Genomic DNA, 48,936 nt, shown 5'->3' with positions numbered 1-48,936 from the left:
CCCGTGGATCTCAGCTCGCAACACTGTCGCATGACAGTTCAATCTTAATGGTTGCTGAGCGCAGCGAAGGATCCTTAACTCATAAGCTCAGTAGATCGACGGCTCCGCGACCGGCTTGCCGAACTCGGTCTCGAGGAAGTCGAAGTCGCAGCCTTCGTTCGCCTGCTTGATGTGCCTGGTGAACATCCAGCCGTAGCCCCGCTCGTAGCGCGGTTCGGGCTGCTTCCAGGCCGCCTTGCGCCTGGCCAGCTCCTCGTCGGAAACGTTCATGTCGATCGTGCGCTTGTCGACGTCGAGGGAGATCATGTCGCCGGTCTTCACCAGGGCAAGCGGGCCGCCGATATAGGATTCCGGCGAGACGTGCAGGATGCAGGCGCCGTAGCTGGTGCCGCTCATGCGGCTGTCGGAGAGCCGCACCATGTCGCGTACGCCCTGCTTCACCAGCTTGGTCGGGATCGGCAGCATGCCCCATTCCGGCATGCCCGGCCCGCCCTGGGGTCCCGCATTGCGCAGGATCAGCACCGTGTCCTCGGTGACGTCGAGATCTTCGCGGTCGATCGCGGCCTTCATCGACGGATAGTCGTCGAACACCAGCGCCGGACCGGTGTGCTTCAGGAACTTCGGCGCACAGGCGCTCGGCTTGATGACGCAGCCATCGGGCGCGAGGTTGCCCTTGAGGACCGCAAGTGCTCCTTCCTTGTAGATCGGGTTGGCGACGGTGCGGATCACGTCGTCGTTGTAGATCTCCGCGCCCTTCACGTTCTCGCCCAGCGTCTTGCCGGTCACGGTGAGCGCATCGAGATGCAGGTGATCGCGGATCTGCTCGATCAGGCCCGGCAGGCCGCCGGCATAGAAGAAGTCCTCCATCAGATACTTGTCGCCGCTCGGCCGGATGTTGGCGATCACCGGCACCTTGCGGCTGGCGCGCTCGAAATCGTCGAGGCCGATCTTCTGGCCGGCACGCCGCGCCAGCGCGATCAGGTGGATGATGGCGTTGGTCGAGCAGCCGACCGCCATCGCCACGGTGATGGCATTGAGGAACGCCTCGTGCGTCAGGATCTTCCTGGGCGTCAGGTCTTCCCAGACCATGTCGACGATGCGCCGGCCGCATTCGGAGGCCATGCGGATGTGGTTGGCGTCGGCCGCCGGGATCGACGAGGCGCCGGGCAGCGACATGCCGAGCGTCTCGGCCATCGCCATCATTGTGGCCGCGGTGCCCATGGTCATGCAGGTGCCGTAGCTGCGCGCGATGCCGGCCTCGACATCGACCCAGTCTTTGTCCGAGATTTCGCCGGCGCGGCGCTCGTCCCAGTATTTCCAGGCATCGGAGCCCGAGCCTAAGGTCTTGCCCTTCCAGTTGCCGCGCAGCATCGGCCCGGCGGGGAGATAGATCGTCGGCAGGCCCATGCTGATCGCGCCCAGCAGCAGCGCCGGCGTGGTCTTGTCGCAACCGCCCATCAGCACGACGCCATCCACGGGATGCCCGCGCAGAAGCTCCTCGGCGTCCATCGCCAGCAGGTTGCGATAGAGCATGGTCGTGGGCTTCAGCAGGCTCTCCGACAGCGACAGCGCCGGCAGCTCGATGGGGAAACCGCCGGCCTGCAGCACACCGCGCTTCACGTCGTCGACGCGCGTCTTGAAATGCATGTGGCAGGGCTGGGCATCGGACCAGGTGTTGAGGATGGCGATGACCGGCTTGCCGGCCCACTCCTCGGGCGCGTAGCCCATCTGCATCGCGCGCGAGCGATGGCCGAAGGCGCGTAGATCGTCGGGCGCGAACCAGCGCGCGCTGCGCAGTTGGTCGGGAGTTTTGTTCTTTGGCTTGCTGTCCGGCATGGCTTGTTCCTCCGCGCCGGACGCGACCACATTCAAGCAACCGTGGTCAAGCGGCAGGAAGAGGCTTGCTCATGTAGACCGTGACGCCGAGCGAAGAGGTCTCCTCCCGGTCGAGGCGGTAGCCGAAGGCGAGGTAGAGCAGCACGTTCGCCTCGAACATCTTGTTCGTATAGAGCCGCACCTCCGCGTAGCCGAGCTCCCGAGCCACTTGTTCAGCATGGGTCAGCAGATACCGGCCGAGGCCGTGCCCCTGGAAGGCGGGCGCGACGGCCACATTCTCGATCACCAGGTGATCGCCCTTGTCGATCGTTTCGATGAGCGCCGCGAGGCCACCGTCGAGAAAGGCAAGATCGATGCGATGCTCGCGCACCGCCTCGTCATAATCGGCGCGCATCGGCAGCGGTTCGCGGCCGATCAGGGGCACCCACTTGGCATAGGCTTCGCGCGTGAGCGTGCGAACGGCGGCGGCATCGTCCGCCACCGCGCGCCGCAGCGCCGGTGTCTCGTCCATGGGAAGTGGCTTCAGCCGACCGTCAGGCCCGTCGTCTCGTCGACGCCGGTCTTGAGGTTGATGCACTGCACCGCCGCACCCGACGCGCCCTTGCCGAGATTGTCGAGCGAGGCCACGGCCAGCACGTTGCCGTCGGCATCGTTGCCGTAGACCGCGAGCTCCAGCGTGTTGGTATTGATCAGCCGGTCGGCCCGCAGGAACCGGTCACGCTCCAGCCACGAGCGGTCGGCGAGCGGCCGCACCGGCACGAAGGTCTCGCCGGCATAGTAGTCGCTCAGCACCTGGTGCACGTCCTTGGCCGTCACCTGCTTCGTCGTGATGTCGCGCGTGATCGGCACGGTGATCAGCATGCCCTGGGCATAGTGGCCGACCGACGGCACGAACAGCGGCGCGTGGCTGAGGCCGGAATACTTCTTCATCTCCGGCACATGCTTGTGCGTGAGCTCGAGCCCGTAGAGGCCGAACGGCTCGACGCCGGGCTGCTCATGGACCGCGATCAGTTCCTTGCCGCCGCCGGTGTAGCCCGACACGCCGAACACGGCGGGCGTCGAATCGGCCCGCACGATGCCGGCATCGACCAGCGGCCGCAGCAGCGCGATGGCGCCGGTCGGGTAACAGCCGGGATTGCTGATCCGGTTGGAGGCGAGCAGCTTCTGGCGCTGGTCCTTGGCGAGCTCCGGAAAGCCGTAGGTCCAGCCGTCGGCCACGCGATAGGCCGTCGAGGCGTCGATCACGACCGTGTCGGAATCATCGATCGCCGCGACCAGCTCCTTGGCCGCCGCATCGGGCAGGCAGAGCACGGTGATGTCGGAGGCCTTGGCGATCTCGGCGCGCTTGCCCAGATCCTTGCGGTCGGCCATCGGCAGTTCGAGCAGCTCGATGTCCGCCCGGTCCTTGAGCCGGTCGAGGATCTGCAGGCCGGTGGTGCCGTGCTGGCCGTCGATGAAAATCTTCGTCTTGTTGCTGGTCATGGTCTTCTCTCTCGATGCGGGGCCTTCAGGGAAACGGCCGACTGGAGAAGGAAGGATGGAAGCCGCTTCGTCTCTCCAGCGGCTTCACGATACGGCGCTTTTGTTACGCGCGCGTTCTCTTACCGCTTTTGTGAGCGGCGACGTCGCGACCGGAGGAGGGCGAGCGAAATCATGATCGGGCGGATATTTCATCGGGGGCCGCCTGTGTCAAGATGCCGGGAACACGCCAGGTTTGATTATTGCAGTTTGGAGACAAGCCATGAGCCAGTCCCCCGCCAGCTCCCCTCACCCCGAAGGTCTCTCCATGCTGGAGAAGCGCCGCATCGAGGCCGAGATCCTGAAGGAGGTCTACGAGACCCTGAAGGCCAGCCACGGCGTCGAGGTCGCGAAGAAGACGATCGAGGAGTCCGTCCGCCGGTCCGCCATCGAGCAGGCCCGCCAGTTCGCCGCCTCGGTGCCCGGCGGCACGTCGCTCAAGTCGTTCCAGGACATCCAGCATCTTTGGACCGCGGGCGGCTCGCTGCAGATCGACGTCAAGGAGCAGACCGCCGACACCTTCACCTTCAACGTCGTGCGCTGCCAGTACGCCGAGACCTACAAGGCGATGGGCCTGGGCGAGATCGGCGCCCTCCTCTCCTGCAACCGCGACGGCGCCTTCTGCGAAGGCTACGACCCCAAGCTCAAGCTCGAGCGCACCCAGACGATCATGCAGGGCGCCAGCCACTGCAATTTCAAATACACGTATGAGAGTTAAGGATCCCTCGCTGCGCTCGGGATGACACCTACCTTGAGGCAACGCACAGCGCCAATTCCAGCACCGGTGTCATCCTGAGCGCAGCGAAGGATCCTTCTCTTCGCTGCGCTCCACGACAAAGTTAGTTCAAGAACTCCGCCACGACGATGTGGCCGTCCTTGGCGGGCCAGGTGCGCGTGGGGATGGTCTCGTTGTTGAACACGGCCATCACGGTGCGCGTCGGCGCGGCGTCGAAGGTGAGGCGGCCCGTCGAGACGCCGGGCACGCCATCGTTGATGCCGGGCGGCACCTTGCCGTCGAGCGAGAACTTGTCGCGGCCGACGCCGAAATAGCCGCGCGGCCGGCTCATAATCGTGACCGCGCCGGCGCCCTCGTCGGCCTTGGCGAAGGGCTGTGGCCGCAGATGCACCACGTCGCTCGAGCGCAGGAACGGCGAGCGGTAGGTGTGCGTCGTCGGCAGGCCCTGCATGTGCAGCACGAACTCGTAACAGGCGTCGGCGCGGCCGACGAAGGGCCCCCACACGCCGTCCTCGCCGGTGGTCTTGCGGTGCAACGCCACCGCGCTCTTGCGCTCGCCGGTCTTCGGGTCGACCTCGAAGATCTCGACCTCGGCGCCGGCGGCGGTGATGTTGGTGTAGGAACCGTCGGCCATGCCGGTCACCTTGCCGTTCAGGATCGGCAGCGGCTCCTGGGCGATGAACATGCTGCCCGGCGGCTTGCCGGTGATGTGCTCGAACATCGCGGCGAAGGCCAGCTTGTGGAACGCGACCTCGCGGTGGTCGAGCCCGTCCAGCACCACGTTGCGCGCGCCGCGCAGCTCGGAGGCGTCGTAGCCGACGCCGGTCGGCTTGCCCGGCGCGCCGATGAAGCGGCCGTCGGGCTGGGAATACTTGTCGTTGTGGTCCGACCGGATGGCCATCATCTCGACGCCGGGGACCAGGTCGTTGGGACCGTCGTTGAGGCCCTTGAGGAACGGGAAGGCGCCGTTGAACTCGCTGCCGACCATCAGGGACTCGGAGTTCACGATCCCCTTGTTGGGTGTGCCGCACAGCACCGCATGGCTCACCATGTCGGCGCCCCCGTTCTTCAGCATCGAACGGATGGCGTTGCCGCCGCGCGAGGAGCCGACCAGCGCCACCTTGCGGCGGCGTGTGGCCTTCAGGACCTGCACCACGAAGGATGTCAGCTCCTTCATCTGGTCCTCGGCTGAGGACCGGCCCGGCTGCGGCTTGGAATCGTCGCTGCGGGCGTTCGGATAGACGAAGTCGATGGCGAAGAGCTGGTTGCGCTTATAGCCGTTGGCCTCGAAACGCCACAGGGTGTTGATCCAGAGCGCGCTCGAATCGCCGTTGCCGTGCACGAACACGACCGGCGGTGGCCCGGCCTCGGGCTGCGGGCGACGCGGCCCCGGCTGGGCGAAAGCAAGTGTCGGCCATAGCATGGCAGCGCCGCCGAGCAGTGCGCGGCGGGTCGGGCCTTTCTTCGAGGACCTCTGGCCCTTGCTCATCACTCCCCCAGACATACTTCCCCATGTTGGCAAATGCCGGACACCGGCGCTACGCTTGCCATATGTCCATTTGTTTCGTCGACAGCCCGGTCGGCCGATTGGCGCTCGAAGCGGATCACGACGCCGTGACCTCGCTTCGCTGGGCCAGCGCCGGCGAACGCACACGCGATCCTTCGTCGACTCCCGTCCTCGAGGAGGCGATGCACCAGCTCGATCGCTACTTCAAGGGCAAGCTCAAGCGCTTCGACCTGCCGCTCGCCGCGCGCGGCACCGATTTTCAGAAGAGCGTCTGGAAGATGATGTGCGAGATCCCCTTCGGCGGCACCGCGACCTATGGCGGCATGGCGATGGCCCTGGGCTCCGGCCCGCGCGCCGTCGGCATGGCCTGCGGGCGCAATCCCATCCCCATCATCGTGCCCTGCCATCGCGTCCTGGGCAGCGGCGGCAAGGAAGGCGGCTTCTCCGGTGGCAAGGGCCTGCCGACCAAGCGCCAGCTCCTGGCGCTCGAAGGCGTCGTGCTTCTTTAATTTCTCTGTCGTTGCGTCGGCCGGACGCCCCGGCTACGGAGGCGTGATGCGCGTGCTGATCACCCGGCCGGAACGCGAGGCGACCCCGCTGGCGACGGCGCTCGCCGAGCACGGTCACGTCCCCGTCATCGCTCCGTTGTTCCGTCTGGAAATCCTGCGCCCCGGCGCCGACTTCGTTGCGGACCTCGCAGCCTGCCAGGCCGTGCTGCTGAGCAGCGCCAATGGCGCGCGGGCCTTGGCCGAAGCCAGCGAACAGCGCGGCAAGCCCATCCTCGCCGTCGGCGACACGACCGCTACGACCGCCGAGGGGTTGGGCTTCGCCTCCGTGACCTCGGCGAGCGGCGACGGCGACGCCCTCGCGGACCTCGTGCGCCAGCGTCTCGATCCCAAGGCCGGGCCGCTGCTCCACGTGTCCGGCGTCGACATCGCCCAGGATTTCGCCGCCTCCCTCGCCGCCGACGGTTTCGAGGTGCGCCGCGCGGCGCTCTACGATGCACGCGAGGAAACCGAGTTGCCGGACTCGGCGCGAGCCGCCATCCAGGCACGTGCACTCGATGCCGCGATGTTCTTCTCGCCGCGCGCCTCGGCGCTTTTCGCCCGGCTGGTCCAGGAGGCCGGGCTTTCCGCTTCCCTGTCGGACGTCACCGCCATCGCCATCAGCCCTGCGGCGCTCCAGCCCTTGAGTGCCCTGCCGTTCAAGGCGACGGTGGCGGCGGCACGCCCGACCCGCCAGTCCGTGCTGGACGAGATCGACCGGCTGCCTGCCCCAGGGGCGGCCGTGGAAGGACCGAGCAACATGAGCGACACACCTTCTTCTTCCGACACGATTGCTCCACCTGTGGAGCAATCCGTGGCACCGCCGCCCGTCCCGGTCCGCCGCGGCCTCGGCGTGATCGGTGCCTTCATCGTCGGCGTGTTCGCTGCCTGCCTGGTCCTGACCGGCGCCCTGATCTCTCTGCCCTACTGGCCGGCCGACATTCGCGCGCTGTGGCAGGGCCAGGGGGCGGCTGCCGTCCCGCCGGCACCGGGCATCGATCTTCAGCAGGTGCGCCAGGATGCGGCCGCCGTCGCCAATGCCTCGGTAGAGGCGGCCAGGCGCGAGATCTCGGCGCGGCTCGACGACCTCGACAAGCGTGTGCGTGCCGCCTCGGCCGCCGCGGCGGAGCGGCCCAGCGGCTCCGGCAGCAGCGGACCCGATCCCGCGATCGCCGAATTGCGCAACAAGGTCGAAGCGCTGGAAGGCCGCGCCGCCGGTGCAGCCACGCCTGCGCCGGCACCGGCAGCACCGGCTCCCAATCCGGAACAGGAGAAGGAACTCGCGACCCTGCGGCTCGAGATCGCCACGATGCGCAACACCGTGCAGACGATCGACCAGACGATCGCCACGCAGCGCGACCAGACGAAGTTGCTGGCCGAGGCGGTCGACAAGGCGCGCGGCGAGGCGAGCGCGCGGAATGCCGGCGAGCAAAAGGCGATGAGCGCCGCGCGCGCCTCCGGCCTCATCGGCATCGCGGCACGCTTGAGCGCGGCCGTCGAATCCGGCCTGCCCTTCGCCACCGACCTCGCCCTGCTGACGCCGCTGGCCCAGGGCGACGCCAAGCTCACCGAGAGCGCCAACACCCTGCAGGCCTATGCGCAGAACGGCGTGGCCTCGCGGCCGGCCCTGGTGGCGGAGTTCCCCGCCGTCGCCAAGGCCGCCCTGGCCGACGATCTGGCCGACGATTCGTTCGGCGAGCGGCTGCTCGGCAAGTTGCGCGGCCTGGTCTCGCTGCGCCGCGTCGGCAACGATGTCGAAGGCGACGGCACCGAGGCCAAGCTGGCGCGGGCCGAAGCCGCCCTCGACGCCGGCGACCTTCCCAAGGCGGTCGCACTGGTGAAGACGCTGCCGCCGCAGACATCGAAGGCGACCGCCGGCTGGCTGTCGCGCGCCGAGGCCCATCTCGCGGCCAAGCAGGCGGCCGACCAGATCTCGGCGCAGGCCGTCACCCTGCTCGGCTCGGCCCGGTAGGTCCTGCGATGACGATGCTGCGCACCATCATCTGGTTCGTCTTCGCCATCGTGGCGATGCTGGGCGCGGTGTGGCTGGCCGAACGGCCGGGCTCCGTCACCGCCGAGTTCCGCGGCTGGCGGCTCGACACCAGCGTCGGCGTGCTGATGATCTCCGTGCTGGTGCTGATCCTGGTCAGCATCGGCGGATGGCTGCTCTATCGCTGGATCGTCGGCGCGCCGGGCGCGCTGCTCGAAGGCTGGGGCGAGAGCCGCCGCCGTCGCGGCTATCGCGAGCTGACGCAAGGGCTCGCCGCCGTCGCCGCGGGCGATGGCGTCGAAGCGCAGAAGCACGCGCGCAAGGCCGAGCAGCTCCTGTCCGATCCGTCGCTCACGCTTCTGCTGTCGGCGCAGGCCGCCCAGCTCAACGGCGACCGCGACGGCGCCCGGCGCGCCTTCAACGCCATGCTGGACGACGAGCAGATGGCCTTCCTCGGCCTGCGCGGCCTGATCGGCCAGTCGCTGCGCGACGGCGACCAGGCGCAGGCGCTCCTCCATGCCGAGCGCGCTTTCAAGCTCAGGCCCCAGACGCCTTGGGTCGTGCATTCGCTGTTCGACATGCAGGCGCAGGTCGGCCAGTGGAAAGCCGCCCAGGAGACGCTGGAATCGGGCATCCGCCGCAAGGTGGTCACGCAGGACAAGGGTCGCACCCTGAAGGCGCTGCTCGAGGTCGAGCGCAGCCGCGAGGCCGAGCGCGAGGGCCACGCGAGCGATGCGCTGGCATTGGCGCGCGAGGCCTTCGGTCTCGCCCCGGAGCGTGTCGCGGTGACCCAGCGCTTTGCCGAGCTGCAACTCAAGGCGGGCGATCCGAAGAAGGCGATGAAGACGATCGAGCGCGGCTGGTCGGCGGCGCCGCATCCCGATCTCGCCTCGCTCTACCTGGAAGCCTCGGGCGAGACCGAAGCGCTGAAGCGGATCGGCGTCGTGCGCCGGCTGGCGCAACAGAATCCCGGCGACATCGAGAGCCATCTGGCGCTGGCGCAGGCGTCGCTCGACGCCGGCCTGTGGGGCGAGGCGCGCCGCCATCTCGACACCGCCGCAGGCACCAACCCGTCGACGCGCGTCTGCCGCCTGATGGCCGAGGTCGAGGAACGCGCGCATTCCGGCCCTGAAAAAGTGCGCGAATGGCTCGGCCGCGCCGCCGATGCGCCGGCCGATCGCGCCTGGCGGTGCACTTCCTGCGGCGCCCATCACGAAGCCTGGCGGCCGGTCTGCGAGAGCTGCGGCGCCTTCGGCACGCTGCAGTGGCGCGCGCCCGGCACCTACGGACACATCCTGCCGCCCGAAGAGGCGCCGGGCGTCGCACTGCCAACGTCGACGCCAGTGTCCAACCTGCCGGTACCGGCCACCAGCAACACGACAAGCTAGAGAACGAGGAAACGCCATGTTCGAGACGACACTTGCGGGCAGCCTGCCCAAGCCGGCCTGGCTCGCCACGCCCAACGTCCTGTGGGCGCCGTGGACGCTGTCGGGAGAGCCGCTGTTCGAGGCCAAGGACGATGCGACCTTCCTCGCCATCCGCCGCCAGGAAGAGGCCGGCCTCGACATCGTGAGCGACGGCGAGCAGGCGCGTCAGCATTTCGTGCACGGCTTCCTGGCCGAGGTCGACGGCGTCGACTTCGACAAGAAGGTCCGCATGGGCATCCGCAACAACCGCTACGACGCCGACTGTCCGACCGTCACCTCGGCACTGACGCGCCGCAAGTTCGTGCACGAGCGCGAGGCGCGCATCGCCCGCGCCGCCACCTCGCGCAAGCTCAAGTTCACCCTGCCCGGTCCGATGACGCTGATCGACACCCTGGCCGACGGCTATTACGGTGATCGCGTGAAGATGGCCTTCGCCTTCGCCGAGCTGCTGAACCAGGAAGCCAAGGATCTCGAAGCGCTCGGCGTCGACGTCGTGCAGTTCGACGAGCCGGCCTTCAACGTCTACCTCAAGGAGACGGTCGACTGGGGCGTGCCGGCGCTGGAGAAGGCGGCCGAGGGCCTGAAGTGCACCACTGCCGTGCACATCTGCTACGGCTACGGCATCGAGGCCAACATCAAGTGGAAGGAGACGCTGGGCGAGAGCTGGCGCCAGTACGAGGAGACCTTTCCCGCCCTCGATCGCAGCTCGATCCAGCAGGTCTCGCTGGAATGCCGCGAGAGCCACGTGCCGCCCGAGCTGATGAAGCTGCTCAAGACCAAGACCGTCCTGGTCGGCGCCATCGACGTCGCCTCCAACGAGATCGAGACGCCGGAACAGGTGGCCGAGACCTTGAAGCTCGCGACGAAGTTCGTCGATCCCGAACGCATCCAGGCCTGCACCAACTGCGGCATGGCCCCGATGACGCTCGGCGTCGCCTACGGCAAGCTGCGCGCGCTCTCCGAAGGCGCGGCGCTGGCGCGAAGAGCACTGTAGCCCCCTGCGCGGTCTCCATCAGGCAATGCGCGCCCTCGCCGACTTCTTCCATGGCGGATGCCAAGGTCGGCCTCGAACGATCGCGGAGTCCCATGAGCGACGAGAAGTTCAACCGACGGAAGGAGATGATCACCCTGGTAATCGCGATCGCGGCGTTCGGCTTCTCGTTGGCTTCGTTCGTAAGAGAATTCCTCTGGCAATCGTCCAAGCTTCGCTTCACGGTATTGGAAGTCACCGAGGTGCCCGCCGACAAAGATGGCGTTCTCGCCATCAGCATATCGGTTTCAAATCTGGGCAATCGGCCCGCGACAGTTTCGAAGATGGCTTTCTTCGTGTCGATACCCGATGAGGTCGCGCGCGAGTTTCCGCAAGTCGTCCACGATCCAATCGAGTACGTGGATCTGCAAAGCGTCTACAAGGCCACACCCGAAGTCGATTTTTTCAAGGGTCCGTTCGTCATCAGGCCGGGCGAGGCGCTGGTGAAGACCATACCGGCGAACTACTCGGTTTGGTCGTTCAGGATTCCCAGGAATGCTTCGCTGTTCCTCAAGGCAGGATTCAACCTCGAAGTCATTGGTTATACGGGTGAGCGCGCCCACGCCCAGTTCGAGGATGGCAAGGTCACTGTGAAGACGACCTTGTCTGACGTCGAGCTTGGAGGATGGGGGGCTCCGGTGCGGCCGTTCGATGTAAGCCCGTAGGCAGCGGGCCTGGTCAACTCGACCTGGACTGAGCCTTCAGGCGGGCGCGCAGGGTATAGAGTACCTCGAGAGCGTCGCGGGGTGTGAGCTCGTCGGGATTGAGGGCGGCCACCGCCTTCTCGACCTCTGACTCGCGCGCCTTGACCTCCTTGCGCGCCGGCGCCGCGGCGAACAGCGGTAGGTCATCGGCGAGGCGAGCCACCGCGCCGGACTGCTCGCCTTTCTCCAGCACGGCCAGCACTTCCTCGGCGCGGGTCACGACGGCGGCGGGCAGGCCCGCAAGCTGGGCCACGTGGATGCCGTAGGAGCGGTCGGCGGCGCCGGGCGCGACCTCGTGCAGGAACACGACCTCGTTCTGCCATTCCTTGACGCGCATCGTGTAGGGCGCGAGTGCGGACAGCCGCTCCTTCAGCGCGCCCAGCTCGTGATAGTGTGTGGCGAATAGCGCGCGGCATTTGTTGACGTCGTGCAGATGCTCGAGCGTCGCCCAGGCGATCGACAGGCCGTCGAAGGTCGCGGTGCCGCGGCCGATCTCGTCGAGGATGACCAAACTACGCGCTGTCGCCTGGTTCAGGATCGCCGCCGTCTCGACCATCTCGACCATGAAGGTCGAGCGGCCGCGCGCCAGGTCGTCGGCGGCACCGACGCGGCTGAACAGGCGGTCGACGATGCCGATGGTGGCCGTCTTCGCCGGCACGAAGGCGCCGGCCTGCGCCATCACCGCGATCAGCGCGTTCTGGCGCAGGAAGGTCGATTTACCAGCCATGTTGGGGCCGGTCAGCAGCCACAGGCGACGGTCGGTGCCCAGCGCGCAGTCGTTGGGCACGAAGCCCGCGCCATTCTGGCGCGCCAGTGCCGCCTCGACGACCGGATGGCGGCCGCCCTCGATCGCGAAGGCCGGATCGTCGGCGAGCACGGGCCGCACGTAATTGCTGCTGGCCGCCAGCTCGGCAAGGGCCGAGGCGACGTCGAGCCACGCCAGCGCGCGCCCTGCCGCGGCGATCGAGGTCGACACGGCCATTACCTTGGCGACCAGCTCCTCGAACACGGCGAGTTCCAGCGCCAGCGCCTGGTCGGCGGCGCGGCCGATGCGGGTTTCGAGATCGGCCAGCTCCGCGGTGCTGAAGCGCGTGGCGTTCGACATGGATTGCCGGCGCGTAAAACCCAGCGCCGCCAGGTCGAGCTTGTCGGCGTGCGTCGCCGTCACCTCGATATGGTAGCCGATCATGTTGTTGTGCCGGATCTTGAGCGACGGCACGCCCGTGGAAGTCCGGTACTTGGCTTCGAGGCCGGCCACGGTCTTGCGGCTGTCGTCGCGCAGGGTGCGCTGCTCGTCGAGCTCGGGCCGGTAGCCCTGGCGCACGAAGCCGCCGTCGCGCACCAAGAGCGGCGGCTCGTCGGCCAGCGCCTCGGCCAAGGCGTCCACGGTGATGCCATGGTCCGAGCAGCACATGACGATTTCGGCGAGCGGCGCCGGCGGCGGCAACAGCGCCTCGGGCTCGGCGCGCAGCGATTGGGCCAGCGCTTCGCCGGAAGCGAGACCGTCGCGCAGGGCGGCGAGGTCGCGCGGGCCGCCGCGGCCGACCGACAGCCGCTGCAGGGCGCGCTCGATGTCGGGCGTGCGCCGCAGCGCCTCGCGCACCCGCTCGCGCACGGCGGGCCGCTCGACGAAGAGCTGCACCAGGTCGAGCCGGCGCTCGATCTCGGCACGATCGGTCAAGGGTGCTGCGATACGCTCGGCCAGCAGACGCGCGCCGGGCCCCGTCAGGGTGCGGTCGATGGTGGCCAGCAGGCTGCCGTCGCGCCGTCCGTCCAAGCTCTTCACCAGCTCGAGGTTGCGCCGCGTCGCCGGATCGATCTCCATCGTGCCGTCGGCGCGCTCGCGGCGCGGCGGCACCAGGGCCGGGCGCTTGCCGGCTTGGGTCAGCTCCACATAGTCGAGCAGCGCCCCGCAGGCGGCGACCTCGGCCCGCGAGAAATCGCCGAAACTCTCCAGCGCCGCGACGTTGAAGGCCTGGAGCAGGCGCTTGCGGGCATTGTCGCTGTCGAACCGCGCCGAAGGCAGCGGCGTCAGGACGGAATTCCACTCCTCCAGCACGGTCTTGAGCGGCTCGCGCGCCAGCAGCCGGTCGGGCACCAGCAGCTCGCCCGGCGCCAGCCGTGCCAGCGCGGCGGCAACCTGCCCGGGCAGCAGCGGCTGGGTCGCGAAATCGGCGGTCGAGAGATCGAGCCAGGCCAGCGCCAGGTCGCCCTGCGCCTCGGAGAGGGCGGCGAGGTAATTATGGCTGCGCGCATCGAGCAGGGAGTCTTCGGTCAAGGTGCCCGGCGTGATGACGCGGACCACGGCACGCTCGACCACCGACTTGGCGCCGCGCTTCTTCGCCTCGGCCGGATCCTCGACCTGCTCGCAGACCGCCACCTTGAAGCTCTGGCGGATCAGGCGCGACAGGTAGGCCTCATGGCTGTGCACCGGCACGCCGCACATCTTGATGTCTTCGCCGAGATGCTGGCCGCGCTTGGTGAGCGCGATGTCGAGCGCCGCCGACGCCTTCACCGCATCGTCGAAGAACAGCTCGTAGAAATCGCCCATCCGGTAGAAGACCAGATGATCCGGATGCGCCGCCTTGATCGTCAGGTACTGGCGCATCATCGGCGTGGCGTCGGCGGGAATGGTGGAACTGTCCAGCACTAGAAGATTCCTCGGGAGGGGTTCCGTCTAGCACACGCCGCAGAGCGATCCATGTGGACGAGAGGTGGACGATATTGGGCACGGAAGTTGCGCTGCTGCAGCGCGGGATGGCTGTCTGGTCCTAGCGGCCGATTATCGCCAATATGCGCCCTCAACTGGGAGAGAAATTCAAATGGCGGGCAAGAGCTCGGAAGAAATGGTCAGCAATCAGATGGGTGATCTCGACGGCGACTCGCTGATCATGCATCGCTCGGGTCGGCCCGGCAAAATCGAGATCATCGCCAGCAAGCCGCTGGTCACCCAGCGCGACCTGGCGCTGGCCTACTCGCCGGGCGTCGCGGCGCCCTGCCTCGCGATCGAGAAGGACCCCGCCACCGCCTACGACTATACGATCAAGGGCAACCTGGTGGCCGTGATCTCCAACGGCACGGCGGTGCTGGGCCTGGGCGACATCGGGGCGCTGGCCGGCAAGCCGGTGATGGAGGGCAAGGCCGTCCTCTTCAAGCGCTTCGCCGACGTCGACTGCATCGACCTCGAAGTCGACACCAAGGACGTCGACCAGTTCGTGAACTGCGTGCGCTATCTCGGGCCGACCTTCGGCGGCATCAACCTCGAGGACATCAAGGCGCCGGAGTGCTTCATCATCGAGCAGCGCCTGCGCGAGCTGATGAACATCCCGATCTTCCACGACGACCAGCACGGCACGGCGATCGTTTCCGCCGCCGGCCTGATCAACGCGCTGCATCTCACCGGGCGCGACATCAAGGACATCAAGATGGTGGTGAACGGCGCGGGTGCCGCGTCGATCGCCTGCATCGAGCTCGTGAAGGCCATGGGCATGCCGCACGAGAACGCCATCCTGTGCGACACCAAGGGCGTGATCTACCAGGGCCGCACCGAGGGCATGAACCAGTGGAAGAGTGCCCACGCGGTGCGCACCAAGGCCCGCACGCTGGAAGAAGCGATGAAGGGCGCCGACGTGTTCTTCGGCCTCTCGGTCAAGGGCGCGGTCACCAAGGAGATGGTGAAATCGATGGCGGCCAAGCCGATCATCTTCGCCATGGCCAACCCCGATCCGGAGATCACGCCGGAAGACGTGCGCGCCGCCCGCGGCGACGCGATCGTCGCCACCGGCCGTTCGGACTACGCCAACCAGATCAACAACGTGCTGGGCTTCCCCTACATCTTCCGCGGCGCGCTCGACGTGCGCGCCACAACGATCAACGAGGAGATGAAGGTCGCCGCCGCCGAGGCGCTGGCCAAGCTCGCCCGCGAGGACGTGCCCGACGAAGTCGACCGCGCCTATTCCGGCCGGCGCCTGCGCTACGGACCGGAATACATCGTGCCGGTGCCGTTCGATCCGCGCCTGATCGTCGAGGTCTCCGCCGCCGTGGCGAAGGCTGCGATGAAGTCCGGTGTCGCCCAGAAGCAGATCACCGACATGGCGGAGTACAAGCGCAGCCTCTCGGGCCGCCTCGATCCGACCAGCCACTTCCTGCAGAGCCTGTTCGAGCAGGTGAAGGCCAATCCGCAGCGCATCGTCTTCGCCGAGGGCGAGGAGGAGCGCACCATCCGCGCCGCCGTGATGTTCCGCGACAATGGCTACGGCACGCCGATCCTGATCGGCCGCGAGGAGCAGGTGCGCGAGACCATGAAATCGCTCGGCATCAACGACTCGTCGGGCATGGAAATCCACAATGCGCGGCTGTCGACCAAGAACGCGCCCTATACCGACCTGGTCTACAAGCGCCTGCAGCGCGACGGTTACCTGCACCGCGACGTGCAGCGCATGGTCAACCAGGGCCGCAACGTGTTCGGCGCCTGCATGGTGGCGATGGGCGATGCCGATGGCATGGTGACCGGCATCACGCGGCGCTTCCCCGAGTGCTATGCCGACGTGAAGCGCGTGATCAACATCGAGGTCGGCAAGGTGCCGATGGGCTATTCCATCGTCGTCTCGCGCCAGGGCACGGTGTTCCTCGCCGACACCTCGATCAACGAGACGCCGACGCCGGAGCAGCTCGCCATCATCGCCAAGCAGATGGTGAAGAACGCCCGCATGATGGGCCACGAGCCGCGGGTCGCCTTCATGAGCTTCTCGAACTTCGGCAGCCGCGAGATCGAACGGGTCGACCGCATCCGCAAGGCGATCCGCCTGCTCGACGCCGAGGAGGTCGACTTCGAGTATGACGGCGAGATGCAGGCCGACATGGCGCTCGACTTCGAGCTCCTGAAGTCGACCTACCCGTTCACGCGCCTCACCGGCCCGGCCAACATCCTGATCATGCCGGGCCTGCACTCCGCCCACATCTCCTCGCGGCTGATGCAGTCTCTGGGCGGCGTCACGGTGATCGGCCCGGTGATCGACGGTCTCTCCAAGCCGGTGCAGATCGTGCAGATGGGTGCGACCGTCAGCGATCTCGTCAACCACGCGGCGCTCGCGGCCTACGGAGCGCTCGTCGCACGGCGATAGGGAGAACGCACGGTGAGCCTTGAAACCTGGTGGCTCTATCTCGGCGCCGTCGTGCTGATCTCCTGCACGCCGGGGCCGAACGTGCTCTATGTGACGACGCGCAGCATCCGCTTCGGCCTGCGCCCGGCCTTCATCGGCGTGGCCGGCTGCCTCACGGCCCTGGTGCTGATGCTGACGGGCTCGGTCGCGGGCCTCAGCGCCCTGCTGCTGGCGCTGCCCGGCGCCTTCGACGTGCTCAAGATCGCGGGGGCCGCCTACCTCGTCTATCTCGGCGTCCAGGTCTGGCGCGAGCCGGTCGCCGAAGAAGCGCCGCCGCCCTCGACCGGCGTGTCGGGCGCGGCGCTGTATCGCGACGGCTTCCTGGTCGGCATCAGCAACCCGAAGCTGCTGGTCTTCGCTGCGGCCTTCTTCCCGCAGTTCATCGACCCCACACGCGCCTGGGGGCCGCAATTCGCGCTGATGGTCGCGACCTTCCTGGGCGTCGAGCTGTTCTTCTATTCGATCTACGCGCTATCGGGCCGCAAGCTCGCGGACCGGCTGATGCACGGGATCTGGCGCCGCTGGCTCAATCGCGTCAGCGGCGCCGTGTTCGTGGGCTTCGGCGTCGCCCTGCTGCGCTTCAAGCCCTGAAGCCTCTGTCATCCCGAGCGCAGCGAGGGACCTTTAGCAGCCTCCAATCAAAGGTCCCTCGCTGCGCTCGGGATGACAAGGTGCGGGTGGCGACGTTCGCACGTCGTATGGTCTGGCGATCCAGGCTCCTTACGATACCTTCACCACCGTGAGCCGGTGCTTGCGGCCGTCGCGGGCCGTCCAGGCGATCGACTGGCCGACGGCGAGACCGATCAGCGCCGCGCCGACCGGCGTCATCACCGAGAGCTTGTGGGCGTCGCTGTCCTCGTCGACGGGATAGACCAGCGTCTCGGTGAGCTCGTGCTGCTCGCCCTCGGTGCCGGCGTCGGAGCGGAAGGTCACGGTCGAGCCCATGCGCACGACATCGGCGGGCACCTTGTCCGCGCTCACCACCTTGGCGCGATCCATCTCCGACAGAAGCTCCTCGGCGACTTCCGGCAGCCGCTCCAGCGACGCCGTGGCGAGGTCGGTCAGGCGGTCGTAGTCGGCCTCGCTGACGACGATGTTGGGGACGGAACGGTTACGTGCAACGGCGGGCATCGCGGATGCTCCTGCATGGCTGAAGACAAATTGGAATTGACCGGTGATCGCAGACAAAGGCGATCGAGTGCCCCGATGCCGGGACACAAAGGCCGGCTCGGGGACTACGCTTCCGCGATCGGATGGTTCCGTCGCGGCCGTTGGGAAAGGGGACCCAGGAAGTTCATGACGAGGAGTTAAGCCCTCGCCGCGCCGGCTTTCAAGCCGCTTTGCGGGCCCGCTGGGCGAGGTAGACCTGCAGGTGTGCATAGGCCATGCGCAGGTTCGGCGTGGCGATGCCGGCCTTCCTGGCGCGGGCGATCATGTCGCCCACGATATGGTCGGCCTCGACCATCCCGCCCTTCTCCAGGTCGTGCAGCATCGAGGCGGTGAACTTCGAGCCTTTCACGGTGAGGAACGAGCGGATGGTCTTGAGACCCTTCTCGCCGGGATCGTGGCCGGCGGCGGCGCCGACCTGACGGCCTTCCTCGACCGTCTCCAGCACGATCGCCATTCCTTCGTCGGCTTCGAGGACGTCGCCCGAGGAGCCGCGCATCAGGCAGCAGGTCGCCGCCAGGGTGCACAGCATGATCCACTTGTCCCAGAGATCCTGGACGATGTTGGCGTTCAGGCCGCCATCGATGCCCGATGCCTTGATCGCGGCGTCGAGCTCGACCAGTGCCGGGCGCGCGGGCTTCCCGTCGCGCTCACCGAACGAGATCACGGCGAAGGGGCTGGTGTGCAGGATATGGCCTTGGCCATCCATGGCGACACCGACTCGCGCCAGACCGCCCACGACCTTCTCGGCACCAAAACGGGCATCGAGCGCATCGAGATGGCGCATGCCATTCAGCAGCGGCACGATCGTGGTGCCGGCGCCGACCGCCGGCGCAATTGCGTCCATCGCCGAGTCGAGATCGTAGGCCTTGCAGGTCAGCACGACGACGTCATACGGGCCGCCTTCGCTGCCCTTCGTGACGCTCTTCACCTTCTGGGTGATGTCGCCCTTGGTGCTCTTGATCACCAGCCCGTCGCGCTGCAGCGCCTCGTTGCGCTTCTCACGCACGAGGAAGGTCACGTCGGCGCCGCTCTGGTGCAGGCGTCCGCCGACATAGCCGCCGATCGCGCCGGCGCCGAGGATCAGGATCTTCATATCAGGCCTCTACTTCAGAGCGCCGCGGGCGCGGCGGGCTTCGTATGTCTGCAGGTGGGCATAGGCGTATCGCAGGTTGGGCGCCGCGATGCCGTGCTTGCGCGCACGCGCGAGCATGTCGCCGACGATCTGCTTGCCCTCGGCCGCGCCGCCCTTCTCCATGTCGCCCAGGATCGAGGCCACGGCCTTGGAGCCCTTGGCCGTCAGCATGCCCTTCAGGTTGGCGACCACCTTGTCGCTCGGCGCCTGGCCCTCGGCCACGGCGACCTTGCGGCTCTCTTCCAGTGACTCGGCCACGATCGCCGCGCCGTCCTCGCTCTCCATGATGTCGCCGATCGTGCCGCGCATCGAGGCGCACATGCCCGCGATGGTCGAGAGCATGATCCACTTGTCCCAGAGATCCTGGTTGATGTTGTCGTTGAGGCCACCGTCGATGCCGGCCTTCTTGCAGGCCGCGTCGAGCTCGACCAGCGCCTTGCGCGCGGGCTTGCCGTCACGCTCGCCGAACGACACGCCCGAGGCGCCGCTGTGCAGGATCTCGCCGTTGGGGCCCAGCATCCCGGAGATGCGGGCGAGCCCGCCGCCCACGCGCGCCGCGCCGAACTTGCCGTCGAGGGTGGCGAAGTGGGCGTGACCGTTCAGCATCGGCACGATGACGGTGTCGGGCCCGACCGCCGGTGCGATCGACTCCATCGCGGACTCGAGGTCATAGGCCTTGCAGGCCAGCACGACGACGTCATAGGGGCCGCCTTCGATGGCTCCATTGGGGCCCTTGGTCACGACCTTGACCGGCACGACCGCGTCGCCCTTCGGGCTCTTCACGACGAGGCCGTCCTTGCGCACCTTCTCGGCGCGCTTCTCGCGCAGCAGGAAGGTGGTGTCGATGCCGGCCTGCGTGAGACGCGCGCCCCAATAGCCGCCGACCGCGCCGGCGCCGAGAATCAGGATCTTCACTTCTTGATGTTCCTTTCGGTCAGCCAGTCGTCGAGCCACGTGGCGAGGTCGTCGGTCTGGTGATGGATGTGGCTGAGATCGGTGTCGGCCGCGCGCTTCACGCTCTCGTCGGTGCGGATCCACACCGTGCGCATGCCGATGTCGGCGGCGGGCTTCAGGTTGACCGAGATGTCGTCGGCGAAGGCGGCGCGGGTCGGATCGACGCCGTGCTTCTTCACCAGCGAGTCGTAGATCTGCGGATGGGGCTTCGGCCAATATTCGCCCGCGGCGATGTCGAAGATCGCCTCGAAATGATGCGCCACGCCCAGCCGCTCCATCACGCGCTCGGCGTGCGGCACGTCGCCGGCGGTGAAGATGATCTTGCGGCCCGGCAGCGCGCGCAGCGAGGCTTCGAGCCCGGGATTGGCCTCGACCGGCGAATAGTCGATGTCGTGGACGTAATCGAGATAGTGCGTGGGGTTCACGCCGTGCAGGGTCATCATCCCGCGCATCGAGGTGCCGTGGTCGCGCCAGTACTGCTTCTGCACGACCCGCGCCTCTTCCGGCGTGACTTTCAGCCAGTCGGCAATGTAGCGCCCGATGCGCACGTCGATCTGGGAGAACAGGTTGCAGCGCGACGGGTAGAGCGTGTTGTCGAGGTCGAACAGCCACACGTCCGGATCGTGCGCCGGGGGAGCATATTTGGGTGCCATTGGACGCTTGGATTACCGGCCAGCCGTGCGCTTGTCGAGCCGGCGGACTATAAGGGGAACAATGGATATCCTCTCGATTGCCCTCCTCGCCGCCGTCGTCCTACTGGTCCTCGTGCTGGTCGTCGTCCTGATGCGCCAGGGCGGCGGCAACCGCGAGGCCGAACAGCGGATGCAGCAGCAGCTTGCCCTGGCGCTGAGCCAGCAGGCCGAGACCGTGCAGCGGGTCGAGAAGTCGTTGCGCGAGCAGGAGCAGGCGCTGGGCAAGGTCGTCGCCGAGCGGCTCGACCGCACCGAGAAGGCCACAGGCCAGATCGTCACCGACCTGCGCGAGCGGCTGATCCGCATCGACGAGGCGCAGAAGAAGATCGGCGAGCTGTCGACCCAGGTCGTCAGCCTGCAGGAAGTCCTGTCCAACAAGCAGGCGCGCGGCGCCTTCGGCGAGGTCCAGCTCAACGACCTGGTGCAGAGCGCGCTACCGCCCTCGGCCTATGACTTCCAGGTGACGCTCTCGACCGGCGTGCGCGCCGACTGCCTGCTGAAACTGCCCAACCCGCCCGGCTCGATCGCCATCGACGCCAAATTCCCGCTGGAAAGTTACAGCCTCCTGCGCGCCGTGCCGGCGGGCGACGCGGCGGGTCTCCTGACCGCGCAGCGCGCCTTCCAGCAGGCGATCCGCAAGCATATCGGCGACATCCGGGCCAAGTACATCGTGCCCGGCGAGACCGCCGAATCGGCGCTGATGTTCCTGCCCTCGGAAGCCGTCTACGGCGAGCTGCACGCCAACTTCACGGGCCTCGTGGAGGAATCCTACAAGGCTCGCGTCTGGATCGTCTCGCCCACGACCATGATGGCGACGCTGAACACGGTGCGCGCCGTGCTGAAGGACGTGCGCATGCGCGAGCAGGCGGGCGAGATCCAGAAGATGGTCGGCTTGATCCTGGGCGACGTGAAGCGGCTCGACGACCGGGTCGACAATCTCAAGAAGCACTTCGCCCAGACCGAGAAGGACCTGCGCGAGATCGACACCTCGACGACGGCGATCACCCGCCGCGGTGAACGCATCCTCGCTGTCGACCTCGGCGAGGAGCTGACGGCGCTGCCGCCGAAGGTCTAGCGGGCTGATCCATTAACGGTACGAGAATACCTGATTCAGGAATCGCCCTTTTTCGATTCGTCTGATTCGTTTGTTTCGTTTATTTCGTTTGTTCGCTCCCAACCGCCAGCCTTGCGCGCTCCGGTCGAGAGGACGGGCTATTAGCCCCAGGGACCGCGACGCGGGGTCTGCGGCGCGGGGTTGGCCCACGGGCCGCTTCGGGATGCCGACGAGGCTTGCGGGCGCGGCTGGGCGTAGCTCTGCCCGCCCATCGCCTGCAGACGCGCGATGCGTTCCTCCATCGGCGGGTGGGTCGAGAACAGGCTCGACAGGCCGCCGGCCAGGGCGAGCGGATTGGCGATGTACATGTGCGCGGTCGCCGGATTGCGCTCGGCCGCCTCGTTGTGGATCTGCTGCGTGCCGGCGTGGAGCTTGGCCAACGCCGAGGCGAGCCATTGCGGCTGACCGCAGATCTCCGCGCCCATGCGGTCGGCCTCGTATTCGCGGCCGCGGCTGATCGCCATCTGCACCAGCATGGCGGCCATCGGCGCCAGGATCATCGCGGCGATGGCGACGATCGGATTGACCAGCGGCCGGCCCTCGGAATCGCGACCGCCGCCCATCAGGCCGCCGAAGCTCGCCAGCATGCCGATGGCGCCCGACAGGGTCGCAGCCACGGTCATGATCAGCGTGTCGCGGTGGCGGACATGGGCCAGCTCGTGCGCCATCACACCGGCGACTTCCTCGCGGCTCAAATTGCGCAGCAGGCCGGTGGTCGCGGCCACGGCGGCATGCTCGGGGTCGCGGCCGGTCGCAAAGGCGTTCGGCTGGTCCTCGTCGATCAGGTAGACGCGCGGCATCGGCAGGCCGGCGCGCTGCACCAGCTCGTGGACGATGTTGAACAGCTCCGGCGCGTTTTCCGGCCCGACTTCCTGGGCATTGGCCATGCGCAGGACCATCTGATCGCTGTTCCAGTAGGCAAATACGTTCATGCCCAAGGCCACGACGAGGGCGATGACGAGGCCGGTCTGGCCTCCCATGAGATAGCCGGCCACCAGGAAGAAACCCGTCAGCGCGGCGAGCAGGAGGGCGGTTTTGAAGTAATTCATGGCGGTTAAGTTGGTGTGCAAAAGTGGCGAATCAAGGAATGGGCAGGCATCATGGCGCCATGACCGAACCCACCAAACCCACCCCGCCGGAGCCAGCCAAGGCCGACACGCCCGCGCCGGTTCCTCCTGAAAAGCCGAAGAAGGTCGAGGAGATCGGCGGCCCGCCCGGTCCCGAGCCCACGCGCTACGGCGACTGGCAGTTCAACGGGAAGGTGACAGACTTCTGAAAGAAGTCTGTCATCCCGAGCGCAGCGAGGGATCCTTCACTGGCACGAAGACTGCCTCACGGTGCTCGACATGAAGAACTTCGAGTGACCCCATGAACAATGCCGACATCTTCCACCCCAGCTTCAAGGCACAGCCCTGGTGGTGGGAGGCGTGGACGCCCAACAACGCACTGAGCGTCGATCCGCCGGCGAAGACCGACGTGGTGATCGTGGGCGCGGGCTATGGCGGCCTCTCGACGGCGCTGGAACTGCGGCGCAACAGCATCGACTGCGTCGTGCTGGAGCGCGGCGTGTTCGGCATCGGCGCCTCGACGCGCAATGGCGGCATGCTCTCGGGCGGCACCAACATCGCCAAGGGGCTGGGCGGCAAGAACCCCAAGGTCGAGGCCGAGTTCGAGGCGAACAAGGCGGCGTTCCTGGGGAGCGGCGCCGATTCGCTGCAGACGCTGATCGACATCATCCATCGCGAGAAGATCGATTGCGGCCTGATCACCAACGGCCGCTTCACCGGCGCCTGGACGCCCAAGCACTACGACGACCAGGCGCGCAAGGTCGAGATGTTCAACAAGTACGCCAATGTCGGCGCCGAGATGATCCCGCGCGAGCGGGTGCGCGAGATGATGGCGTCGGACTATTACTACGGCGGCATGTACGTCCGGAGCGGCGGCAACCTCCATCCCGCGCGCTACTACAAGGGCCTGCTCGAAGCGGCGCACGGCCAGGGCGCGGTCCTGTGCGGCAACGTCGAGGCCGAGCGCATCGAGAAGACCGGCAGCGGCTGGCGCGTGCTGACCGCCAAGGGCCCGATCGCCTGCAGAGAAGTCGTGATCGCGACCAATGGCTACACGGGCGACCTGACGCCCAAGCTGAAGATGCGCGTCGTGCCCGTGGCGAGCCACATCATCGCCACCGAAGAGCTGCCAATGCCGGCGACGGACCTGATCCCGATGCAGCGCTCGATCGGCGACACCAAGCGGGTGCTGACCTATTACCGACCCTCGCCCGATGCCAAGCACATGATCTTCGGCGGCCGTGCGCGCTTCACGGCGGCGCCGCCAGAAGTGAGCGCGCCGATCCTGTACCAGTACATGATCGACCGCTTCCCGCAGCTGAAGGGCGTCCGCATCACCCATGCCTGGACGGGCAACGTCGCCTTCGCGCTCGATTCGATGTCGCACATGGGCCAGGACGACGGCATGCACTATCTGCTCGCCTGCAACGGCAGCGGCGTCGCGATGATGACCTATCTCGGCACGCAGACGGCCAGGAAGATCGCCGGCGGCTCCAACGCGCCGGTCAATGCCTTCGACGGCCGCGAGTTCCCCGAGCACCCGCTCTACAACGGCGATCCCTCGCTCTACCTCCCGCTGATCGGCGCGCTCTACCGCACGCGCGACTGGCTGGATCGCAAGTTCGCCGGCTGACACAGGATTTTGAGACAATGAAGATTGGTATCGTCGGCGCGGGCGCGATCGCGTTTGGAATGGCGGCGTTTCTCGAACAGGCAGGACACGCGGCCACGCTGTGGTCGCCGTCGGGTGAGCGCACCAAGGCCCTGGCTGCGGGCGAGCCGCTGGTCGCCGCCGGCGCCATCGAGGGCACGTTCAAGCCGCGCATCGCCACCAGCGCGGCGGAGGTCGTAACGGACGCCGACGTGATCCTGATCGCCCTGCCGGCCTACGGGCACAAGCACGTCTTCGACGCGATCACGCCGCACATCGCGGCGGCGCAGACCGTGATCGTGAGTTCGCACGCCTCGTTCGGCGCGCTCTATCTCTCGCGCCTGCTCGCCGCGCGCGGCGTCGCGGTCCCGATCATTGCCTGGGGCACGACCTTGCTGAGCGGCCGCCAGACCGGACCGGCAAAGGTGCAGGTCAACACGGTGCGCAAGACGGTCGATCTCGCCACACTTCCCGCCTCGCGCAGTGCAGAAGGTCTCGCCCTCTGCCAGTCGCTGTTCGGCGACCGCTTCGTCGACCGGCAGAGCCTGCTCGCCATCGCGCTCAGCAATCTCAATCCGACGATCCACATGGGCATCGCACTCGGCAACATGACGCGCATGGAACGCGCCGAAGCCTGGGGCCAGGCCGAGAACGTGACGCCCAAGGTCGGCCGCCTGCTGGAGGAACTCGACCGCGAGCGCCTCGCCATCGCCGCCTCGCTCGGACTCGACGTCCGCACGATCTTCCAGCACCTCAACCTGTCGTTCGGCATCCCCATGGGTTCAGCCTCGGAGATGCATCAGGCCATGCACGCCATCGGCAAGGGCGGCGCCGGCCCGACCACCGCCGACAGCCGCTACGTCACCGAGGACGTGCCCTTCGGCCTCGTCCCGACCGCCAAGCTCGGCCGCCTCGCCGGCCATCCCGCGCCTCTGCACGAAGCCGGCGTCGCGATCTTCTCGGCGATGTACGGCCGCGACTTCACGGCCGAGAACGACCTTCTCGCCGCCCTCGACATCGATTCCATCTCCCTGCCGCAGCTTCAAAAGCTGTGCCGCGACGGCTATTCACAACTGTCGTCCTGAGCGCGGCGAAGGACCTAACGGAACGACCAAAGTACTGCGTGGCGAGCGCTAGATCCTTCGCTGCGCTCAGGATGACAAACATGAGCACCGCTACCCTTCCCGTCTCTCTTCCTGTTTCTTTGGCCGACGTCCGCGCCGCCGCGGCGCGCATCAAGGGCGCCGTCGTCCATACGCCCTGCCTGCGCAGCGAGACGCTGTCGCGCATCGCCAAGGCCGATATCTGGGTGAAGTTCGAGAACCTGCAGTTCACCGCCTCCTTCAAGGAGCGCGGCGCGTTGAACACGCTGCTGCAGCTCACCGACGAGGAGCGCCGCCGCGGCGTCATCGCCATGTCGGCCGGCAACCATGCGCAGGGCGTCGCCTATCACGCGGGCCGGCTCGGCATTCCCGCGACCATCGTGATGCCGTCCTTCACGCCCAACAACAAGGTGAAGCACACGCGCGACCATGGCGCGCGGGTCGTGCTGAAGGGCGACACGCTGTCGGAGGCCGCGGCCGAAGCCCATCGCCTGGCCGACGCGGAGAAGCTGGTCTTCGTCCATCCCTACGACGATCCGCGCATCATCGCGGGCCAGGGCACGATCGCGCTGGAGATGATCGAGGACGTGCTCGAACTCGACACCCTGGTCGTGCCGGTGGGCGGCGGCGGCATGCTGGCCGGCTGCGCCGTCGCGGCGCGCGGCCTCAAGCCCGATGTGAAGATGATCGGCGTCGAATCGGCCGGCTACTCGGCCATGCGCCAGCTCCTGGCCGGCGAGGCGGTGACGGTGGGCGGCGACACGATCGCCGAGGGCATCGCCGTGCGCGACATCGGCCATACCCCGCTCGCCATCGCGCGGGCGCTGGTCGACCAGGTGCTGTCGGTCGACGAGGTGGCGATCGAACGCGCCATCGCGCTGTTCCTCGAGGTCGAGAAGACCGTGGCCGAGGGCGCCGGCGCGGCGGGCCTCGCGGCCCTGCTGGCCCATCCCGACGTCTTCACGGGCCGCAAGGTCGGGCTGGTCCTGTGCGGCGGCAACATCGACACCCGCCTGCTGGCTTCCGTCCTGCTGCGCGGCCTGGTCCGCGACGGCCGCATCGTGCGACTGCGCCTGATGATCGGCGACCTGCCGGGCCAGCTCGCCCGCGTGGCCGGCCTGATCGGCGGTGCCGGCGGCAACATCGTGGAAGTGCAGCACCAGCGGCTTTTCGGCAGTGTCGTCGCCAAGTCCACCGAGCTGGATGTCACCGTCGAAACCCGCGACCGCGACCATGCCCGCGAGCTGGTCGCGGCGCTGCAGACCGAGGGCTTCAAGGTCCGCGTCCTGGAGGGCGCGGACGCCTAAATCCGCTGGCAGCGTGCCGAGCTATTTCAGCGCCGAGACGACCGTGCCCGCCACGGCATCCGTGACCCCGAGACCGTTCCCGAGGTCTTCGAGCGTATCGCGGAAGGAATTGAGCGTTGCGATCATGGCGGGCCGCGCGGCGATGCACGTCTCCATGTCCGGCCACTCGGCAATCAGGCAGTAGGAGCGGTCGCCGGTCTTGACGATGTTTGCATGCACCAGACCTGACCATGATTGGGCAATGCCCTTGTGGGCGTCCAGAAACGCCTGGTCGCCACCAAGCTTCACGCGGAAGCGTACTGCGTTGAATGCAGACATTGGCTTTCCCTCCCCTCGTCTAGCGGAACGATAAGCACCCTCCATGCGCCCACGCAATATGCCCGGCACCTACCGGCCTAGGACTTCAGACCGGGCCGCCGCCTCCGCAACCTGGCAAAAAAGGCCCAAATGACACAGGGCGGGACGTAGCGGCCTTCGCCCGCGCGCCCTAAAAGACCGGCCATGTCCGCCTCGACCCAATACGTCCCCTCGCCCACGCCCGATATGGCCCGCGTCCAGCGCGCGCTGATCTCCGTTTCCGACAAGGAGGGCCTGGTCGAGCTGGGCAAGGCGCTGGCGGCGCATGGGGTGGAAATCCTCTCGACCGGCGGGTCGGCCAAGTCGCTGCGCGATGCCGGGCTGAAGGTCGTCGAGGTCAGCGATCATACCGGCTTCCCCGAGATCATGGACGGGCGCGTAAAGACGCTGCAGCCCTCGATCCACGGCGGCATTCTCGCCCGCCGCACCGACGCCGGGCACCAGAAGGCGATGAGCGACCACAGGATCGCGGGCATCGATCTCGTCGTGGTGAACCTCTACCCGTTCGAGGCGACCGTCGCGCGCGGCGCCGACTTCCCGACCTGCGTCGAGAACATCGACATCGGCGGGCCGGCGCTGATCCGCGCCTCGGCCAAGAACCACGACTTCGTGACCATCGTGGTCGACCCCAAGGACTACGCCTCGGTGCTGCAGGAGCTCGACGCCCACAAGGGCGCCACGACCCTGGCGCTGCGCCGCAAGCTCGCGGCCAAGGCCTATGCCCGCACCGCGTCCTACGACTCGGCGATCGCCAACTGGTTCGCCGCGCAGGAAGGTGAGACCTTCCCCGAGCGGCTGACCCTCTCGGCCGAGAGGGTGCAGACGCTGCGCTACGGCGAGAACCCGCACCAGAAGGCGGCCTTCTACAGCGACGGCAGCAAGCGGCCGGGCGTCGCCACGGCGCGCATGATCCAGGGCAAGGAGCTGTCCTACAACAATATCGGCGATACCGAATCGGCCTATGAGTGCGTGGCCGAGTTCGCCGAATCCGCCATCGTCGTCGTGAAGCACGCCAATCCCTGCGGCGTCGCGGTCGATCCCGACCAGTTCACCGCTTACCAGAAGGCCTATGCCTGCGATCCCGTCTCGATCTTCGGCGGCATCGTCGCGGTGAACCGCACGCTCGAGGCCAAGGTCGCGGTGGAACTCGTGAAGCTGTTCCTCGAAGTGGTGATCGCGCCCGACGCGACTCCCGAGGCGCTGGCGATCCTCGCGACCAAGAAGAACGTGCGCGTGCTGCTGGCCGGCACCCTGCCCGATCCGACGACCGCCGGCATGACCCTGAAGAGCGTGGCCGGCGGTTATCTCTTCCAGACGCGCGACAACGGCCATCTCACGAAGGCCGACCTCAAGGTCGTGACCAAGCGCTCACCGACGGCCAAGGAACTCGACGACCTGCTGTTCGCCTTCACCGTTGCCAAGCACGTGAAGTCGAACGCCATCGTCTATGCCAAGGACGGCGCCACGGTGGGCGTCGGCGCGGGACAGATGAACCGCCGCGACAGCTCCCGCATCGCCGCCATCCGCGCCGCCGAATCGGGCGAGGCCGCGGGCCTCAAGGTGAGCCCGGCGGTCGGCAGCGTCGTCGCCTCGGACGCCTTCTTCCCCTTCGCCGACGGGCTTCTTGCCGCGGCTGAAGCCGGTGCGACCGCGATCATCCAGCCCGGCGGCTCGATGCGCGACAAGGAAGTGATCGACGCCGCCGACGAGAAGGGCCTCGCGATGGTGTTCACCGGGATGCGGCACTTCCGGCACTGAGCAAACTGTCGTCCTGAGCACAGCGAAGGACCTGACGGAGCGACCAGAGGACTCCGTGGCTGGCGTGAGATCCTTCGCTGCGCTCAGGATGACAAAAGTGGGGCGCGCTCCAATGATTAACCGACCTTGATCTGCTTCGCGGACGCCAGCGCCTTGCGGCGGGCGTCCTTCACCGTGCGGCCGGTGGCCAGCGCGACGGCCATGCGGCGGTGGCCCTTCACTTCGGGCTTACCGAAGATGCGCACCGACGTTCCCGGTGCGGCCAGCGCCTTCGCAACACCGGTATAGGTCGGGTCGCTGATATTGCCGTCGCCGAGGACGGGCACCGAGGCACCCGCCTGGCAGGTGATCTCGGGGATCGGCAGGCCGAGGATGGCGCGCACGTGCAGCTCCATCTCGCTCATGTTCTGCGAGACCATGGTCACCATGCCGGTATCGTGCGGGCGCGGCGACAGTTCGGAGAACCAGACCTTGTCGCCCTTCACGAACATCTCGACGCCGAACAGGCCGCGGCCTTTCGCGCCGCACAGCTCGTTCACGACCTTCTTCGCGATGTCGCGCGCCTTGCGCAGCGCCGGCTTCGACATGGCGTGCGGCTGCCAGCTCTCGCGATAGTCGCCGTCGACCTGGATGTGACCGATCGGCTCGCAGAAGCCGAAGCCGCCCTCGTGGCGCACGGTGAGCAGGGTGATCTCGTAGTCGAAGTCGATGGCGCCCTCGACGATCACCAGCCCGGTGCTGGCGCGCGTGCCCTCCATCGCGGTCTTCCAGCTCTTCGCCACGTCGGCCGGCTTGCGCGCGACGCTCTGGCCGTGGCCGGAGGACGACATGGTGGGCTTGATGAAGCAGGGAAAGCCCACCGCCTCGGCGCCCGCCTGCAGCTCCTCGAGGCTGGCGGCAAAACGATACGGTGACGTCGGCAGCTTGAGCTTCTCGGCGGCCAGCTTGCGGATGCCGCGGCGATCCATGGTGAGCTGGGCGGCGCGCGCCGTCGGGATGACGGTCCAGCCCTCCTTCTCCAGCTCGACCAGCGTGTCGGTGGCGATGGCCTCGATCTCCGGCACGATGAAGTCGGGCTGCACCGTCTCGACGACATGGCGCATCGCCCCGCCGTCGCGCATGTCGAACACATAGGCGCTGTTGGCGACCAGCATGGCCGGCGCATCGGCGTAACGGTCGCAGGCGATGACCTCGATGCCGAAGCGCATGGCTTCAATGACAACTTCTTTGCCGAGCTCGCCCGAGCCCAGCATCATCAGCTTCACGGCGGAGCGCTTGAGGGGCGTGCCGAATTTCTTGATCTTCATCCGGCGATGATAGCAGGCCGCCGGATGATTCGCCCGCTAGTGCGCGGCCGGCGGCACCGGGTTTTCCCCATCCGGCTTCACCTCCGCCTTGCGGCCGCGGGTCAGTAGCCGGAAGAAGAGCGGCACGAACAGGATGGCGATGAAGGTCGCGGCCAGCATGCCGCCGATCACGCCGGTGCCGATCGAATGGCGGCTGGCCGAGCCGGCGCCGCTGCTGATGGCGAGCGGCAGCACGCCCAGGATGAAGGCGAGCGAGGTCATCACGATCGGCCGGAAGCGCAGCTTGGCCGCCTCCATCGCCGCGTCGTAGGCCGAGAGGCCCTGCTGGTAGCGCTGCGAGGCGAACTCGACGATCAGGATGGCGTTCTTGGCGGCGAGGCCGATCAGCGTGATCAGGCCGATCTGGAAATAGACGTCGTTCTCGAGGCCGCGGATCCACACCGCCAGCAGCGCGCCGAACACCGCGAAGGGCACGGCGGTGATGACGGCGAGCGGCAGCGACCAGCGCTCGTACTGCGCCGCCAGGATCAGGAACACCATGACGATGCCGAAGGCGAAGCCCAGCCCGCCCGTACCTTGCGTGGCCAGTTCCTGGTAGGCCGAGCCGGTCCAGCCGATCGTGTAGTCGCTGGGCAGGGTTTCGGCCACGACCTGCTGCATGGCCGCGATCGCCTGGCCCGAGGAATAGCCCGGCGCCGGCCCGCCCAGAATCTTGGCGGCGGGGAAGATGTTGAAGCGGTCGACCGTGTCGGGGCCGACGATGCGCGACACCGTCACCAGCTCGTTGAGCGGCACCATCACGTTCTTGTCGGACTTCACGAAGACCTGGCGCAGATCGTCCGGCTTCTCGCGGAAGTCGGATTCAGACGACAGGCTGACGCGGTAGGTGCGGCCGAACAAAGTGAAGTCGTTGACGTAGAGGCTGCCGAACGAACTCTGCATCGTGTCGAAGATCGAGTTGATCGGGATGCCGAGCGCCTTGGCCTTGTCGCGATCAACGTCGATCCGGTACTGCGGCACGCTGGTGGAGAAGGTGGTGGAGACGCCGGCCAGCTCGGGATGCTTGGCGGCCGCCGCCACGACCTTGTTGGCGGCTTCCGCGAGGCTCGCCAGCGAGCCGCCGGACCGGTCCTGCAGATAGAACTCGAAGCCGCCAGTCGTGCTCATGCCCTGGATGGGCGGCGGGTTGAAGCCGATCACCACGCCGTCGCGGAAGTTGGCGTTCAGCCCGGCCAGCGCCGGCGCGAGGTTGCGGGCATCCTGCGCGGGCTCCTTGCGCTCGGCCCAGTCCTTCAAGGTGACGAACGAAATGCCCGAATTGGTCTTCTGCGCGCCCGACAGCAGGTCGAAGCCCGAGAAGGTGACGACATTGGCGACTGCCGGGTTCTTGCCCAGCTCTTCGCTGGCTTTGGCCGTGACCTCGCGCGTGCGGGTCAGCGAGGCGGCGGGCGGCAGCGCCGTCACCAGGAAGACGTAGCCCTGATCCTCGTTGGGCACGAGGCCGCCCGGCACCTTCTGGAACAGGAAGACGGTGCCGCCGATGATGACGGCGAGCCCCGCCAGGCCGAGCACGGTGCTCTTCAGCAGGAACGACACGCCGCCGGTGTAGCGCTCGGTCACCCAGTCGAAGCCCTTGTTGAACCCGGCGAAGAACCGCCCGGGCTTCTCGTGACCCGGCTTCAGGATCAGCGCCGCCAGCGCGGGCGTGAGCGTCAGAGCCACGATACCCGAGATCACCACCGAGACCGCGATCGTCACCGCGAACTGCCGGTAGAGCTCGCCCGCCAGGCCGCCCAGGAAGGAGACCGGGATGAACACCGCGCAGAGGACCAGCACGATGGCGATGACCGGGCCGGTCACCTCCTGCATGGCCTGGACCGCCGCCTCGCGCGGGCTCTTGCCCTCGGTCGACATGATGCGCTCGACGTTCTCCAGCACCACGATCGCGTCGTCGACCACGATGCCGATGGCCAGCACCAGCCCGAACAGCGTCAGCAGGTTGATCGAGAAGCCGAGCAGGTACATGCCGGCGAAGGTGCCGATGATGGACACCGGGATGGCGATGACCGGGATGATCATCGCGCGCACGCTCTGCAGGAAGAGGAAGACGACCAGCACCACGAGGATGATCGCCTCGATGAAGGTGATGACCACCTCCTCGATCGACACTTCGACGAAGCGCGTGGTGTTGAACGGCACGTCGTAGCGCAGCCCCTCCGGGAAGCGCTTGGAGATGCGCTGCATCGTTTCGTTGACCGATTTGGCAACCTCCAGCGCGTTGGCACCGGGCTGCAGGTAGACGCCGATCGGCACGGCGGGGGCGCCGTTGAAGATCGCCGAGAAGCCGTAGGTCAGCGCGCCCAGCTCGACCCGCGCCACGTCCTTCAGCCGCAGCGCGCCGCCGATCTCGTCGGAGCGGATGATGATGTTCTCGAACTGGGTGGGATCGACCAGCCGCGCCGGCGTCGTCACCGAATAGGTGAAGACCTGCGGGTTCTTCATCGGCTCCTCGCCGAAGCGGCCGGCGGCGAACTGCGAGTTCTGCTCGCGCACCACCTGCGCGACATCGCCCGGCGTCAGACCGTATTGCGCGAGCTTGTCGGGCCGCAGCCAGATGCGCATCGAATAGTCCGAGGCGCCGAACAGCGCCGCATCGCCGACACCGGGCAGGCGGCGCAATTCGTCGATCACGTTCACCAGCGCGTAGTTGCTGATGAACACCGTGTCGTAACGCCGGTCGGGCGACGACATGGTCATCACCATCAGGATCGACGTCGAGCGCTTCTGCACCACGACGCCCTGTCGCGCCACCTCGGCCGGCAAGAGCGGCAGCGCGCGCTGCACGCGATTGTTCACGTTGATGGCGTTCTGGTCGGGATTGGTGCCGATCTCGAAGCTGATCGTGAGACTCATCGTGCCCGAGCCGGTCGAGGTCGAGCGCATGTAGATCATGCGTTCGACGCCGTTGATCTGCTGCTCGAGCGGCGCCGCCACCGTGGAGGCGATGGTCTCGGCCGTGGCGCCGGGATAGGTGGCCGACACGACCACGTCGGGCGGCACGATCTGCGGATATTGCGAGATCGGCAGCGCGCGCATGGCGACGAGGCCGGCGAGCACGATGACGATCGACAGGACGCTGGCGAAGACCGGCCTGTCGATGAAGAACTTGGAGATCACGGTTTGGTCCCGCCCCCGGCGGGCGCTGCCGCCGGAGCGGCGGGTGCCGGCGGTGCCGCGACCGGCTTCACCTTGGCGCCGGGCCGCACGCGGATGACGCCGTCGGTGACGACCCGTTCGCCGGCCTTGAGCCCGCTCTTCACGATCCAGCCTTTCTCGACCTCGCGGTCGAGCTGGATGGGACGGGCCTGCGCCACGTCGTTGGCATCGAGCACCCAGACGGCCGCGCCCTGCGGCCCCTGCACGATCGCCGCCTTCGGGACCAGCACCGCGTTCGGCATGGTGACGCCGATGATCTCGACACGCACGAACTGGCCGGGCAGCAGACCGTTGTTGACGTTGGGGAAGACCGCGCGGATCTGCACCGTGCCGGTGCGCGGATCGACGATGCTGGAGCTGATGTCGACCTTGCCGTCGTAGGGATAGACGTCGCCGTTGCCGAAACGCAGCTTCACCGTGACGTCCTCTTCCTTCAGAGGCTTGTCACGCTTGCGGTTGATCTCCGTGAGTTCGCGCAGCTCGCTGTCGGTGGTGGTGAAATAGACATAGGCCGGATCGAGCTGGGTGATCCGCGTCAGTATGGTCTGCTGCGGCTGGACGAGCGTGCCCTCGGGCGGCGAGGCCTCGATGCTGGTGCGGCCCGCGATGGGTGCCCTGATCACGGTGTATTCGAGATTGAGCTCGGCGGTCTGGACGTCGGCCTTGGCCGAGGCCAGCGCCGCCGCGGATTGCTCGCGGGCGGCCGTCGCATCCTCCAGCGCCTTCTGCGTCGAGACCTGGCGCGCCGCGAGGCCCTCCACGCGGGTGAAATTCTCGGCCGCCTGCGTGACCGTCGCCTGGGCCTGCGCCATCTGCGCCTTGGCGCGCGCCAATGCGGCCTCGTAGCCGCGCGGATCGATGCGGAAGAGCACGTCGCCCGCCTTCACCGCCTCGCCGTCGGTGAACTCGCGCTTCTGCAGGAAGCCACCGACCTGCGAGCGGATTTCGACGATGCGAAAGCCGATGACCCTGCCGGCATAGAGCAACGGCAATGGCACGTCGGCCGAGACGAGCGTGGCGACGCCGACTTCGGCGGGCGGCGGCGTCGCGGCCGCTGGCGGCGCCTTGGGCGTGCGAAAGGCGAACCAGTAACCGGCACCGGCCGCCACCGCGACGAGGACGAGCGCGATGAGGGTGATGCGGACGGGAGAGGTCTTGGCCGCCATCTAATTCGTCCCGTCGACGGCGCCGACGAAGAAGCCGCGCGGCAGAACCGAAATTTCGAGCGGGAGCCGGCCGATCGTCTCGCCATCGAGATCGACGAGGGTTTCGACGTCCGCCGCGAAACGGAAGGACGTGCCGCGCGTCATGCGGACCTTCGGATGATGGACATGCGATCCGCTGTAGAGCTTCGGCATGACGCGGAAAAGAACGTCGAGCCGCCATGCGTCTCCGACTTCGATGAGATCGAGCCCGCCGTCGTCGAAGCGCGCGCCGGGCGCGATGCGCAGACCACCGCCACCATTTTCCGTATTCGCGATCATCGCCGTGAACAAAGGCCTCTTCCCCCTCTCGACACCGTCAACGGTGATTGCGACCTCGCGAGGGCGAAAGCCCAGGATGACGGCGGGCGCCATCAACACATAGGCGATCTCGCCGAGCTTCTTGGCCCAGCGCGATCTCGACGTGCGATGGCTGACGGACGCAGCGACCCCGAGTGAAACGATCAGATAGCCGAAACGTTCCACGATGCGGTCATCGAAAGTCGCGCATCGCACGCGCAGGAGATCGACTGCCTTGCGGTGTGACGAGGCGACAGAATCGTAGGCCAGCGACGGATCGGCGAGATGGCCGAGCGCGCGGCAGAGTTCGTTGGCGGTCCCGGCGGGGATCGGACACAGCACGATGTCCGGTGCCAGCAGCTTGCCTGAGGAATCGAGCAGCCCGTTCAGCGTCTCATTGACGGTCCCGTCGCCGCCAACGGCCACGAATCGGCGTACGCCCTCAGCAAGCGCGACACGCGCGAGGGCCGTCGCATGACCCGGCGCCTGCGTGAACAGCGGCTCGACCGGCCCAAGGCGTTTCTCCAGCTCGGCCCTGATCGTGGGCCAGCGCTTCCCGGCGCCTCCCTTGTGCGCCATGCGGTTCACGATCACCGCCGTCTTCATGAGGGGGAGAGTAAGGTCCCTCCTTGGAGCGCGCCACTGCGCGCGGAGTAACCTCCGCGCTTAAGTGGCGCTCATGATCATGATTGCGCCACTGGAGTGGCGCGCTCCATTACGCCAGCGCGTCGTCGATGGCGCTGCCCAGCCTGTCGACAATGTCGCCGATCTGTTCCTCGGTGACGATGAACGGCGGGGCCAGCAGGACATGGTCGCCGCGCTGGCCGTCGATCGTGCCGCCCATCGGATAGACCATCAGCCCGCGCGCCATCGCCGCCTTCTTCACCTTCGCATGAAGCTTGCGCGCCGGATCGAACGGCTCCTTGGTCGAGCGGTCCTCGACCAGCTCGACCGCCTGGAAGAGGCCGCGGCCGCGAATGTCGCCGACATGCGGGTGATTGCCGAAGCGCTCGCCCAGCCGCCGCTGCAGCAGCGCGCCCATCGTCTTCACGTTGGCCAACAGATTGTCGCGCCGGATCGTCTCCTGCACGGCAAGGCCCGCGGCGCAGGCCATCGGATGGCCCATATAGGTGTGGCCGTGCTGGAAGAAGCCGCTGCCCTTGGCGAAGGTCTCGTAGATGTGCTTGCCCAAAAGCACCGCGCCGATCGGCTCGTAGCCGCCGCCCAGGCCCTTGGCGATGGTCATCAGGTCGGGCGCGATGCCTTCCTGCTCGCAGGCATGCAAGGTGCCGGTGCGGCCCATGCCGCACATCACCTCGTCGAGGATCAGCAGCACGCCATGGCGGTCGCAGATCTCGCGGATGCGCTTGAAGTAGCCCGGCGCCGGCGGCACCGCGCCCGAGGTCGCGCCGACCACCGTCTCGGCAACGAAGGCCAGCACCGTGCCGGCGCCCAGTTCGAGGATCTTCTCCTCCAGCAGGTTCGCCGCGCGCAATCCGTAGGCCTCGTCGGATTCGCCCGGCTGCTGGAAGCGATAGGCGAAGCAGGGATCGATGTGATGCGTCTCGATCAGCAGCGGCGAGAAAGGCGCACGCCGCCAGGCATTGCCGCCGGCCGCCAGCGCCCCCAACGTGTTGCCGTGATAGCTCTGCCGCCGCGCGATGACGTGGCGGCGTCCGGTCTCGCCGCGCTCGGTGAAGTATTGCCGCGCCATCTTGAGCGAGGCCTCGATCGCCTCGGAGCCGCCGCTCACCAGATAGACGTGGCTCAAGCCTTTCGGTGCATCCTCGATCAGCCGGTCGCCCAGCTTCTCGGCGACGTCGGTCGTGAAGAAGCCGGTGTGCGCGTAGGCCAGCTTGTCGAGCTGCTCGTGCAGCGCCGCCGTCACGGCGGGATGGCCATGTCCAAGGCAGGAAACGGCCGCACCGCCCGAGGCATCGAGATAGCGCTTGCCGGTGCTGTCGACGATCTCGATGCCCGAGCCGCCCGCGGCCACGGGAAGGGTTCCGCCGATCTGGCGATGCAGGATGTGGGTCATGGTCTTTCCGGGAATGTGCGTCGGGTGAGATGGACGCCGAAGGCCGAGAGCTGCGCCTCGGTGCGTTCGAGTGCCGCCAGCGCGGTCTGTCCGCCATTGCCCGCCACCAGGGCGGCGAGGATTTCGGCGACCGCCAGCAGCGGCGTCATCGTGTGAAAGAAGGAGGGACTCTCGGTTGCCACGAGGATGGTGGCGACGGAGAGCGACGCGAGCGGCGAGACCTGGCTGTCGGTCAGCGCGACCACCGGCACGCCGCCGGCAGCGGCATAGCGCGCCGCCTCGATGGTGGCGCGGGCATAGGGCTCGACGCTGGCGGCCAGCAGCACATCGTCGGGCCCGGCATCGCGGATCGCATCGAGGCCGGTGCCGCCGGCATCGTCGAGCATCACGGTTTTGTCGCCCAGCAGGGACAGCATGTAGTGGAAGTGCCAGGCCGCCGCGTGGCAGGAGCGCAGGCCCAGGCAATAGACGCGGCGCGCGGCATGAAGGTGATTGGCGGCGCTGGCCAGGCGTTCGAGCGATTCGGGCTCGGCCAGCCGCGCGATCTGGCGCGACAGCGACAATGCCATGTCGGCGGCGAGCGCTCGCTCGCCATGCAGGCTCTGCACCTCGACCTGGACCTCGGCCTTGCCGGCGAAACCCAGCGTGCCGGCGCGCACCGCCCCGGCATAGAGCGCGCGGACCTCGTCGTAGCCGTCGAGACCCAGGCGCTTGGCCAGCCGCGTCATGGTTGCGGCCGGCACGCCCGCGCGCCGCGCCTGCTCCCGCATGGAGAGCAGGGCGACATCGTCGGGCCGGTCGAGCATGTAGCGCGCCGCGGTCTTGAGCTGCGGCGGCAACAGCTCGTAGGTCTCGACGATCGACGCGGAGAGTGGTCCGCCGGTCATGACCCCTCCGTCGGGTCAGCGGCTTGGTTACAAGCCGCGAGACGCCGACACCTCCCCATTTGAATGGGGAGGCGATGAGTCTCCCTTCCTCCCCATTCAAATGGGGAGGTGCCCCGGAGGGGCGGAGGGGTCATATCAGACGTCAACCTTGCTGCCCGTTAGCGCAGCGGGACCGGGTACATCAGGCCGCCCTTGGTCCACAGGCCGTTGAGGCCGCGCGGCAGCTTGAGCGGGCTGTCCATGCCGACATTGCGCTCGTAGCTCTCGCCGTAGTTACCGACCTGCTTCACGATGTTGTAGGCCCACTTCTCGTCGATCTGCAGCGCCTTGCCGTTGCCCGGCGTGACGCCCAGGAAGCGCTTCACCAGCGCGTCGGTCGACTTCAGCAGCTCGTCGACATTGGCCTTGGTGATGCCGCGCTCCTCGGCCTCGATCATCGCCATGAACGACCAGCGCACGACGGCCAGCCAGACATCGTCGCCGCGGCGTACGAAGGGTCCCAGCGGCTCCTTCGAGATCAGCTCGGGCAGGACCATGTAGTCGGCCTGCTTGCCGCGGGTCGCCAGCGCCGAGGCGAGCGCGGAGGAATCCTGGGTCATGGCATCGCAACGGCCGGCGAAGAACGCCTCGTACATGACGTCCTGGCTCTCGAACACGACCGCCTTGATCTGCAGGTTCCGGCCGCGGAACCAGCTCGCCATGTTGAACTCGTGGGTCGTGCCCTGGGCGACGCAGATCGTGGCGCCGGCCAGCTCGGCCAGGCCCTTCACATTCAGCTTCTTCGGCACCATGAAGCCCTGGCCGTCATAGAAGTTGATGCCGGCATACTGGATGCCGAGGCCGGCATCGCGCTCCAGGGTGATCGTCGAGTTGCGAACCAGGATGTCGATCTCGCCCGACTGCAAGGCGAGGAAGCGCTGCTGCGCGGAGAGCGGCACGTACCTGGCCTTGGTCGCGTCGCCCAGCACGGCGGCGGCCACGGCGTTGCACATGTCGATGTCGAGGCCGGTCCACTTGCCCTGGCTGTTGGGCAGCGAGAAGCCGCCGAGGCCGACATTGACGCCGCAGATGACCTGGTCGCGCTTTTTCACGGTTTCGAGCGTCGACGGCGTCTGCGCCGAGACGCTGGCGGCCGCAAAGGCAAAGGCACCGAACGCGGCGCCGGCAGCGAGAAGTCGCTTGAACATGTGATCCCCCAGATAAGATGTCCGAGACTATCTCGGGGGCACTTCAACCTGCAACGAATGAATCTCAGAGGATCAACTTGATCCATTTGTTTCAGTTCACAAAGCCGTGTCATCCCGAGCGCAGCGAGGGATGCTTAATGTCGCCGAACACAAGGATCCCTCGCTGCGCTCGGATGACACGATGCGGACAGACGCTTGGCGGCTTGCATTGCCAGCAGGCACGAAACGGTTTCTCTCACGCGCATCAGTTACTTCGGCAGGAATTGACACCGCATTGCACTGCAACCACATGTCCACTTCGCGACGCAAAATGTTCGCGGGGGAGTTCCAATTGTCCGTCCGTCGCCGCCTCCTGGCCGTTGCCAGCCTTTTCCTTTGGGCTCTTCCCGCTGCCTCCTTCGCCCAGGGCGGACCGCCGGCCATGCCGGTCGGCGTTTCCGAGCCCATCGCCAAGCGCGTCACCCAGTGGGACGAGTATTCCGGACGCTTCGAAGCCGTCGCCTCCGTCGAGGTCCGCGCGCGCGTCTCGGGCTTCATCGACAAGATCAACTTCCGCGACGGCCAGATCGTCAAAGTCGGCGATCCGCTCTTCACCATCGACAAGCGGCCCTACGAGATCGCCGTCGACGTGGCCGAGGCCGACGTCGCGCGCAACAAGGCCCAGGTCGAGCTGGCGGAGCTGCAGGTCAATCGCGGCGCGTCCCTGATCGCCTCGCGCACCATCACCGAGGCCGAGCACGATTCGCGCAAGTCGACGCTCGCCGTCGCCCGCGCCCAGCTCAAGTCGGCCGAGGCCGCGCTGCGCAACGCCCAGCTCAATCTCGAATGGACGGACGTGACGGCGCCGATCGCCGGCCGCATCTCGGACCGCAAGGTCGATGCCGGCAATTTGATCGCGGGCGGCCAGACCGGCGCCACCCTGCTCGCCACGATCGTGACGCTCGATCCCATCCGCTTCGTCTTCGACATCTCGGAAGCCGACCATATCCGCTACAGCCGCCTGATCCTGTCGGGGGCGCTCGCTTCCTCGCGCGACGGCGCCAATCCGGTCCGCATCCGGCTGTCCGACGAGACCGACTGGAAGCGCACCGGCAAGGTCGACTTCGTCGACAATGCGATGACCGCGCGCTCGGGCACGATCCGCGTACGCGCCCTGGTGGAGAACAAGGACCAGCTGCTGACGCCCGGCATCTTCGGCCGCCTGCAGCTGTTCGGCGGCGAGTACGACGCGCTGCTGATTCCCGACTCGGCCATCATCTCCGACCAGGCGCGTAAGATCGTCTTCGTCGTCGGTGACGACGGCGTGGTGCAGGCCAAGCCCGTGACCCTCGGCACGCTGGTCGACGGGCTGCGCGTGATCCGCTCCGGCCTTGCGCCCACCGACAAGGTGGTGCTCGACGGCCTCGCCAACCCCTTTGTCCGACCGGGCGCCAAGGTCGTGCCGCAGAAGGGCGAGATCGTCGCCAAGGCCAAGTAAGAGCCAACCATGCGTTTTTCCCATTTCTTCATCGACCGGCCGATCTTCGCGTCGGTCCTCTCGGTCATCATCGTGATCGTGGGCTTCATCGCCCAGCGCGGGCTTCCCGTGGCCGAATATCCCGAGATCGCGCCGCCGACCGTCAACATCACCGCGACCTATCCCGGCGCGTCCGCCGAAGTGATCGCCGAGACGGTCGCGACGCCGATCGAGCTCGAAGTCAACGGCGTCGACGACATGCTCTACATCGAGTCGCAGTCGACCGGTGACGGTCGCCTGTCGATCAACGTCGTGTTCAAGCCCGGCGTGAACATCGACCAGGCGCAGGTGCTGGTGCAGAACCGTGTCGCTGTCGCCCAGCCGCGCCTGCCCGAGGACGTGCAGCGTCTCGGCATCGTCGTCCGCAAGGCCTCGCCCGACCTGATGATGGTCGTGCACATGGTCTCGCCGGACGGCAGCCGCGACCAGCAGTACATCTCCAACTACGCCACGCTCTACGTGAAGGACGTGCTGACCCGCGTCGACGGCGTCGGCAACGTTCTGGTGTTCGGCGGCCGCGACTACTCGATGCGCATCTGGCTCGACCCGGCGCGGGTCGCCGCGCGCAACCTCACGGCCGGCGAGGTCGTGCTGGCGCTGCGGGCGGCCAACCTCCAGGTCGCCGCCGGTGCGGTCAACCAGGCCCCGGCGGTGTCGCCGGGCGGGTTCACCCTGTCGGTGCGCACGCTGGGACGGCTGAGCTCGCCCGACCAGTTCGAGAACATCGTGATCCGCGCCGAGCCGGACGGTTCGGTGACGCGCCTGCGCGACATCGCCCGCGTCGAGCTGGGCGCGCAGGACTACACGCTGAACGCCTACCTCGACAACAAGACGGCCACCGCGCTCGGTATCTTCCAGCGGCCCGGCTCCAACGCACTGGCCACCTCGGACGCGATCATCGCCGAGATGGAGCGGCTCAAGAAGAACTTCCCGACCGGCCTCGACTACACGATCGTCTACAATCCCACGACCTTCATCCAGGCCTCGGTCGACGCCGTCATCACGACGCTGTTCGAAGCCGTGCTGCTCGTCGTCGTCGTCGTGATCCTGTTCCTGCAGACCTGGCGGGCGGCGATCATCCCGATCCTCGCCATCCCGGTCTCGCTGATCGGGTCGTTCGCGGTCATGGCCGCGGTCGGCATCTCGTTCAACACGCTGTCGCTGTTTGGCCTGGTGCTGGCGATCGGCATCGTGGTCGACGACGCCATCGTCGTGGTCGAGAACGTCGAGCGATACCTGACGCAGGGCATGTCGCCCAAGGAGGCCGCGCACAAGACGATGGACGAGGTCGGCGGTGCGCTGATCGCGATCTCGCTGGTGCTGATCGCGGTGTTCCTGCCGACCGCCTTCATCACCGGCCTGCAGGGCACCTTCTACAAGCAGTTCGCCATCACCATCGCCGCCTCGACGGCCATCTCGGCCTTCGTGTCGCTGACGCTCTCGCCCGCGATGGCGGCGCTGCTGCTGAAGACGCATGCTTTGTCGCATGTCGACAAGCCGAAGCCCGGCCTGATGGACCGCCTCGCGTGGCCGATCAACTGGTTCTTCCGTCACTTCAACCGCGGCTTCGAGGCGCTGTCGAACTTCTACGGCCGCATGACGGCGCGGCTGATCCGCATGGGCTTCATCATGCTGGTGATCTACGCCGGCCTGGTGGCGCTCACGCAGAACCGTCTCGCCTCGACTCCGACCGGCCTGGTGCCGCAGCTCGACCGCTCCTACCTGATCGCGGCCATGCAGCTTCCCGCCGGCTCGACGCTCGAGCGGTCGGACGCCCTGGTCCGCAGAGCGAGCGAGATCATCATGTCGCGTCCCGGTGTCGCGAATGCCGTGTCGTTCGTCGGCTTCGATGGTGCCACCTTCACCAACGCGCCCAACACGGGCGTGATCTTCGTCACCCTGAAGCCGTTCAAGGAACGGCCGGGCATCAGCAAGGATATGATCCTGGCCGACCTGCGCGGGCAGATGTTCGCGCTGCGCGAGGCCTTCGTGTTCGTCCTCGAGCCGCCCTCCGTGCCGGGCATCGGCACCGGCGGCGGTCTCAAGGGCTACGTCCAGGACCGCGCCTCGCGCGGGCTGACGGCCCTCGAAGGCGCCACCTGGGCCCTTGCGGGCGCGGCCGGACAGTCGCCGGGCCTCACCCAGGCCTTCACGCTCTACAACACGCGCACACCGCAGATCTACGCCGACATCGACCGGACCAAGGCCGAGCAGCTCGGCGTGCCGATCGCGCGCGTGTTCGAGACGCTGTCGGCCTATATGGGCTCTGCCTACGTCAACGACTTCAACATCCTCGGCCGCACCTATCGCGTGACCGTGCAGGCCGACGACCCCTATCGCCTCACCCTGCGCGACGTCGAGAACCTGAAGACGCGCAGCGTGAGCGGCGAGATGGTCCCGATCGGCGCCGTCGCGACCTTCGAGGACATCACCGGCCCCTATCGCGTGGCGCGCTACAATCTCTATCCGGCGGCCGAAGTGCAGGTCGCCCTGCAGCGCGGCTACTCGTCGGGTCAGGGCATCGCCACCATGGAAGGGCTGGCGGAGAAGGTGCTGCCGTCGGGCTTCGGCTTCGAATGGACCGAGATCGCGCTGCAGGAGAAGCTGGCCGGCAACACCGCGATCCTGGCCTTTGGCCTCGCCGTGCTGTTCGTCTTCCTGCTGCTGGCGGCGCTCTACGAGAGCTGGCTGCTGCCGCTTGCCGTCATCCTGATTGTGCCGATGTGTATCCTCGCGGCCATGATCGGCGTGAACATCCGCGGCCTCGACCGCAACGTCCTGGTCGAGATCGGCCTCGTCGTGCTGGTGGGTCTCGCGGCCAAGAACGCCATCCTGATCGTGGAGTTCGCCAAGCAGGCGCACGAGGCGGGCATGAGTCGCTTCGACGCCGCGGTCTCCGCCTCCAAGACGCGCCTGCGGCCCATTCTGATGACCTCGCTGGCCTTCATCCTGGGCGTGGTGCCGCTGGTCATCAGCACCGGCGCCGGCGCGGAGATGCGCCAGTCGCTGGGCACCGCGGTGTTCTCAGGCATGATCGGCGTCACGATCTTCGGCCTGATCTTCACGCCGGTCTTCTACGTGCTGAGCGTCGGCCTGGCCGAGCTGCGCTTCAAGTGGCGCAAGCAGGAGATCAAGCACGAGTTCAAGCCGGAATAGGTCTCGGCGTAGCAGGTGACGGACGCAGCAGCGCGAACGCCACCTGCACGATGCCGGCGGTGAGCCCCATCGCGACACCGAGGCGCCAGGCGAGATCGTAGGAGCCCAGCGCGTCGAACAGCAGGCCGCCGCCCAGGGCGCCGACGAAGCTGCCGACCTGGTGGCTCATGAAGGCAACGCCTTGGATCATCGCCTGCCAGCGCAGGCCGAACATCTCGACCACCGAGCCCGCGACCAGCGGGCCGACACCCAGCCACAGGAAGCCCATGGCCGAGGCGAAGACGATTGTGCTGGCCGGCGTCGGCGGCATCACGAAGTAGCAGGCGAGCACGATCGAGCGGGAGATGTAGATGCCGCCCAGCAGGCCGAGCTTGGACCAGTGCCCGCCGGCCCAGCCGAAAAAGAGGCTGCCGAACACGTTGAACAGCGCGATCGCGCCCAGCGCGCCGGCGCTGAGTGACGGATCCATGCCGCAGATCGCGAGATAGGACGGCAGGTGCGTGGTGATGAACAGGAGCTGCATGCCGCAGACGAAGTAGGCAGCCGTCATCACCAGGAACGAGGGATTGCGCAGCGCGGCCCGGAGCGCCAGGCGCGGCGAGGTGGCGCTGATGTCGCCCGTCGCCGGCGCAGGCGGTGTCAGCCGGTCGACCCGGCCGGCGAGCCAGGCCGCCGGCAGCATGAAGACGGTCAGCACCAGGAAGCCCAGCAGGCCGGCGCGCCAGCTGAAGTCGGTCGTGAGCATCTGACCAAGCGGGGCCGAGAGCAGCGCGCCCAGCGAGCCCGTCGCCGTGATCGCACCCAGGGCGAAGCTGCGCAGCTTCGCCGGCACCGAGCGGGCACCGACCGCCAGCGAGATGGCCGAGGCGGTGCAGGCCAGTGCCATGCCGATCAGCACGCCGCCGCCCAGCATCACGCCGGTCATGCCGTCCGCCATCGCAAAGAGAGCGAGCCCCGCCACATAGAGGGCCGCGCCTGAAACCATGATCGGCCGGAATCCCAGGCGTACCGCCAGCGCACCGGCGACCGGCTGCAGGAAGCCCCAGGCCAGGTTCTGGACCGACATGGCCAGCGCGAAGTCGGAGACGGTAAGCGCGATGTCGCGCGTCAACGGCTGCATCACCAGGCCGAAGCTCTGGCGCACACCCATGCCGAGGCTCAACATGACCGAGGCACCGATCAGGATCGGCATCACCGGCCGCAATTCCTTTAGGATGGTCACGACGCGCCTCCGCCTTGTTACACAGACCTGTGTACTTTAAGGTCGGCGCAGAAACAGGGTCAAGGCACCATGGCGAGAGCGGACGTCAGGGCAGCAATGCAGGAGCGCATCCTCGAGACGGCGGACCGGCTGTTCTACGGCCAGGGAATCCGCGCCGTCGGCGTCGACACGATCGCGGCCGAGATCGGCATCAGCAAGCGCACGCTTTACAACCACTTCCCGTCGAAGGACGATTTGATCGTCGCCTACCTGTCGCGACGGTTGAAACCGGCGCTGCCCTCCGACCGGCCCCCGCTGGAGCAGATCCTGGGCGCGTTCGACCGGCTGGAACGCACGATCGCGACCGGCGTGTTCCGCGGCTGTCCCTTCGTGAACGCGGTATCCGAGCTGAAGGAGCCCGCCCACGCCGCCAACAAGATCGCGCTGGCCTTCAAGGAGCAGCGGCGGACGTGGTTTCAGGGTCTTCTGGAACAGCTCGGAATCAAGGACGCCGAGCCGCTGTCGATGCAGCTCCAGCTCCTGATCGACGGCGCCATCGCCGCCGCCATCGTGCGCGGCGATCCCAAGGTCGCGGCGGCGGCACGGGAGGCAGCGACGGTGTTGTTGAAAGCGGCGGGTGTGGCTGCTTCCCCTAAAACGAAGCGATAGCATTGGAGCACGCCACTGGAGTGGCGCTCATGATTCCGAAGCGCCACTGGAGTGGCGCGCTCCAATGAGAGGGCTTTAGCTTGGATCCGGCCGCAACACCCGGTGCAGGTCGAGCACCGGCGGCTTGTAGCCGAGTTGCGAGAGCAGCGTGTGGACCTGCGCCCTATGGTGCGTCTGGTGATTGAAGAAATGCGGCAGGATCACCGACCAGGGATCCTCGGTATCGAAGCCCGAATTGTTGACGTAGCGCACGCTGCCCTGCTCGAAGCCGTCGGGCAGGTTCGCGAAGAACTGCTCCATGTGCCGGTCGAGACGCTCGCGCTCGACGCGCAATGCCTCGAACTTCTCGAACTGGACCGCACCGAGCCCAGTCGAGACGTGCGAGCCGCCTTCGAACCGCGCCATCCAGATCCGGTCGCCCAGCAGCAGGTGGTTCAACGTGCCGTGCACGCCGCCGAAGAAGGCACCGAGATCGCGACGATACTCCGCGCCGGAAAGCCCGGCGCAGGCCGCGTACAGCGTCTCGTTGGCCAGCCGGTTGTAGCGGGCGTATTGCGCCCAGATCCCGCTCATCGCCTTAGCGGGAAGCGGCGGAAACCCAGCGGGTGAAGTCGCGAATGAGACCGGCCACGACGGCGCCCCGCAGGCGATGGGCGCGGGCTTCGAGGGCCCGACGTTCGGCGATGGTGGGATAGGGCGTCGTGAACATGGCAAAGACCTCCAAGGGTTGAAAGGAACCTAATTCCGTTCTTCTCGGCGGTTAATACGGAGTGTATGACGAACACTCCTGAATACAATTCATCAATTGCGCAATGATCGATCACGCAGGCGAAATGGCGGCCTTCGTCCGGGTCGTTGATTCCAAAGGCTTTTCCGCCGCCGCACCCAGTCTCGGCCTCACGCCGTCGGCGGTCAGCAAGCTGGTGACCCGGCTGGAAACCCGGCTGGGCGTCCGCCTGCTCCAGCGCACGACGCGGGCGATCAACCTCACCGAGGAGGGCGAGGCCTTCTACGCCACGGCGCGGCGCATCGTGGGCGAGATCGAGACGCTGGAGAACCAGATCAGCGGCCAGAGCGGCACGCCGCACGGGCTGCTGAAGGTCACGACGTCGCTGGCCTTCTCGACCCACCAGCTCGCGCCGGTGATCGCCGAGTTCCTCGAACGCTATCCGCTGCTGCAGCTCGAGCTGATGCCGACCGACCGGGTGGTCGACATGATCGAGGAAGGTGTCGACATCGCGATCCGCATCGGCCGCCTGGCCGACACCAGCTTCATGGCGCGCAAGATCGGCGAGGACGTGCGACTGGTCTGCGCCTCACCTTCCTATCTCAAGAACCGCCGCGCCCTGCAGCGCCCCGAGGATCTGACGCGCCACAACTGCATCGTCTCGCGCGACCGCAGCTACTTGAACCGCTGGCCCTTCCGCATCGACGGCGAGATCCGCGAGATCGAGGTCGGCGGCAGGGTTGCCGTCACCGAGGGCGAGGCGCAGATGCGGCTGGCGCTGCAGGGGCTGGGCATCGTGCGCCTGACCCGCCTCACGGTTGCCACGGCCATCAAGAACGGCGAGCTGGTCTCGCTGCTGGAGGAATTCCGCGCCGAGCAGCCGATCCCGATCCATGCCGTCTATCCGCACCGCCGCCATCTCGCGCCCAAGGTGACGGCCTTCATCGACTTCATCCTCGAGAAATTCTCGCCGCCACCCTGGGAGATTTAACCGCGGGGAAGATGCTAGGCTCCGCCCAACAAATCAGGGGGAGGAAACATGGACACCGAGACCGACCTTTTCGTGCAGGCTTTCTGGGTCAAGTGCCGCGACGTCATCCGGCCCGAACTCGACCAGGCCGTCGACGAGCTGCGTGGCGCAGGCCACGAAGCCAATATCTCGACCCTCGAATTCTCGCCCGACGAGAAGACCTCCCCCGAAGGCGCACCGGCCCTCATTCTCACGATCCATCCCAGCGGCGCGTCCGACACCCGCATCCTGCGCTATCGCGGCGACGTGCCGGCGCGCGAGATCGAGGTCATGGCCTCGAACTGCAAGACCGCGCGGCACGATCTCTCGGCCGTCACGAATGCCGGTGTGAAGCACGACATCAAGCTCTGCTTCGGCTCATTGCTCAAATAACCCAAGGAAGATCCCATGGCTGACGCCATCGACGACCTGTTCCGCCGCTTCGGCAAGGCCTTCAACAAGGCCGATGTCGACGAGATCGCGGCCTGCGTGACCGACGACTTCGAATGGCGCCTCGGTGCCGGCGGCTCGCCGGCCGGCCGCGTGCTCAAGGGCAAGGAGGCGCTGCGCGCGCACTTCGCCGACAAGAGCACGGCGCATCGCGAAGCGCGCTATTCCGAAGCGCGCATCCATCGCTCCGGCGACAAGCTGTTCGGCACCTTCCGCGTCACCGGCATCGATCATGCCGGCAAGCCGTTCGACCGTTACGGCATCGACCTCTACGAGGTGAAGGACGGCAAGATCGCGCTCAAGGACAGCTACCTGAAGGCCGAGTGATCCGATGTCGAACGATACCGTGCTCTGGGAGATCGACCGCCGCGGCGTGGCCACCGTCACGCTGAACCGTCCCAAGGTGAACAACGCCTATAACGGCGATCTCATCCAGGGCCTGCACGATGCGATGGATTCGCTGGGCAGTGAGAGTAATCTCCGCATCGTCGTGCTGCGCGGCAACGGCAAGCACTTCCAGGCGGGCGCCGATCTGTCGTGGATTACCGGCGTCGCCAAGCAATCACCGGCCGAGAACGAGAAAGTAAGTCGGCTGACAGCCGAAGCGGTGAAGCGGCTCGACACGTGTCCCGTCCCGACGCTCGCATTGATCCAGGGCGGCTGCTTCGGCGGCGGCACCGGCATCGCGGCGGCCTGCGACGTCGTCGTGGCGCAGGAGGACGCGCTCTTTTCCATCAGCGAGACGCGCTGGGGCCTGATGGCCGGCATCATCCTGCCGCAGCTCTGTCAGGCGATCGGCCTGCGCCAGACGCGGCGCTACGCGCTGACCGGCGAACGCTTCGGCGCCCACGAGGCACGCCGTCTCGGCCTGGTGCACGAAGTCTGTCCGGTGGGAGGTCTTGCGGAGGCCGGCGAGAAGATCGTCGAATCCGTCCTCATGAACGCACCGCGCGCGACGACGGCAACCAAGCTGCGCTCGCTGGCTTCCGCTCGTGCCTTCATCGATGAAGGCGAACTGCGCGACCTGATCGACGAACACGCCCGCACCCGCCAGCAGGACGAAGCCACCGAGGGTCTCGCCAGCTTCCGCGAGAAGCGCAAGCCTGCGTGGTATCCGGGTTAAAAAGCCCGTCGTCTCGACTAGAGTGCGAACGACGGTTGCGCAACTCTTGTCATCCTGAGCGCAGCGAAGGATCTCACGCCAACCACGGAGTCCTTTGGTCGTTCCGTCAGGTCCTTCGCTGCGCTCAGCAACCATTAAGATTGAACTGTCATGCGACAGTGTTGCGAGCTGAGATCCACGGGGTGCCG

The 48,936-nt window shown here is 67.2% G+C and carries 42 protein-coding genes; 21 read left to right on the top strand and 21 right to left on the bottom strand.

Annotated elements, in window-relative coordinates; genetic code table 11:
- Nucleotides 1–87: 87 nt before the first annotated feature.
- The 3 genes from araD to argC are packed head-to-tail and all read right to left on the bottom strand — an operon-like array spanning nucleotide 88 to nucleotide 3,318.
- On the bottom strand, nucleotides 88–1,836 hold the full coding sequence (araD, locus tag AC1ROX_RS30300) for an L-arabinonate dehydratase (protein ID WP_493132439.1): 1,749 nt from the start codon (nucleotides 1,834–1,836) through the stop codon (nucleotides 88–90).
- Nucleotides 1,837–1,882: 46 nt separating this feature from the next.
- The gene (locus AC1ROX_RS30295) at nucleotides 1,883–2,347 is read right to left on the bottom strand and encodes a GNAT family N-acetyltransferase (RefSeq protein ID WP_493132437.1); all 465 of its coding nucleotides are present in this window, start codon (nucleotides 2,345–2,347) and stop codon (nucleotides 1,883–1,885) included.
- Nucleotides 2,348–2,358: 11 nt separating this feature from the next.
- The gene (argC, locus tag AC1ROX_RS30290; RefSeq protein ID WP_493132435.1) at nucleotides 2,359–3,318 is read right to left on the bottom strand and encodes an N-acetyl-gamma-glutamyl-phosphate reductase; all 960 of its coding nucleotides are present in this window, start codon (nucleotides 3,316–3,318) and stop codon (nucleotides 2,359–2,361) included.
- Between the two features lie 259 nt (nucleotides 3,319–3,577).
- On the opposite strand from argC, the gene AC1ROX_RS30285 reads away from it, so the two are divergent.
- On the top strand, nucleotides 3,578–4,072 hold the full coding sequence (locus AC1ROX_RS30285; RefSeq protein ID WP_493132433.1) for an L-2-amino-thiazoline-4-carboxylic acid hydrolase: 495 nt from the start codon (nucleotides 3,578–3,580) through the stop codon (nucleotides 4,070–4,072).
- A gap of 121 nt (nucleotides 4,073–4,193) precedes the next feature.
- Here the strand turns inward: AC1ROX_RS30285 and AC1ROX_RS30280 are convergent, their stop codons facing one another.
- On the bottom strand, nucleotides 4,194–5,579 hold the full coding sequence (locus tag AC1ROX_RS30280) for an alpha/beta fold hydrolase (RefSeq protein ID WP_493132431.1): 1,386 nt from the start codon (nucleotides 5,577–5,579) through the stop codon (nucleotides 4,194–4,196).
- A 62-nt stretch (nucleotides 5,580–5,641) separates the two neighbouring features.
- Between AC1ROX_RS30280 and AC1ROX_RS30275 the strand changes: the two genes are divergently transcribed.
- The 5 genes from AC1ROX_RS30275 (at nucleotide 5,642) to AC1ROX_RS30255 (ending at nucleotide 11,254) form a co-directional block, all read left to right on the top strand.
- Complete coding sequence (locus AC1ROX_RS30275) at nucleotides 5,642–6,106, top strand: methylated-DNA--[protein]-cysteine S-methyltransferase (protein WP_493132429.1); 465 nt, start codon at nucleotides 5,642–5,644, stop codon at nucleotides 6,104–6,106.
- A 46-nt stretch (nucleotides 6,107–6,152) separates the two neighbouring features.
- Nucleotides 6,153–8,114 (top strand): uroporphyrinogen-III synthase, encoded by a 1,962-nt coding sequence (locus AC1ROX_RS30270; RefSeq protein ID WP_493132427.1) that lies wholly within the window; start codon nucleotides 6,153–6,155, stop codon nucleotides 8,112–8,114.
- A gap of 8 nt (nucleotides 8,115–8,122) precedes the next feature.
- Nucleotides 8,123–9,520 carry a heme biosynthesis protein HemY gene (locus AC1ROX_RS30265; protein ID WP_493132425.1) on the top strand — a complete coding sequence of 466 codons (1,398 nt, stop codon included), beginning with the start codon at nucleotides 8,123–8,125 and terminating at the stop codon, nucleotides 9,518–9,520.
- A 16-nt stretch (nucleotides 9,521–9,536) separates the two neighbouring features.
- Nucleotides 9,537–10,553 carry a methionine synthase gene (locus AC1ROX_RS30260; protein WP_493132423.1) on the top strand — a complete coding sequence of 339 codons (1,017 nt, stop codon included), beginning with the start codon at nucleotides 9,537–9,539 and terminating at the stop codon, nucleotides 10,551–10,553.
- Nucleotides 10,554–10,645: 92 nt separating this feature from the next.
- Complete coding sequence (locus AC1ROX_RS30255) at nucleotides 10,646–11,254, top strand: hypothetical protein (RefSeq protein ID WP_493132421.1); 609 nt, start codon at nucleotides 10,646–10,648, stop codon at nucleotides 11,252–11,254.
- Between the two features lie 13 nt (nucleotides 11,255–11,267).
- Here the strand turns inward: AC1ROX_RS30255 and mutS are convergent, their stop codons facing one another.
- On the bottom strand, nucleotides 11,268–13,904 hold the full coding sequence (gene mutS / locus AC1ROX_RS30250) for a DNA mismatch repair protein MutS (protein WP_493132441.1): 2,637 nt from the start codon (nucleotides 13,902–13,904) through the stop codon (nucleotides 11,268–11,270).
- A 211-nt stretch (nucleotides 13,905–14,115) separates the two neighbouring features.
- Here mutS and AC1ROX_RS30245 point away from each other — a divergent pair, with 211 nt between their 5' ends.
- Entirely contained in the window at nucleotides 14,116–16,416 is a 2,301-nt protein-coding gene (locus AC1ROX_RS30245) for an NADP-dependent malic enzyme (RefSeq protein ID WP_493132419.1), read from the top strand.
- 12 nt (nucleotides 16,417–16,428) lie between these two features.
- Nucleotides 16,429–17,046, top strand: coding sequence for a LysE family translocator (locus AC1ROX_RS30240; protein WP_493132416.1), 618 nt, complete (start codon nucleotides 16,429–16,431; stop codon nucleotides 17,044–17,046).
- Nucleotides 17,047–17,175: 129 nt separating this feature from the next.
- On the opposite strand, the gene rnk is transcribed toward AC1ROX_RS30240, so the two are convergent.
- The 4 genes from rnk to AC1ROX_RS30220 all read right to left on the bottom strand — a co-directional run bounded on the left by rnk (nucleotide 17,176) and on the right by AC1ROX_RS30220 (nucleotide 20,364).
- Nucleotides 17,176–17,586: a nucleoside diphosphate kinase regulator gene (gene rnk, locus AC1ROX_RS30235; protein ID WP_493132414.1), complete on the bottom strand. Its 411-nt coding sequence runs from the start codon at nucleotides 17,584–17,586 to the stop codon at nucleotides 17,176–17,178.
- A gap of 199 nt (nucleotides 17,587–17,785) precedes the next feature.
- Complete coding sequence (gene panE / locus AC1ROX_RS30230; protein ID WP_493132412.1) at nucleotides 17,786–18,718, bottom strand: 2-dehydropantoate 2-reductase; 933 nt, start codon at nucleotides 18,716–18,718, stop codon at nucleotides 17,786–17,788.
- 9 nt (nucleotides 18,719–18,727) lie between these two features.
- Nucleotides 18,728–19,672: a ketopantoate reductase family protein gene (locus AC1ROX_RS30225; RefSeq protein ID WP_493132410.1), complete on the bottom strand. Its 945-nt coding sequence runs from the start codon at nucleotides 19,670–19,672 to the stop codon at nucleotides 18,728–18,730.
- The gene (locus AC1ROX_RS30220; protein ID WP_493132408.1) at nucleotides 19,669–20,364 is read right to left on the bottom strand and encodes a pyrimidine 5'-nucleotidase; all 696 of its coding nucleotides are present in this window, start codon (nucleotides 20,362–20,364) and stop codon (nucleotides 19,669–19,671) included. Before AC1ROX_RS30220 ends, AC1ROX_RS30225 begins: the two co-directional genes overlap by 4 nt.
- A gap of 61 nt (nucleotides 20,365–20,425) precedes the next feature.
- On the opposite strand from AC1ROX_RS30220, the gene AC1ROX_RS30215 reads away from it, so the two are divergent.
- The gene (locus tag AC1ROX_RS30215) at nucleotides 20,426–21,478 is read left to right on the top strand and encodes a DNA recombination protein RmuC (protein ID WP_493132406.1); all 1,053 of its coding nucleotides are present in this window, start codon (nucleotides 20,426–20,428) and stop codon (nucleotides 21,476–21,478) included.
- Between the two features lie 140 nt (nucleotides 21,479–21,618).
- On the opposite strand, the gene htpX is transcribed toward AC1ROX_RS30215, so the two are convergent.
- A complete protein-coding gene (gene htpX, locus AC1ROX_RS30210; protein WP_493132404.1) occupies nucleotides 21,619–22,566 on the bottom strand; it encodes a zinc metalloprotease HtpX in 948 nt (315 codons plus the stop codon).
- A gap of 59 nt (nucleotides 22,567–22,625) precedes the next feature.
- Between htpX and AC1ROX_RS30205 the strand changes: the two genes are divergently transcribed.
- The 4 genes from AC1ROX_RS30205 (at nucleotide 22,626) to AC1ROX_RS30190 (ending at nucleotide 26,645) form a co-directional block, all read left to right on the top strand.
- Nucleotides 22,626–22,793 (top strand): DUF1674 domain-containing protein, encoded by a 168-nt coding sequence (locus AC1ROX_RS30205; protein WP_493132402.1) that lies wholly within the window; start codon nucleotides 22,626–22,628, stop codon nucleotides 22,791–22,793.
- A 92-nt stretch (nucleotides 22,794–22,885) separates the two neighbouring features.
- Nucleotides 22,886–24,217, top strand: coding sequence for an NAD(P)/FAD-dependent oxidoreductase (locus AC1ROX_RS30200; protein ID WP_493132400.1), 1,332 nt, complete (start codon nucleotides 22,886–22,888; stop codon nucleotides 24,215–24,217).
- Nucleotides 24,218–24,234: 17 nt separating this feature from the next.
- Nucleotides 24,235–25,320: an NAD/NADP octopine/nopaline dehydrogenase family protein gene (locus AC1ROX_RS30195; RefSeq protein WP_493132398.1), complete on the top strand. Its 1,086-nt coding sequence runs from the start codon at nucleotides 24,235–24,237 to the stop codon at nucleotides 25,318–25,320.
- Between the two features lie 80 nt (nucleotides 25,321–25,400).
- On the top strand, nucleotides 25,401–26,645 hold the full coding sequence (locus AC1ROX_RS30190; protein WP_493132396.1) for a threonine ammonia-lyase: 1,245 nt from the start codon (nucleotides 25,401–25,403) through the stop codon (nucleotides 26,643–26,645).
- 21 nt (nucleotides 26,646–26,666) lie between these two features.
- Here the strand turns inward: AC1ROX_RS30190 and AC1ROX_RS30185 are convergent, their stop codons facing one another.
- Nucleotides 26,667–26,963, bottom strand: a complete 297-nt coding sequence (locus AC1ROX_RS30185) for a DUF718 domain-containing protein (protein WP_493132394.1) — start codon at nucleotides 26,961–26,963, stop codon at nucleotides 26,667–26,669.
- A gap of 183 nt (nucleotides 26,964–27,146) precedes the next feature.
- On the opposite strand from AC1ROX_RS30185, the gene purH reads away from it, so the two are divergent.
- On the top strand, nucleotides 27,147–28,760 hold the full coding sequence (gene purH / locus AC1ROX_RS30180; protein ID WP_493132392.1) for a bifunctional phosphoribosylaminoimidazolecarboxamide formyltransferase/IMP cyclohydrolase: 1,614 nt from the start codon (nucleotides 27,147–27,149) through the stop codon (nucleotides 28,758–28,760).
- Nucleotides 28,761–28,876: 116 nt separating this feature from the next.
- Here purH and purT read toward each other — a convergent pair whose 3' ends face one another.
- The 7 genes from purT to AC1ROX_RS30145 all read right to left on the bottom strand — a co-directional run bounded on the left by purT (nucleotide 28,877) and on the right by AC1ROX_RS30145 (nucleotide 38,897).
- Nucleotides 28,877–30,067 (bottom strand): formate-dependent phosphoribosylglycinamide formyltransferase, encoded by a 1,191-nt coding sequence (purT, locus tag AC1ROX_RS30175; RefSeq protein ID WP_493132390.1) that lies wholly within the window; start codon nucleotides 30,065–30,067, stop codon nucleotides 28,877–28,879.
- Between the two features lie 36 nt (nucleotides 30,068–30,103).
- On the bottom strand, nucleotides 30,104–33,244 hold the full coding sequence (locus AC1ROX_RS30170) for an efflux RND transporter permease subunit (RefSeq protein WP_493132388.1): 3,141 nt from the start codon (nucleotides 33,242–33,244) through the stop codon (nucleotides 30,104–30,106).
- Nucleotides 33,241–34,449, bottom strand: a complete 1,209-nt coding sequence (locus AC1ROX_RS30165; RefSeq protein WP_493132386.1) for an efflux RND transporter periplasmic adaptor subunit — start codon at nucleotides 34,447–34,449, stop codon at nucleotides 33,241–33,243. Before AC1ROX_RS30165 ends, AC1ROX_RS30170 begins: the two co-directional genes overlap by 4 nt.
- On the bottom strand, nucleotides 34,450–35,391 hold the full coding sequence (locus AC1ROX_RS30160) for a diacylglycerol/lipid kinase family protein (protein ID WP_493132384.1): 942 nt from the start codon (nucleotides 35,389–35,391) through the stop codon (nucleotides 34,450–34,452).
- A gap of 109 nt (nucleotides 35,392–35,500) precedes the next feature.
- Complete coding sequence (locus tag AC1ROX_RS30155; protein ID WP_493132382.1) at nucleotides 35,501–36,823, bottom strand: aspartate aminotransferase family protein; 1,323 nt, start codon at nucleotides 36,821–36,823, stop codon at nucleotides 35,501–35,503.
- The gene (locus tag AC1ROX_RS30150; protein WP_493132380.1) at nucleotides 36,820–37,710 is read right to left on the bottom strand and encodes a MurR/RpiR family transcriptional regulator; all 891 of its coding nucleotides are present in this window, start codon (nucleotides 37,708–37,710) and stop codon (nucleotides 36,820–36,822) included. Before AC1ROX_RS30150 ends, AC1ROX_RS30155 begins: the two co-directional genes overlap by 4 nt.
- A gap of 158 nt (nucleotides 37,711–37,868) precedes the next feature.
- Nucleotides 37,869–38,897, bottom strand: coding sequence for an amino acid ABC transporter substrate-binding protein (locus AC1ROX_RS30145; protein WP_493132378.1), 1,029 nt, complete (start codon nucleotides 38,895–38,897; stop codon nucleotides 37,869–37,871).
- Nucleotides 38,898–39,228: 331 nt separating this feature from the next.
- Between AC1ROX_RS30145 and AC1ROX_RS30140 the strand changes: the two genes are divergently transcribed.
- Both AC1ROX_RS30140 and AC1ROX_RS30135 read left to right on the top strand, forming a co-directional pair.
- On the top strand, nucleotides 39,229–40,374 hold the full coding sequence (locus AC1ROX_RS30140) for an efflux RND transporter periplasmic adaptor subunit (RefSeq protein ID WP_493132376.1): 1,146 nt from the start codon (nucleotides 39,229–39,231) through the stop codon (nucleotides 40,372–40,374).
- A gap of 9 nt (nucleotides 40,375–40,383) precedes the next feature.
- Nucleotides 40,384–43,569 carry an efflux RND transporter permease subunit gene (locus tag AC1ROX_RS30135; RefSeq protein WP_493132374.1) on the top strand — a complete coding sequence of 1,062 codons (3,186 nt, stop codon included), beginning with the start codon at nucleotides 40,384–40,386 and terminating at the stop codon, nucleotides 43,567–43,569.
- Here the strand turns inward: AC1ROX_RS30135 and AC1ROX_RS30130 are convergent.
- Nucleotides 43,556–44,791: an MFS transporter gene (locus AC1ROX_RS30130; protein WP_493132372.1), complete on the bottom strand. Its 1,236-nt coding sequence runs from the start codon at nucleotides 44,789–44,791 to the stop codon at nucleotides 43,556–43,558. The two genes, AC1ROX_RS30135 and AC1ROX_RS30130, sit on opposite strands and share 14 nt — an antisense overlap.
- Nucleotides 44,792–44,860: 69 nt before the next feature.
- Here AC1ROX_RS30130 and AC1ROX_RS30125 point away from each other — a divergent pair, with 69 nt between their 5' ends.
- On the top strand, nucleotides 44,861–45,439 hold the full coding sequence (locus AC1ROX_RS30125; protein WP_493132370.1) for a TetR/AcrR family transcriptional regulator: 579 nt from the start codon (nucleotides 44,861–44,863) through the stop codon (nucleotides 45,437–45,439).
- Nucleotides 45,440–45,514: 75 nt separating this feature from the next.
- On the opposite strand, the gene AC1ROX_RS30120 is transcribed toward AC1ROX_RS30125, so the two are convergent.
- Entirely contained in the window at nucleotides 45,515–46,012 is a 498-nt protein-coding gene (locus tag AC1ROX_RS30120) for a DinB family protein (protein WP_493132368.1), read from the bottom strand.
- Between the two features lie 4 nt (nucleotides 46,013–46,016).
- Nucleotides 46,017–46,148: a hypothetical protein gene (locus tag AC1ROX_RS30115; RefSeq protein WP_493132366.1), complete on the bottom strand. Its 132-nt coding sequence runs from the start codon at nucleotides 46,146–46,148 to the stop codon at nucleotides 46,017–46,019.
- A 103-nt stretch (nucleotides 46,149–46,251) separates the two neighbouring features.
- Between AC1ROX_RS30115 and AC1ROX_RS30110 the strand changes: the two genes are divergently transcribed.
- From AC1ROX_RS30110 to AC1ROX_RS30095, 4 genes are read left to right on the top strand one after another with little or no spacing between them, the layout of a single operon-like run.
- Complete coding sequence (locus AC1ROX_RS30110) at nucleotides 46,252–47,157, top strand: LysR family transcriptional regulator (RefSeq protein ID WP_493132364.1); 906 nt, start codon at nucleotides 46,252–46,254, stop codon at nucleotides 47,155–47,157.
- A 48-nt stretch (nucleotides 47,158–47,205) separates the two neighbouring features.
- Nucleotides 47,206–47,568 (top strand): hypothetical protein, encoded by a 363-nt coding sequence (locus AC1ROX_RS30105; RefSeq protein ID WP_493132362.1) that lies wholly within the window; start codon nucleotides 47,206–47,208, stop codon nucleotides 47,566–47,568.
- A 15-nt stretch (nucleotides 47,569–47,583) separates the two neighbouring features.
- The gene (locus AC1ROX_RS30100) at nucleotides 47,584–47,952 is read left to right on the top strand and encodes a nuclear transport factor 2 family protein (protein ID WP_493132360.1); all 369 of its coding nucleotides are present in this window, start codon (nucleotides 47,584–47,586) and stop codon (nucleotides 47,950–47,952) included.
- A gap of 4 nt (nucleotides 47,953–47,956) precedes the next feature.
- Complete coding sequence (locus AC1ROX_RS30095) at nucleotides 47,957–48,748, top strand: enoyl-CoA hydratase-related protein (protein ID WP_493132356.1); 792 nt, start codon at nucleotides 47,957–47,959, stop codon at nucleotides 48,746–48,748.
- Nucleotides 48,749–48,936: the final 188 nt, after the last annotated feature.

The organism is Reyranella sp. GW821-FHT14A01, assembly GCF_058803965.1.
Note: the sequence above shows the minus strand (reverse complement) of the source record. Positions and strands in the feature narration are given on the sequence as shown.

What these genes read in the sequence shown, in the direction of transcription:
- araD (WP_493132439.1), bottom strand. Translation starts at nt 1,836, where the DNA reads ATGCCGGACAGCAAGCCAAAGAACAAAACTCCCGACCAACTGCGCAGC.
- AC1ROX_RS30295 (WP_493132437.1), bottom strand. Translation starts at nt 2,347, where the DNA reads ATGGACGAGACACCGGCGCTGCGGCGCGCGGTGGCGGACGATGCCGCC.
- argC (WP_493132435.1), bottom strand. Translation starts at nt 3,318, where the DNA reads ATGACCAGCAACAAGACGAAGATTTTCATCGACGGCCAGCACGGCACC.
- AC1ROX_RS30285 (WP_493132433.1), top strand. Translation starts at nt 3,578, where the DNA reads ATGAGCCAGTCCCCCGCCAGCTCCCCTCACCCCGAAGGTCTCTCCATG.
- AC1ROX_RS30280 (WP_493132431.1), bottom strand. Translation starts at nt 5,579, where the DNA reads ATGAGCAAGGGCCAGAGGTCCTCGAAGAAAGGCCCGACCCGCCGCGCA.
- AC1ROX_RS30275 (WP_493132429.1), top strand. Translation starts at nt 5,642, where the DNA reads ATGTCCATTTGTTTCGTCGACAGCCCGGTCGGCCGATTGGCGCTCGAA.
- AC1ROX_RS30270 (WP_493132427.1), top strand. Translation starts at nt 6,153, where the DNA reads ATGCGCGTGCTGATCACCCGGCCGGAACGCGAGGCGACCCCGCTGGCG.
- AC1ROX_RS30265 (WP_493132425.1), top strand. Translation starts at nt 8,123, where the DNA reads ATGACGATGCTGCGCACCATCATCTGGTTCGTCTTCGCCATCGTGGCG.
- AC1ROX_RS30260 (WP_493132423.1), top strand. Translation starts at nt 9,537, where the DNA reads ATGTTCGAGACGACACTTGCGGGCAGCCTGCCCAAGCCGGCCTGGCTC.
- AC1ROX_RS30255 (WP_493132421.1), top strand. Translation starts at nt 10,646, where the DNA reads ATGAGCGACGAGAAGTTCAACCGACGGAAGGAGATGATCACCCTGGTA.
- mutS (WP_493132441.1), bottom strand. Translation starts at nt 13,904, where the DNA reads ATGATGCGCCAGTACCTGACGATCAAGGCGGCGCATCCGGATCATCTG.
- AC1ROX_RS30245 (WP_493132419.1), top strand. Translation starts at nt 14,116, where the DNA reads ATGGCGGGCAAGAGCTCGGAAGAAATGGTCAGCAATCAGATGGGTGAT.
- rnk (WP_493132414.1), bottom strand. Translation starts at nt 17,586, where the DNA reads ATGCCCGCCGTTGCACGTAACCGTTCCGTCCCCAACATCGTCGTCAGC.
- panE (WP_493132412.1), bottom strand. Translation starts at nt 18,718, where the DNA reads ATGAAGATCCTGATCCTCGGCGCCGGCGCGATCGGCGGCTATGTCGGC.
- AC1ROX_RS30220 (WP_493132408.1), bottom strand. Translation starts at nt 20,364, where the DNA reads ATGGCACCCAAATATGCTCCCCCGGCGCACGATCCGGACGTGTGGCTG.
- AC1ROX_RS30215 (WP_493132406.1), top strand. Translation starts at nt 20,426, where the DNA reads ATGGATATCCTCTCGATTGCCCTCCTCGCCGCCGTCGTCCTACTGGTC.
- htpX (WP_493132404.1), bottom strand. Translation starts at nt 22,566, where the DNA reads ATGAATTACTTCAAAACCGCCCTCCTGCTCGCCGCGCTGACGGGTTTC.
- AC1ROX_RS30205 (WP_493132402.1), top strand. Translation starts at nt 22,626, where the DNA reads ATGACCGAACCCACCAAACCCACCCCGCCGGAGCCAGCCAAGGCCGAC.
- AC1ROX_RS30200 (WP_493132400.1), top strand. Translation starts at nt 22,886, where the DNA reads ATGAACAATGCCGACATCTTCCACCCCAGCTTCAAGGCACAGCCCTGG.
- AC1ROX_RS30195 (WP_493132398.1), top strand. Translation starts at nt 24,235, where the DNA reads ATGAAGATTGGTATCGTCGGCGCGGGCGCGATCGCGTTTGGAATGGCG.
- AC1ROX_RS30190 (WP_493132396.1), top strand. Translation starts at nt 25,401, where the DNA reads ATGAGCACCGCTACCCTTCCCGTCTCTCTTCCTGTTTCTTTGGCCGAC.
- AC1ROX_RS30185 (WP_493132394.1), bottom strand. Translation starts at nt 26,963, where the DNA reads ATGTCTGCATTCAACGCAGTACGCTTCCGCGTGAAGCTTGGTGGCGAC.
- purH (WP_493132392.1), top strand. Translation starts at nt 27,147, where the DNA reads ATGTCCGCCTCGACCCAATACGTCCCCTCGCCCACGCCCGATATGGCC.
- purT (WP_493132390.1), bottom strand. Translation starts at nt 30,067, where the DNA reads ATGAAGATCAAGAAATTCGGCACGCCCCTCAAGCGCTCCGCCGTGAAG.
- AC1ROX_RS30165 (WP_493132386.1), bottom strand. Translation starts at nt 34,449, where the DNA reads ATGGCGGCCAAGACCTCTCCCGTCCGCATCACCCTCATCGCGCTCGTC.
- AC1ROX_RS30160 (WP_493132384.1), bottom strand. Translation starts at nt 35,391, where the DNA reads ATGAAGACGGCGGTGATCGTGAACCGCATGGCGCACAAGGGAGGCGCC.
- AC1ROX_RS30155 (WP_493132382.1), bottom strand. Translation starts at nt 36,823, where the DNA reads ATGACCCACATCCTGCATCGCCAGATCGGCGGAACCCTTCCCGTGGCC.
- AC1ROX_RS30150 (WP_493132380.1), bottom strand. Translation starts at nt 37,710, where the DNA reads ATGACCGGCGGACCACTCTCCGCGTCGATCGTCGAGACCTACGAGCTG.
- AC1ROX_RS30145 (WP_493132378.1), bottom strand. Translation starts at nt 38,897, where the DNA reads ATGTTCAAGCGACTTCTCGCTGCCGGCGCCGCGTTCGGTGCCTTTGCC.
- AC1ROX_RS30135 (WP_493132374.1), top strand. Translation starts at nt 40,384, where the DNA reads ATGCGTTTTTCCCATTTCTTCATCGACCGGCCGATCTTCGCGTCGGTC.
- AC1ROX_RS30125 (WP_493132370.1), top strand. Translation starts at nt 44,861, where the DNA reads ATGGCGAGAGCGGACGTCAGGGCAGCAATGCAGGAGCGCATCCTCGAG.
- AC1ROX_RS30120 (WP_493132368.1), bottom strand. Translation starts at nt 46,012, where the DNA reads ATGAGCGGGATCTGGGCGCAATACGCCCGCTACAACCGGCTGGCCAAC.
- AC1ROX_RS30115 (WP_493132366.1), bottom strand. Translation starts at nt 46,148, where the DNA reads ATGTTCACGACGCCCTATCCCACCATCGCCGAACGTCGGGCCCTCGAA.
- AC1ROX_RS30110 (WP_493132364.1), top strand. Translation starts at nt 46,252, where the DNA reads ATGATCGATCACGCAGGCGAAATGGCGGCCTTCGTCCGGGTCGTTGAT.
- AC1ROX_RS30105 (WP_493132362.1), top strand. Translation starts at nt 47,206, where the DNA reads ATGGACACCGAGACCGACCTTTTCGTGCAGGCTTTCTGGGTCAAGTGC.
- AC1ROX_RS30100 (WP_493132360.1), top strand. Translation starts at nt 47,584, where the DNA reads ATGGCTGACGCCATCGACGACCTGTTCCGCCGCTTCGGCAAGGCCTTC.
- AC1ROX_RS30095 (WP_493132356.1), top strand. Translation starts at nt 47,957, where the DNA reads ATGTCGAACGATACCGTGCTCTGGGAGATCGACCGCCGCGGCGTGGCC.